Annotated in this window: 52 protein-coding genes (2 of these 52 running past the window's edge); 15 read left to right on the forward strand and 37 right to left on the reverse strand. The window is 60.1% G+C overall.

Annotation, left to right across the window (positions count from 1 at the left end; genetic code table 11):
* Nucleotides 1–1,989: the 5' portion of a penicillin-binding protein 1A gene (locus F6V30_RS00225; protein ID WP_151154539.1), read on the reverse strand. It extends 390 nt beyond the left edge of the window; the window shows 1,989 of its 2,379 coding nt (coding positions 1–1,989); it begins with the start codon at nt 1,987–1,989; its stop codon lies off the left edge, out of view.
* A 336-nt stretch (nt 1,990–2,325) separates the two neighbouring features.
* Here F6V30_RS00225 and F6V30_RS00230 point away from each other — a divergent pair, with 336 nt between their 5' ends.
* From F6V30_RS00230 to F6V30_RS00240, 3 genes are all read left to right on the forward strand, one after another.
* Nucleotides 2,326–3,537 carry a c-type heme family protein gene (locus tag F6V30_RS00230; protein ID WP_151154540.1) on the forward strand — a complete coding sequence of 404 codons (1,212 nt, stop codon included), beginning with the start codon at nt 2,326–2,328 and terminating at the stop codon, nt 3,535–3,537.
* A gap of 76 nt (nt 3,538–3,613) precedes the next feature.
* On the forward strand, nt 3,614–4,027 hold the full coding sequence (locus tag F6V30_RS00235) for an NADH-quinone oxidoreductase subunit A (protein WP_151154541.1): 414 nt from the start codon (nt 3,614–3,616) through the stop codon (nt 4,025–4,027).
* A gap of 270 nt (nt 4,028–4,297) precedes the next feature.
* The gene (locus F6V30_RS00240) at nt 4,298–6,667 is read left to right on the forward strand and encodes an NADH-quinone oxidoreductase subunit B/C/D (protein WP_151156356.1); all 2,370 of its coding nucleotides are present in this window, start codon (nt 4,298–4,300) and stop codon (nt 6,665–6,667) included.
* Here the strand turns inward: F6V30_RS00240 and F6V30_RS00245 are convergent.
* Both F6V30_RS00245 and F6V30_RS00250 read right to left on the reverse strand, forming a co-directional pair.
* Complete coding sequence (locus F6V30_RS00245; protein WP_151154542.1) at nt 6,664–7,794, reverse strand: response regulator; 1,131 nt, start codon at nt 7,792–7,794, stop codon at nt 6,664–6,666. The genes F6V30_RS00240 and F6V30_RS00245 overlap by 4 nt on opposite strands.
* The gene (locus F6V30_RS00250; RefSeq protein WP_151154543.1) at nt 7,784–11,674 is read right to left on the reverse strand and encodes a PAS domain S-box protein; all 3,891 of its coding nucleotides are present in this window, start codon (nt 11,672–11,674) and stop codon (nt 7,784–7,786) included. Before F6V30_RS00250 ends, F6V30_RS00245 begins: the two co-directional genes overlap by 11 nt.
* Before the next feature lie 253 nt (nt 11,675–11,927).
* Between F6V30_RS00250 and murA the strand changes: the two genes are divergently transcribed.
* The 4 genes from murA to F6V30_RS00270 all read left to right on the forward strand — a co-directional run bounded on the left by murA (nt 11,928) and on the right by F6V30_RS00270 (nt 17,557).
* Nucleotides 11,928–13,181 (forward strand): UDP-N-acetylglucosamine 1-carboxyvinyltransferase, encoded by a 1,254-nt coding sequence (murA, locus tag F6V30_RS00255; protein WP_151154544.1) that lies wholly within the window; start codon nt 11,928–11,930, stop codon nt 13,179–13,181.
* 135 nt (nt 13,182–13,316) lie between these two features.
* Nucleotides 13,317–13,964, forward strand: a complete 648-nt coding sequence (gene hisG, locus F6V30_RS00260) for an ATP phosphoribosyltransferase (protein ID WP_151154545.1) — start codon at nt 13,317–13,319, stop codon at nt 13,962–13,964.
* Nucleotides 13,965–14,156: 192 nt separating this feature from the next.
* On the forward strand, nt 14,157–15,446 hold the full coding sequence (gene hisD / locus F6V30_RS00265; protein ID WP_151154546.1) for a histidinol dehydrogenase: 1,290 nt from the start codon (nt 14,157–14,159) through the stop codon (nt 15,444–15,446).
* 482 nt (nt 15,447–15,928) lie between these two features.
* Nucleotides 15,929–17,557: a methyl-accepting chemotaxis protein gene (locus tag F6V30_RS00270; RefSeq protein ID WP_151154547.1), complete on the forward strand. Its 1,629-nt coding sequence runs from the start codon at nt 15,929–15,931 to the stop codon at nt 17,555–17,557.
* A 128-nt stretch (nt 17,558–17,685) separates the two neighbouring features.
* On the opposite strand, the gene F6V30_RS00275 is transcribed toward F6V30_RS00270, so the two are convergent.
* Nucleotides 17,686–18,384, reverse strand: a complete 699-nt coding sequence (locus F6V30_RS00275; RefSeq protein WP_218043294.1) for an LrgB family protein — start codon at nt 18,382–18,384, stop codon at nt 17,686–17,688.
* A gap of 1 nt (nt 18,385) precedes the next feature.
* A complete protein-coding gene (locus F6V30_RS00280; RefSeq protein ID WP_218043295.1) occupies nt 18,386–18,799 on the reverse strand; it encodes a CidA/LrgA family protein in 414 nt (137 codons plus the stop codon).
* Between the two features lie 101 nt (nt 18,800–18,900).
* On the opposite strand from F6V30_RS00280, the gene F6V30_RS00285 reads away from it, so the two are divergent.
* The 3 genes from F6V30_RS00285 (at nt 18,901) to F6V30_RS00295 (ending at nt 21,959) form a co-directional block, all read left to right on the forward strand.
* Nucleotides 18,901–19,800, forward strand: a complete 900-nt coding sequence (locus tag F6V30_RS00285) for a LysR family transcriptional regulator (protein ID WP_151154549.1) — start codon at nt 18,901–18,903, stop codon at nt 19,798–19,800.
* Between the two features lie 579 nt (nt 19,801–20,379).
* Complete coding sequence (locus F6V30_RS00290; protein WP_151154550.1) at nt 20,380–21,144, forward strand: DUF4145 domain-containing protein; 765 nt, start codon at nt 20,380–20,382, stop codon at nt 21,142–21,144.
* Nucleotides 21,145–21,311: 167 nt separating this feature from the next.
* Nucleotides 21,312–21,959, forward strand: coding sequence for a hypothetical protein (locus F6V30_RS00295; protein ID WP_151154551.1), 648 nt, complete (start codon nt 21,312–21,314; stop codon nt 21,957–21,959).
* 169 nt (nt 21,960–22,128) lie between these two features.
* Here F6V30_RS00295 and F6V30_RS00300 read toward each other — a convergent pair whose 3' ends face one another.
* Entirely contained in the window at nt 22,129–23,373 is a 1,245-nt protein-coding gene (locus tag F6V30_RS00300; RefSeq protein ID WP_151154552.1) for an NHL repeat-containing protein, read from the reverse strand.
* A gap of 423 nt (nt 23,374–23,796) precedes the next feature.
* Here F6V30_RS00300 and F6V30_RS00305 point away from each other — a divergent pair, with 423 nt between their 5' ends.
* A complete protein-coding gene (locus F6V30_RS00305; RefSeq protein ID WP_151154553.1) occupies nt 23,797–23,982 on the forward strand; it encodes a hypothetical protein in 186 nt (61 codons plus the stop codon).
* A gap of 121 nt (nt 23,983–24,103) precedes the next feature.
* Here F6V30_RS00305 and F6V30_RS00310 read toward each other — a convergent pair whose 3' ends face one another.
* Both F6V30_RS00310 and F6V30_RS00315 read right to left on the reverse strand, forming a co-directional pair.
* A complete protein-coding gene (locus tag F6V30_RS00310) occupies nt 24,104–24,289 on the reverse strand; it encodes a hypothetical protein (RefSeq protein ID WP_151154554.1) in 186 nt (61 codons plus the stop codon).
* 4 nt (nt 24,290–24,293) lie between these two features.
* On the reverse strand, nt 24,294–24,476 hold the full coding sequence (locus tag F6V30_RS00315; protein WP_151128639.1) for a helix-turn-helix domain-containing protein: 183 nt from the start codon (nt 24,474–24,476) through the stop codon (nt 24,294–24,296).
* Between the two features lie 167 nt (nt 24,477–24,643).
* Here F6V30_RS00315 and F6V30_RS00320 point away from each other — a divergent pair, with 167 nt between their 5' ends.
* From F6V30_RS00320 to hisB, 3 genes are all read left to right on the forward strand, one after another.
* Nucleotides 24,644–24,877, forward strand: a complete 234-nt coding sequence (locus tag F6V30_RS00320; RefSeq protein WP_151154555.1) for a hypothetical protein — start codon at nt 24,644–24,646, stop codon at nt 24,875–24,877.
* Between the two features lie 201 nt (nt 24,878–25,078).
* Nucleotides 25,079–26,131, forward strand: coding sequence for a histidinol-phosphate transaminase (gene hisC / locus F6V30_RS00325; RefSeq protein WP_151154556.1), 1,053 nt, complete (start codon nt 25,079–25,081; stop codon nt 26,129–26,131).
* A 120-nt stretch (nt 26,132–26,251) separates the two neighbouring features.
* Nucleotides 26,252–26,839: an imidazoleglycerol-phosphate dehydratase HisB gene (hisB, locus tag F6V30_RS00330; RefSeq protein WP_151154557.1), complete on the forward strand. Its 588-nt coding sequence runs from the start codon at nt 26,252–26,254 to the stop codon at nt 26,837–26,839.
* Between the two features lie 84 nt (nt 26,840–26,923).
* Here hisB and ybgF read toward each other — a convergent pair whose 3' ends face one another.
* Entirely contained in the window at nt 26,924–27,757 is an 834-nt protein-coding gene (gene ybgF / locus F6V30_RS00335) for a tol-pal system protein YbgF (RefSeq protein WP_151154558.1), read from the reverse strand.
* Between the two features lie 240 nt (nt 27,758–27,997).
* On the opposite strand from ybgF, the gene F6V30_RS00340 reads away from it, so the two are divergent.
* Nucleotides 27,998–30,055 (forward strand): sodium-translocating pyrophosphatase, encoded by a 2,058-nt coding sequence (locus F6V30_RS00340; protein WP_151154559.1) that lies wholly within the window; start codon nt 27,998–28,000, stop codon nt 30,053–30,055.
* An 83-nt stretch (nt 30,056–30,138) separates the two neighbouring features.
* Here F6V30_RS00340 and F6V30_RS00345 read toward each other — a convergent pair whose 3' ends face one another.
* The 28 genes from F6V30_RS00345 to bamA all read right to left on the reverse strand — a co-directional run.
* A complete protein-coding gene (locus F6V30_RS00345) occupies nt 30,139–30,450 on the reverse strand; it encodes a cytochrome C (RefSeq protein WP_151154560.1) in 312 nt (103 codons plus the stop codon).
* Between the two features lie 91 nt (nt 30,451–30,541).
* Nucleotides 30,542–31,039 (reverse strand): ferritin family protein, encoded by a 498-nt coding sequence (locus F6V30_RS00350; RefSeq protein WP_151154561.1) that lies wholly within the window; start codon nt 31,037–31,039, stop codon nt 30,542–30,544.
* Between the two features lie 87 nt (nt 31,040–31,126).
* A complete protein-coding gene (locus F6V30_RS00355; protein ID WP_151154562.1) occupies nt 31,127–31,900 on the reverse strand; it encodes a tRNA threonylcarbamoyladenosine dehydratase in 774 nt (257 codons plus the stop codon).
* Nucleotides 31,894–32,916: a lipopolysaccharide heptosyltransferase I gene (waaC, locus tag F6V30_RS00360; RefSeq protein ID WP_151154563.1), complete on the reverse strand. Its 1,023-nt coding sequence runs from the start codon at nt 32,914–32,916 to the stop codon at nt 31,894–31,896. The genes F6V30_RS00355 and waaC (F6V30_RS00360) overlap by 7 nt, the downstream gene beginning before the upstream one ends.
* Complete coding sequence (locus F6V30_RS00365) at nt 32,913–33,524, reverse strand: DUF4254 domain-containing protein (RefSeq protein WP_151154564.1); 612 nt, start codon at nt 33,522–33,524, stop codon at nt 32,913–32,915. Before F6V30_RS00365 ends, waaC (F6V30_RS00360) begins: the two co-directional genes overlap by 4 nt.
* Nucleotides 33,518–34,588 (reverse strand): lipopolysaccharide heptosyltransferase I, encoded by a 1,071-nt coding sequence (gene waaC, locus F6V30_RS00370; protein WP_151154565.1) that lies wholly within the window; start codon nt 34,586–34,588, stop codon nt 33,518–33,520. The genes F6V30_RS00365 and waaC (F6V30_RS00370) overlap by 7 nt, the downstream gene beginning before the upstream one ends.
* A 139-nt stretch (nt 34,589–34,727) precedes the next feature.
* On the reverse strand, nt 34,728–35,597 hold the full coding sequence (locus F6V30_RS00375; protein ID WP_151154566.1) for a glycosyltransferase family 2 protein: 870 nt from the start codon (nt 35,595–35,597) through the stop codon (nt 34,728–34,730).
* 43 nt (nt 35,598–35,640) lie between these two features.
* Nucleotides 35,641–36,528, reverse strand: a complete 888-nt coding sequence (locus tag F6V30_RS00380) for a glycosyltransferase family 2 protein (RefSeq protein WP_191965533.1) — start codon at nt 36,526–36,528, stop codon at nt 35,641–35,643.
* Nucleotides 36,518–37,657 carry a glycosyltransferase family 9 protein gene (locus F6V30_RS00385; RefSeq protein ID WP_151154568.1) on the reverse strand — a complete coding sequence of 380 codons (1,140 nt, stop codon included), beginning with the start codon at nt 37,655–37,657 and terminating at the stop codon, nt 36,518–36,520. Before F6V30_RS00385 ends, F6V30_RS00380 begins: the two co-directional genes overlap by 11 nt.
* On the reverse strand, nt 37,654–38,715 hold the full coding sequence (locus tag F6V30_RS00390; RefSeq protein WP_191965534.1) for a glycosyltransferase family 4 protein: 1,062 nt from the start codon (nt 38,713–38,715) through the stop codon (nt 37,654–37,656). Before F6V30_RS00390 ends, F6V30_RS00385 begins: the two co-directional genes overlap by 4 nt.
* 38 nt (nt 38,716–38,753) lie before the next feature.
* Nucleotides 38,754–39,545 (reverse strand): glycosyltransferase family 2 protein, encoded by a 792-nt coding sequence (locus F6V30_RS00395; protein ID WP_151154570.1) that lies wholly within the window; start codon nt 39,543–39,545, stop codon nt 38,754–38,756.
* A gap of 73 nt (nt 39,546–39,618) precedes the next feature.
* Nucleotides 39,619–40,596 carry a glycosyltransferase family protein gene (locus F6V30_RS00400; protein ID WP_151154571.1) on the reverse strand — a complete coding sequence of 326 codons (978 nt, stop codon included), beginning with the start codon at nt 40,594–40,596 and terminating at the stop codon, nt 39,619–39,621.
* A 154-nt stretch (nt 40,597–40,750) separates the two neighbouring features.
* Nucleotides 40,751–41,806, reverse strand: coding sequence for a lipopolysaccharide heptosyltransferase II (gene waaF, locus F6V30_RS00405; protein ID WP_246163110.1), 1,056 nt, complete (start codon nt 41,804–41,806; stop codon nt 40,751–40,753).
* Nucleotides 41,803–41,997: a Trm112 family protein gene (locus F6V30_RS00410; RefSeq protein ID WP_151154572.1), complete on the reverse strand. Its 195-nt coding sequence runs from the start codon at nt 41,995–41,997 to the stop codon at nt 41,803–41,805. The genes waaF and F6V30_RS00410 overlap by 4 nt, the downstream gene beginning before the upstream one ends.
* Before the next feature lie 45 nt (nt 41,998–42,042).
* The gene (gene lpxK / locus F6V30_RS00415; RefSeq protein ID WP_151154573.1) at nt 42,043–43,128 is read right to left on the reverse strand and encodes a tetraacyldisaccharide 4'-kinase; all 1,086 of its coding nucleotides are present in this window, start codon (nt 43,126–43,128) and stop codon (nt 42,043–42,045) included.
* A 56-nt stretch (nt 43,129–43,184) separates the two neighbouring features.
* The gene (locus F6V30_RS00420; RefSeq protein ID WP_151154574.1) at nt 43,185–44,381 is read right to left on the reverse strand and encodes an NHL repeat-containing protein; all 1,197 of its coding nucleotides are present in this window, start codon (nt 44,379–44,381) and stop codon (nt 43,185–43,187) included.
* A 660-nt stretch (nt 44,382–45,041) separates the two neighbouring features.
* Nucleotides 45,042–46,331 (reverse strand): 3-deoxy-D-manno-octulosonic acid transferase, encoded by a 1,290-nt coding sequence (locus tag F6V30_RS00425; RefSeq protein WP_151154575.1) that lies wholly within the window; start codon nt 46,329–46,331, stop codon nt 45,042–45,044.
* Between the two features lie 8 nt (nt 46,332–46,339).
* Nucleotides 46,340–47,026 (reverse strand): phosphatase PAP2 family protein, encoded by a 687-nt coding sequence (locus F6V30_RS00430; RefSeq protein ID WP_151154576.1) that lies wholly within the window; start codon nt 47,024–47,026, stop codon nt 46,340–46,342.
* Nucleotides 47,020–47,937: a lysophospholipid acyltransferase family protein gene (locus F6V30_RS00435; protein ID WP_151154577.1), complete on the reverse strand. Its 918-nt coding sequence runs from the start codon at nt 47,935–47,937 to the stop codon at nt 47,020–47,022. Before F6V30_RS00435 ends, F6V30_RS00430 begins: the two co-directional genes overlap by 7 nt.
* Nucleotides 47,934–49,688 carry an ABC transporter ATP-binding protein gene (locus tag F6V30_RS00440; RefSeq protein ID WP_151154578.1) on the reverse strand — a complete coding sequence of 585 codons (1,755 nt, stop codon included), beginning with the start codon at nt 49,686–49,688 and terminating at the stop codon, nt 47,934–47,936. Before F6V30_RS00440 ends, F6V30_RS00435 begins: the two co-directional genes overlap by 4 nt.
* The gene (gene lpxB, locus F6V30_RS00445) at nt 49,685–50,839 is read right to left on the reverse strand and encodes a lipid-A-disaccharide synthase (RefSeq protein ID WP_191965608.1); all 1,155 of its coding nucleotides are present in this window, start codon (nt 50,837–50,839) and stop codon (nt 49,685–49,687) included. The genes F6V30_RS00440 and lpxB overlap by 4 nt, the downstream gene beginning before the upstream one ends.
* Nucleotides 50,840–50,893: 54 nt before the next feature.
* Nucleotides 50,894–51,988 (reverse strand): DegT/DnrJ/EryC1/StrS family aminotransferase, encoded by a 1,095-nt coding sequence (locus F6V30_RS00450; protein WP_151154579.1) that lies wholly within the window; start codon nt 51,986–51,988, stop codon nt 50,894–50,896.
* Complete coding sequence (locus tag F6V30_RS00455) at nt 51,985–52,929, reverse strand: Gfo/Idh/MocA family protein (protein ID WP_151154580.1); 945 nt, start codon at nt 52,927–52,929, stop codon at nt 51,985–51,987. The genes F6V30_RS00450 and F6V30_RS00455 overlap by 4 nt, the downstream gene beginning before the upstream one ends.
* Nucleotides 52,926–53,705 (reverse strand): acyl-ACP--UDP-N-acetylglucosamine O-acyltransferase, encoded by a 780-nt coding sequence (gene lpxA, locus F6V30_RS00460; RefSeq protein WP_151154581.1) that lies wholly within the window; start codon nt 53,703–53,705, stop codon nt 52,926–52,928. The genes F6V30_RS00455 and lpxA overlap by 4 nt, the downstream gene beginning before the upstream one ends.
* 48 nt (nt 53,706–53,753) lie before the next feature.
* Nucleotides 53,754–54,197 (reverse strand): 3-hydroxyacyl-ACP dehydratase FabZ, encoded by a 444-nt coding sequence (gene fabZ / locus F6V30_RS00465; protein WP_149306977.1) that lies wholly within the window; start codon nt 54,195–54,197, stop codon nt 53,754–53,756.
* A 240-nt stretch (nt 54,198–54,437) separates the two neighbouring features.
* Nucleotides 54,438–55,475 (reverse strand): UDP-3-O-(3-hydroxymyristoyl)glucosamine N-acyltransferase, encoded by a 1,038-nt coding sequence (gene lpxD, locus F6V30_RS00470; protein WP_151154582.1) that lies wholly within the window; start codon nt 55,473–55,475, stop codon nt 54,438–54,440.
* Nucleotides 55,476–55,534: 59 nt separating this feature from the next.
* Complete coding sequence (locus F6V30_RS00475) at nt 55,535–56,053, reverse strand: OmpH/Skp family outer membrane protein (RefSeq protein WP_151154583.1); 519 nt, start codon at nt 56,051–56,053, stop codon at nt 55,535–55,537.
* A 33-nt stretch (nt 56,054–56,086) separates the two neighbouring features.
* On the reverse strand, nt 56,087–57,671 hold the 3' portion of the coding sequence (gene bamA / locus F6V30_RS00480; protein WP_151154584.1) for an outer membrane protein assembly factor BamA. 713 nt of this gene lie beyond the right edge of the window; 1,585 of the gene's 2,298 nt are visible here — the last part of the coding sequence; the start codon falls outside the window, past its right edge; it ends in the stop codon at nt 56,087–56,089.

Raw genomic sequence — 57,671 nt, forward strand, 5'->3', positions numbered from 1 at the left:
GATGATGGCGCGGGAACCGGTGCCGCTGGCAACGACGCTCTGCATCAGGTTGGTGATGACATAGGAGGTCTCAGGCGAAACGGCCGGGATCGCTGCCGGTGGCTGATTTTCCTGAAGTACGGTCCCGTCGTTGTCCGTGACCTTGGTGACGAAGTACTGGGGGATCAATTGCCCCTTGTTGGCAAACACCGAGTAGGCTTCGGTCAGCTCGAAGGGGGACACGGACGCGGCCCCCAGGGCCAGGGCCAGGTTGGCCGGGATCGGGGAGGTGAAGCCGAGCTTCTTGGCATAATCGGCCGCATATTGGGCACCAATCTGTTCCATGATCTTGACGCTGACGATGTTGATGGAGTAGGTCAGCGCCTCGCGCATGGTTACCGGCCCACGAAAGGTGTTGTCGTAGTTTTTCGGTTTCCAGGTCCCGCCGGCGCCGTCCGGATATTCCACCTCGGAGTCCTCGATGATGGTGGCCGGGGTCAACCCCTTGTCGAGGGCCGCGGCATAGATGATCGGCTTGAAGGCCGACCCGGCGTTGCGCCTGGCCTGGACGGCCCGGTTGAACTGGCTCTTGCGGAAGTCGTAGCCGCCGACCATGGCCTTGACCGCCCCGGTACGGGGATCGAGGGAAACCAGGGCCGCCTGCACCTCGGGGGTCTGATCGAGGGCGAATTGGGCCCCCTCCTTGTTGACCTCCGGCGAGACGACCGACACCTCGATCACCGAACCGAGGGTCAGGTTCTTGTTCCCCTTCTCCGGCTTGCCGTAGCTGTCGATCATCCCCGTCCTGCCGGCCCAGGCCATATTCTTGCGGGTCAGAACGCCTTTGCGATCCCCGACCCTGACGATGGCCTCACCCTTCCCGGGGACGAATCCCACCACGACCCCCTGATAGCTCTCGCCGGTCTTGAGGGTCGCGGAATCGATACCATCCTCGACCTTGGCACAGAACCCATCCACCTCGGATTCGCCGAGGTATTTGGTCGGCCCCCGGAACCCCTGGCGCTTGTCGACCGCCTTGAGGCCGTTCCTGAGGCTTTCGTAGGCCGCCCGCTGCATGTCGGCGTTCATGGTGGTGTAGATCTTCAGGCCACCCTTGTAGAGCTGATCCTCTCCGTACTTTTCCTCAAGCTGGATGCGCAGATGTTCGAGGAAATAGGCCGACTGCTCGTTGTTGACCTTTTTCATGGAGCGGATCTCGATCGGCGTATTCTTGGCGCGATCGGCCTCGGCGGTCGTGATGTACCCCTCCTTCACCATGCGGTCCAGGACATAGGCCTGCCGCTCACGGGCCTTGTCCAGGTGCTTGATGGGGGAATAGGCGTTGGGCGCCTTGGGAAGCCCGGCCAGCATGGCCATCTCGGCCAGGTTGAGCTGGTCGACGTTTTTGCCGAAATAGGTTTCAGCCGCCACCTGGACGCCGTAGGCACCGCCCCCCAGGTAGATCTGGTTCAGGTACAGGTAGAGGATCTCGTCCTTGGAGAGCTTCTCCTCCATGCGTTTGGCCAGGATGGCCTCTTTGATCTTGCGGGAAAACTTCTTTTCCGGGGTCAGCAGCATGGACTTGGTCACCTGCTGGGTGATGGTCGAGGCCCCCTCCTTCTTGCGCATGGAGAGGAGGTTTTTGAAGGCCGCCCGTACAATCCCCAGGTAATCGATCCCCTTGTGCTGGTAAAAACTGGAGTCCTCGGCCGCCACGAAGGCCTGGATCAGCTTGCGCGGCATCTTTTCCACCGGCACCACGATGCGCCGCTCCAGATAGAATTCCCCCACCAGACTGCCGTCGTCGCTGAAGACCTGGGAGACAATAGGCGGTTTATAGTCCGCCAGGCGGTCCACCCGCGGCAGGCGCGCCATCAGATAAAATACATATCCCGTTGCCCCGAGCAGCCCTACAATGCCCAGCGTAACGGCAAACAGCGCCAGGGCCGGTAAAATTCCCCTGCCCTTGGTGGTGGATGTTGATGTGGATGCGGGTGCCTTCCTGTCCATATACCTACTCCCCGGCTATGCGCCGCCGTGATTCCCGATTCGTTGTGCGTCAGTGGCAAATTCTGATGCAATCTTTTCAAAATAGCCCATATCACCACGAGAATTCAAGCATAATAACGAAACCACATTGCCCTTGCCAAGCATCGAAGAGCAGTTATAATCTGTCTGAATCCGATGATGCCCGCATGGCGGCTCGAATGACGTGCGGGAGTCGATCGCCGCCCACGAAAAACCATCCCGGCTTTGTCGGGAAAACTCCGCCGTCAAGGATTCAGACACCACGCAATCGGCACATGAAGCGTGGGACCACGGGGCAGGCAGGGCCGGGGAACCGCCATGAAAATGTTTTCTGACCGCAGCGTCGACACCAAATTCAACATCATCGCCGCCCTCCTCCTCGCGGCGCTCTTCCTGAGCCTGGCCTACAGCAACTATCGCCGGGAGCAGGCGCTCATCCTCACCACGGCCGTGGACAATGCCCGGTCCATCGCGCACCAGATCATCGAAACCCGGGACTACCTTTCCCAGAGCGTCACCAGCGAACCTGAACACAACTACAACCTCATCCCCCAGGTGGCCGCCACCCAGATCGCCAAACGCCTCACCAACGGGTCGCGCTACTATGTCCGCCAGATCTCGTTGCGCTACCGCAACCCGGCCAACCGCCCCGACAGCTTCGAGACCGCCCAATTGGCGACTTTTCGGGATACACAGGCCCGGGAAGTCTGGCAGGTGGCGGGTGAAAAAGGGAAGAAGGCCCTGCGCTACCTGCTGCCCATGAAGGCCGACCAATCCTGTCTGGCCTGCCACGGCACCTATGACACCGCGCCGCGCTTTGTCCGGGAGCGCTTCCCGCGGGGGCATTATTCCTACGGCTACCGGGTGGGCGAGGTGATCGGCGCGGTTTCGGTGTCGGTGCCCATGGAGGGACTGTACCACGAGGTCGGCACCAACCTGGCCTACGACCTGCTCTACGACGGCGCGGTTCTCCTCGCCTTCGTCCTCATCAGCGGCTGGCTCATCCGCAGGACGATCCTGACACCGGTCAAGAACGTCGCCGAGAGTATTGCCGACGTGGCCCGCACCGGCAACTTCTCCGAGCGGCTCACGGAGCGGGGGAACGACGAGATCGGCGAACTGATCGGATCGTTCAACGAACTGATGGCGGAGCTGGACCGCAAGACCCTGCAGCGGAAAGAATCGGAGGATCGCTACCGCAACTTCATCGAGATCGCCCAGTCCCCCATCGTCACCTTCGTGGGGGACGGCAAGATCGTCATCTCCAATCAGAAGGCGGAGAGGCTCTTCGGCCTGACCAAACAGGAACTGCTCGGCCAGTGCATCTTCGACTTCCTGGAAAACGGAGAGGCGTTACGGGCCGCGGTCGAAGGGTATTTCAGTTCCGGCAGCAGCGACCTGATCGGCACCACGGTGCGGCAAACGGTGCGGGATGTGTGCGGCAACCCCTTCGAGGTGGACATGGTCATCTCCGTCTCCCAGGCAGATCAGAACCCGATCTTCAGCGCCATACTGCGCCCGCTCAAATAGCAGGTTGCGCATCCTGTTCCGGCGACTCACGTTTCACATTTGAAGCGGCACGAATATCTGCTATAGTTTCCCCACTATGATATCCGACCCATTGTATCAACTCGCCCTGTACGCCTTGGTGGCCGTTGCCCTGATCGGCGTTTTGCTGGTGGCCGCCTGGTGGCTCGGAGCAAAGCGCACGACGCCCGCCAAGGAGGCCCCCTACGAATCGGGGGTCCTGCCCACCGGCAGCGCCCGCCTGGCATGGCCGGTGCCTTTCTACCTGGTGGCCATTTTCTTTATCGTGTTCGACGTGGAGGCGGCCTTCATCTTCACCTGGGCCACGGCCTGGGACCTGCTCGGTAGTGCGGGCCTCACCCAGATCACGGTCTTCATCGTCATCTTGGCCGCAGGCCTCCTCTGGCTCTGGCTTAAAGGCGGACTGGACTGGGGACCCTCACGGGAGAGAAACGCAGATTTTTCGCAATCTCTGCGCAAGTCTTCGGAATAGTCAGGCCGTTAAAAAACCCAGGTTGTTCAAAAACAGTCAGATCGTCGCACCCGCTAGACAAGCCCTGCGGAGGCCCTCACCCGGCCTTTGGCCACCCTCTCCCAGAGGGAGAGGGTAACGGTATCCCTTCTCCCTTTGGGAGAAGGATAGGATGAGGGGCGCTACGCCGCACGAAAGGGCCTTCGAGGATGAAGGCCTGATGGCTGTTTTTCAACAACCTCTCAACTTTGCGTTTCAGAGGTACCTGCCTTGTACGATACACCGGACAACATCATCCCAACCCCCGACAACATCATCCTGACGCGCCTCGACGACCTGATCAACTGGGGGCGGGCCAATTCCCTCTGGCCCATGTTCTTCGGTCTCTCCTGCTGCTTTGTGGAGATGATGACCTCCTTCACGTCGCGCCACGACATCTCCCGCTTCGGGGCCGAGGTGCTGCGCGGGACGCCCCGTGAGGCGGACGTGATGGTGATCGCCGGGACGGTCTTCAAGAAAATGGCTCCTTCGATCCTGCACCTCTACGAACAGATGGCCGAACCGCGCTGGGTGATCTCCATGGGAAGCTGCTCCAATTCCGGCGGCATGTACGACGTGTACAGCGTGGTGCAGGGGGTGAACCAGATTCTGCCGGTGGATGTGTACGTGCCCGGCTGTCCACCCCGGCCCGAGGCCTTCCTCCAGGGGCTGATGCTGCTCCAGGAAAAGATCAGAACCGGGGAGCGCCCGGCCCGGGCGGTCCTGCACCTGGCCGGGGGCTGCCAGGGGACCACCGCCCCGGTCCTCAAGGACGGGGAGACCAAATCCCGGGACACCCGCGGACCGGGCATGACGGCTATCCCGATCCGTGGGACCGCCGTGGGGCATCCGGCCATGTTCCAGCCCCGCTCGGACGAACAGTGGCGCCCCCCCGCGCCCCGGCACCCCTACCCGGATTTCGGGCTTCCCCAAGAGATCGGCACGCTGTTCGGCGGCCGGGTCGCCATCGACGGGACCGCCACCGACATGCTCACCCTGCGGGCGCCGGCCGAACTGGTGCCCGACCTGCTGCGCCATCTGAAAGAGCGGCCAGGCCCCGCCTTCAAGCGCCTGGAGGACATCGCCGCCGTGGACGACTCACTCCGGCGGGACCGTTCCCGGTACCGGGACTTCACCCTCAACTACCACCTGCTCTCCTTCGACCAGCCCGGCTACGTGCGCGTCAAATGCGAACTAACGGGAGAATTCCCGGAAACGCCCAGCGTGACCCCGGTCTTCCCGGTTGCCGACTGGTACGAGCGGGAGGTGTTCGACATGTTCGGCATCCGCTTTGGCGGCCACCCCAACCTGCGGCGCATCCTGATGCCCCATGACTGGGAGGGGCACCCCCTGCGCAAGGAGCACCCCTTCCGCGCCACGGAGATGGCACCCTACACCGCGGATGACGCCCGCCGCCACGCGCCGCTGCCCGCCTCGGACTTTTTCGAACGGATCAGCGCGGGGGAGATGGTCCTCAACCTGGGGCCGCAGCATCCCGGCACCCACGGCATCATCCGCTGCATCCTCAAGCTGGACGGGGAGGAGATCCGCGACATCGACTTCGACATCGGCTATCACCACCGGGGGGCCGAGAAGATCGCCGAACGCCAGCACTGGAACCAGTTCATCCCCTACACCGACCGCATCGACTACCTGGCCGGGGTGCAGAACAACCTGGCCTATGTCACGTCGGTCGAACGGCTCTGCGGCATCCAGGTGCCCGAGCGGGCCCAGTATATCCGCGTCATGCTGGCGGAGCTGTTCCGCATCGCCAGCCACCTGGTCTGGCTCGGGACCTTCGCCGCCGACGTGGGGGCCATGACGCCGGTCTTCTATACCTTTACCGACCGGGAGTTGATCTTCGACATCGTGGAGATGATCACCGGGGGGCGCATGCACCCGGCCTGGTTCCGCATCGGCGGCGTGGCCGAGGACCTGCCCGAGGGATGGGAGGCGCCGGTGAAGCGGTTTCTGGCATGGCTGCCGCCCCGACTCAGGGAGTACGAACAACTCGTGGGCGGCAACCCGATCTTCCGGGCGCGGCTCAAGGGGGTCGGCGCCATCTCGGCGGAAGACGCCCGGGAATGGGGACTCTCGGGCCCTAACCTGCGCGCCTGCGGCATGGAATGGGATTTACGGAAGAAGATGCCCTACGGCGGGTACGAGCGGTTCACGTTCGATGCGGCCGTGGCCGAGGGGGGGGACTGCTGGGCGCGCTACCTGGTGCGCATGGAGGAGATCCGCCAGTCATTACGCCTGGTGGAACAGGCCATGGACGGGATGCCCGACGGCCGCTGGATCACGGACGACTACCGCTACGTGCTGCCCCGGAAGCCGGACACCCTGAAGGACATCGAGTCCCTGATCCACCACTTCGTCAACAGCACCCGGGGCATGACGCCGCCCAAGGGAGAAACCTACGCCGCCATCGAGGCCCCGAAAGGGGAGAACGGCTACTTTGCCGTCTCGGACGGCCTGAACATCCCCTACCGGATGCGCATCCGCACCCCCAGCTTCCCGCACATCCAGGCACTACCGGTCATGAGCCGTGGCTGGCTGGTGGCCGACTTCCTGGCAATCCTGGGCTCGGTGGATTTCGTCCTGGCCGATCTCGACCGCTAGATGCCGAGGGGCAGGGGCTGCTGACGCGCAGGCACCCCGCAGGATGGCGGTTCCTGGGATTGGCTGGCATCGAAGATCTCCGCGAACTCATCCTTGATCGCAACGAACGTAGCCAGGACGTGGGGATCGAAGTGCTCCGGCATCGTCCTGCCGTCGCCGTTCAGGATGATGTCGCAGGTCGTCGCATGGTCAAAGGCCCCCTTATAGACCCGCTCGCTCCGCAAGGCGTCATACTGGTCGGCCAGCATGGTGATCCGGCCGGCAATGGGGATGGCTTCCCCCCGCAGGCCGTAGGGATAGCCGCTGCCGTCCCAGCGCTCATGATGGCTGGCCGCGATGGTCGCCCCCATCTGGAGCATGCTGTGGGCCGACCCCTGGAGGATCTTCTCGCCGATGACCGTATGCTGCTTGATGGTCTCGAATTCGGCGGGCGTCAGTGCCCCCGGCTTGAGCAGGATCGAGTCGGGGATGCCGATCTTGCCGACGTCGTGCATGGCGCTGGCAATGTGAATCTGCTCGATGAAGGCGTCCGGCATGCCCAGGGCGGTCGCCAGCTTTTTGGCATACAGGCCGATGCGCAGGATGTGCAGCCCGGTGTCCTCGTCCCGCAATTCGGCCGCCGCGGTGAGCCGCTCGATGATTTCGCGGCTCATCTTCGTCAGCCGCTGCAGGGCCTCGGCCAGTTCCGAGGTCCGCTTCTCCACCGTGATCTCCAGTTCCCGCTTGTAGTTCTTTTCGATCTGGGTCAGATGTTTGTAGTGGACCCCCTTTTCCACCGTATGGATGAGATAGGGGGGGCTGTACGGTTTGATGATGAAGTCGAAGGCCCCTTTCTGGATGGCTTTGACGGCCGTATCCAGGTCCGCGTAGGCGGTCATGAGCACCACCGGCGTCTCCCGGTCCAGGAAGCGGATCTTCTCCAGAAGCTCGATGCCATCCATGTGGGGCATGTTGATATCGGTCAGGACCAGGTCCACCGGCCGGGTCACGAACTGCTTGACCGCTTCGTGGCCATTGGCAAAGGCCTGGACCGTGAAACCGTATTCGTCGAGAAGCGTCGAGACGCTCTCCAGCACGAAGCGGTCATCGTCTACCACAAAGATGTTCCCGGTTGTTTCACTCCCCATGGCCCAGCACCTCGCGAATTTTCATAAGCAACTCCTTGGGCATATATGGTTTGGCGATAAAAGGCAAGCTTTCATCCAGGACCTCCTGCGAACGGACGATCTCCTCCGTGTAACCGCTGGTGAAGAGCACCTTTACCCCCGGATTGCCGGCACGGATGGCCTCGTAAACCTCCCGCCCCTTCATTTCCGGCATGATGACGTCCAGGATGAGCAGGCCGACCTGTTTGCTGTATTCATAGAACCTGTCCAGGGCCTGCCGCCCGTCCTCGGCCTCAATAACCGAATAGCCGAACTCCTCCAGCACCTCCCGGGAAAAACGGCGGGTCGACTCGTTGTCGTCGGCCAGGAGGACCACCTGTTGTCCGGCCGGGGGAGACACCCGGGGCGCTTCCTGTTCATCGTCCCCGGACTCCACGTCCGAACAGGGGAGGTAGATGCGGAAGGACGTCCCCCTTCCCTTCTCGCTGGTGCACACAATGCACCCGTTGTGCTTTTTGACGATGCCGTAGGCGATGGAAAGACCGAGCCCGGTTCCCTTGCCGGTCCCCTTGGTGGTAAAGAACGGCTCGAAGATATGGCTGATCGTCTCCTCGTCCATGCCCTGGCCGGTGTCGGAGACCGTCAGTAGCGCAAAGCGGCCGGGCTGACCGAGCCCGTTCATGGCGGCAAACGAGCTGTCCAGGTCCACCAATGCGCTTCCGATGGCGATCTCGCCCCCGCCCGGCATCGCATCCCGCGCGTTGGCGGCCAGACTCATCAGCACCTGTTCGATCTGGACGCTGTCCACCATGACCGGCAGTTCTTCACCGGCCAGGCGGGTGGTGAGGCGGATGTCCTCGCTGATCAGCCGCTGGAGCAGTTTCTGCACCCGTTCGACGATCTCGTTGAGATTGATGTGGCGGGTGATCGTATGCTGTTTGCGGCTGAAGGCCAGAAGCCCTTTGGTCAGGCTGGAACCGCGCTCGGCAGTGGCCAGGATCTGCTCCACCCCATTACGGAAGGGGCTCTCCTCCGGCAGCTTGATCTGCATGATACTGGCGTAACCGATGACCGCCGTCAGGATATTGTTGAAGTCATGGGCGATGCCGCCGGCCAACTGCCCGATGGCCTCCATCTTCTGGGAGTGGTGCAGCTCGCTCTCCAACCGTTTGCGATCGGTAATATCCTCGTTGATGGCGATAAAGTGGGTGATCAGACCTTTTTCATCCCTGATCGGCGCTATCACGGCCTGCTCCCAGTACAGTTCGCCACTCTTCTTGCGGTTGTGAAACTCCCCGCGCCACTCGCGCCCGCCCAGGATCGTCTCCCAGAGCAGGCGGTATTCCGCCGGGCTGGTGGTGCCGGATTTGAACATGCGGGTGTTCTGGCCGACCGCCTCGACGGAGGAATATCCGGTAACCTCGCTGAAACGGGGGTTGACGTATTCGATGGTGCCACCCGTATCCGTGATGATGATGGAGGCCGGGTTTTGCTCCACGCCGACCGTGAGTTTCCTCAGGCTTGCCTCGGCCTTCTGGCGCTCCGCCAGTTCCCGTTGCACGGCATCGTAAAGTTGGGCGTTGTCCAGGGCCACGGAGGCCAGTTCGGCGAATTGCGTCAGAATAGCCATATGCTCTTCGTCGAACAACCGCCCCTCCTCGAGGAACGCCAAACCGAGCACGCCGACCACCCGGTCGTTCGACTTCAGCGGGACGCCGACCATAGCCCGCAGCACGATGCGGTCGGCGTCGGGAAGCCGGTGCTCCCATTGACTGTAATTGCCGACGTACAACGGTTCCCCCGTTGTCCAGACCCACCCCGCGATCCCGTCATGGGGCCCGATGGAACAGTGCACGAACCCCTCAAAGACCCCGCTTTGGCAGACCATGTCCATTGCCGTCCCCTGCCCGTTCAACAGGTAGACATAGCAATGTTCGGTCCCCACCAGCTTGCCGGCGCGAACGAGAATCGCCTGCAGGAGGCTGGGCACGTCCAGGCGCCTGACCAGCCCCAGGGAGGTCTCGTGGAATGCGGTCAGGTATTCGTTCTGGCGGCGCAAGAGCTCGTCGGCGCGCTTGCGGTCGCTGATATCCCTGGCCACGGCCATGATCGCCTTGTCACCGTCGAAATCGATCAGGCGGGCCTTCACCTCCACCGGCAGGGTGACGCCGTTCTTGCAGCGCTGGCAGGTTTCGAAGGTGATCTGCCCCAACGCCATGACGAGGGCAAACCGCTCGGGGTTGCGCACGGCGTACTCGGGAGTATCCAGATCTCCTGCCTGCATGCCGATGAACTCCTCGCGGCGGAACCCGTAACGGCTGCACGCCTCGCCGTTCACCTCGAAAATCCTGCCGTCCTTGTGGATAATAAAGATTGCGTCGCTGGACTGTTCGAAGAAGAGCCGAAATTTTTCCTCGCTGACGACGGTGGAGCGTTCGGCGCGCTTCAGGAGCGTAATATCGGAGAAGCTGCCGCGCAGGCCGACATAGGCGCCGTTCTGGCCGAAGACCGGCCGGCTGAGATAGTTCGTCCACCGCACCTCGCCGTCTCTGGTGACGATCCGGAACTCCAGGGGCTCGACGGAGTCGGCGGTTGCGCCTCTCCGGTACTGCTCATCCCAATGTTCCCGATCATCCGGGTGGATAATGGAACTCAACAGGCCGGGCGCGGCGTAGAACTCCTCGGGGCTGTACCCGGTGATGTCGCTGCAGCTGGGAGAGACGTAGTGCATGGTCGCGCAATCCGGGGCGACCCAGAAGACCATCTCCGAAGAGAAATCCACCACCGTGCGATACAGCACTTCCCGCTTGGCAAGCTCCTCCTGCTGCTGGTCCACCTCCTTGAGCAGGCGGTTAAAGGCTTGGGCCAGTACAGCCGGTTCATCGCCCCCCGCGGCGGGGAAGAGGCGGTCGTCGCCTGTTTTGGTCGAGAGGGTTTCCACATGCCGGGCGAGGGCCAGCATCGGCGCGGTCAGCCGGGAAAGGACGCGCCGCAGCAGCAGGGCCGCGAGCAGGGCTATCGGGACAACGATCCCCAGGAAAAGGGCATTCGCCTTTTGGATCGGTTCATAGGCCTGGGAGATGGGATAGTTTGCCGCGATAATCCAGTTCTTGCTCTTGAGGTGTTTGAACGACGCCAGCGTGCGGACCCCGCGGGAGGTCATCGTCTCGGCGGTGCCGTCAAAGCCTGCAATGGCGCGGTCCAGCAGCGGGTTGGCACCCGGGGGGGGCGTCCCATTCACACCCGCCTGGGGAGCGGAATGATACAGGGTGACCCGGTCGGTATTGACGACGTACAGGTAGCCGTTCTTGCCGATCCTGACATCGGAGAGCTTGCCCAGGAACGGGGAGCGGGTCAGGTCGATGCTCCCCCCCAACACCGCGATCAGGACGCCCCCCTCGTCAAACAGCGGGGCGGTGAACATCAGGGCCGGATGGTGGTGTTCCTGAGACGATACATAGGGGTCGGAGACAAACGGTTTCCGGGTGCTGAAGGTTTTTGTCAGGTAGTCGCGGTAGGAGAACTCTTTCCCCGAACGTTCCAACCCCCGGGGCAACTCCGCCATCATGCGGCCGTGCCGGTCGAATATGAAGAAGCCGTTATCGAAGGTGGCGAGATGTTCGCCTTCCCCCCTCAGGAATTCCAGCGCTTTTTGGGGGGAGGAGATCGTTCCGGGCGTGGCCATGCGGGCGATGGCCACCAGCGACTCGCTGGTGGAGGCCACCTGCCGGTCAATCTCATCCGCCAGGACCGACACGATCTGGTACTGCTGTTCGGAAACCCCCTCCTTGACGTGCGACTCGAGGATTCTTTGGGAGAGCAAAAGAATTCCAGCCAGCACACAGACGGAGATGATGGGGTACACAAGGCTTACTTTCGTTTTGAGGGAAAGGGTCCGCATCGCAACGTTTCCGGAATCAATGGTGTTTTCGCGCCGAGCGCATCATTACGGGGCATCTGTCCAGGCGCAGGTTCGAAATATAGCATAGTTTATTGAACCGAAACAAAAACAAAAAACCACGCATCTGCCGGAACGTGTCGCCCGACCTCCATGCCGGCCCCATCGCCCGGCTTGAGGCCAACTTTTTCTTGGACAAGGTGTATCCCATCGAGTAATATGGATCGAATAACTATCAATAAAAGGGAGAAAAAGGGTGGACAAGCTTGTCATCAAGGGCGGGAAAAAACTAGCGGGCGAGGTGCGGGTCAGCGGTTCCAAGAACGCCTCCCTGCCGATCTTCGTGGCCACCATCCTGAACTCCGGGATGAACCAGATCAGCAACGTGCCCTTCCTGCGCGACATCAACACCACCATCAAGGTGCTGGAATCCCTGGGCGCCACCATCGAAGGCAACGGCAACATCGTCAGGATCGACTCCGCCGGTATCCGCAACCACGAGGCGACCTACGAACTGGTAAAAACCATGCGCGCCTCGGTGCTGGTTCTGGGGCCGCTCCTGGCCCGCTTCGGCAAGGCCCGGGTCTCCCTGCCCGGCGGCTGCGCCATCGGCGCCCGCCCCATCAACCTGCACCTCAAGGGGCTCCAGGCCCTGGGTGCCGAGATCAACCTGGAACACGGCTATGTGGAGGCCAAAGCCCGCCACCTGAAAGGGGCGCGGGTCAACTTCGACATCTCCACCGTGGGGGGCACCGAGCACCTGCTGATGACCGCGGCCCTGGCCAAGGGGGAGACGGTCCTGGAGAACGCCGCCCGTGAGCCGGAGATCGTCGATCTGGCCCAGATGCTCAACCTCATGGGAGCCAAGATCGAGGGGGCCGGAACCGACACCATCCACATCCAGGGGGTCACCGAACTCTCCCCCGTTTCCTACTCCGTCATGCCGGACCGCATCGAGGCCGGCACCTTCATGATCGCCTCCGCCATCACCGGGGGGGACGTGAAGATCCACGGCATGAAGCTGGAACACCTGGACGCGCTGGTCTTCAAACTCCAGGACGCCGGGGTGGAGATCACGAGCCACGACAACGTGGTGCGGGTCAAGGCGCCCCGAAAGATCCGCAGCATCAACATCAAGACCCGCCCCTACCCCGGCTTTCCCACGGACATGCAGGCCCAATTCATGGCCCTCATGTGCGTGGCCGACGGGGCGAGCGTCATCAGCGAGAACATCTTCGAGAACCGTTTCATGCACGTCTCCGAGCTCCAGCGCTTCGGGGCGGACATCACCATCGAGGGGAACAGCGCCACGGTCAAGGGGGTCAGGAAACTCTCCGGCGCGCCGGTCATGGCCACCGACCTGCGGGCGTCGGCGTCCCTGATCCTGGCCGGCCTGGCCGCGGACAACGTCACCGAGATCTCCCGCATTTATCATCTGGACCGGGGGTATGAGTCCATCGAGAAGAAGCTGGCAGGGCTGGGAGCGGATATCAAAAGGGTACAGGAGTGACGAATGCCGCTTTTCCGCAATCTCTGCGTTGTCGTTCGGAATCTCCTTGTGCGGCGTAGCGCTGCTACGCCTCCGCGGGCTTCCTCCTCCGCCTTGACCTTGCGAAAAATCGACATCCGAAAGGAATAAACTCAGGTGAATGACTGGATTACTATTGCAATACCGAAAGGCCGCATCCTGGAAGAATCGGTGGAGCTGTTCGGCAGGATCGGCATCGACTGCCGGGAACTGCTCTCCGACTCCCGCAAGCTGATCTTCGAGAATACGGAACAGCGCATGCGCTATATGATCGTGCGCGCCACCGACGTCCCCACCTACGTGGAGTACGGCAGCGCCGACCTGGGTATCGTGGGCAAGGACACGCTCATGGAACAGGGCAAGGACCTGTACGAGCCGCTGGACCTGAAGTTCGGCTACTGCCGCATGATGGTGGCCGAGCCGGCCAACCTGGCCCGCACCGACGACCCCTCCGGCTGGTCCCACATCCGCATCGCCACCAAGTACCCCCATGTGGCCGAGACCTATTTCGCCTCCAAGGGGATTCAGGTGGAGATCATCAAACTGTACGGCTCCATCGAGCTGGCCCCGCTGGTGGGGCTGTCCGAGCGGATCGTGGACCTGGTGTCCACCGGCGAGACCCTGCGCCAGAACGGCCTGGTGGAGGTGGAGAGCATCGCCGAGATCACCACCCGGCTGATCGTCAACCGCGCCAGCCTCAAAACCAAGTACGAGCGGATCACCCACATCATACAAGGACTGGAAAAAGAGCTTCAGTCCACATAAGCCTAAAATAAGCATTTGCACCACAAAAACACAAAGAACACTAAGTAAAATCAGTCGGTTGTCTTACCAAAGTCTTGCACCTGATTGGTTCGGTTTTTTATTTTCCATAAGCATCTGAATTTCTTTGTGCCCTTTGTGTCTTTGTGGTTATTAACTACCGCATTCAGGATGAACGCTGTAAAGAGGGACTCCATGCTATTTCTCGATATACGCGACAACGATTTTACTGAGAAGTTCGGCGCCATCCTCGCCCGGGGCGAAGAGACCGGCCGGGAGGTGGAACAGACCGTGCTCGGCATCATCGCCGACGTGCGCAAGCGGGGCGACGCCGCCGTGCTGGAGCTGACCCGGCGCTTCGACCGTCTGGAGGCGGCCTCCGTGGCCGAGCTGGAGGTCACCCCCGCCGAGATCGAGGCGGCCTTCGCCCAGGTTGACGAAGCGGACGCGGCGGCGCTCAAGCTGGCCGTGGAGCGGGTGGCCCGGTTTCACGAAAAACAGAAGCAGCAGACCTGGATCTCCACCGAGGAGCCGGACATCATGCTGGGGCAGAAGGTCACCCCCCTGGCGCGGGTCGGCATCTACGTTCCGGGCGGCAAGGCCAGTTATCCCAGCAGCGTGATCATGAACGCCGTGCCGGCCCGGGTGGCGGGCGTCGGCGAGATCATCATGGTGGCCCCCACGCCGGGGGGGCAGATCAACCCCCACGTGGTGGTGGCAGCCAAACTGGCCGGGGTGGACCGTATCTTCCGCCTGGGCGGGGCCCAGGCGGTGGCGGCCCTGGCCTACGGCACCGAAACCATCCCCAAGGTGGACAAGATCACCGGGCCGGGCAACATCTACGTGGCCACGGCCAAGAAGCTGGTCTTCGGCGCCGTGGGCATCGACATGATCGCCGGGCCGAGCGAGATCCTGGTCATCAGCGACGGCAGCGGCAACCCGGTCCACATCGCGGCGGACCTCCTCTCCCAGGCCGAACACGACGAACTGGCCTCCTCCATCCTCATCACCACCGACCGGGCCTTCGGCGAGCGGGTGGCGGCCGAGGTGGAGCGGCAGCTGGCCCAGCTCTCGCGGGAGGCCATCGCCCGCGCCTCGTGGGACAAGTACGGCGCCGTCATCGTGGCCGCAGACCTGGACGAGGTCATCGCCTTCTCCAACCGTATCGCGCCGGAGCATCTGGAACTGGCCGTAGCCGATCCCTTCGCCATCCTGTCCCGCATCACCAATGCCGGGGCCATCTTCATGGGGCACTGGACCCCCGAGGCGGCGGGCGACTACCTGGCCGGGCCGAACCACACCCTGCCCACCGGCGGCACGGCCCGTTTCTTCTCACCCCTGTCCGTGGACGACTTTGTGAAGAAATCCTCCATCGTCTATTTCTCCGAGGGAGGGCTGAAACGGCTGGGGAGCGACATCATGCGTATCGCCGGGCTGGAAGGGCTGGAGGCCCACGGCAAGTCGGTGGGCAAACGGCTGGCATAGACGAGAGGCGCTATCGAACTCGATACGAGAGGCACCCGGAGACGATCCGGGTGCCTCTTTCATTTGCTGGCGGCGGCTTCGGGGGAGAGCCCTGAAACGGCATTTGCCGCCAGGGTGATATGCCCGTCGGCTGCGCGTTCAGCGAGCAGGGCGGGGTGTTTGGGGTAGCGACCCGCTGCCAAAGAGCGGCTGAGAGGGGCATGATGAAAAACGTCGGGCGCTTGTCACCCATCCCGCTGCCGTATACCTGATCCGCCTAACGCCGGAGTAAGTACGTTAACCGTTCAATAATATTATTTTATTATCGGCACGACCCGCTTATCCGCCATCATGGATGCCAAAAAATACGCTTGACTAATATACGTACGAGTAATAGATTAATTATTTTTAAATAATGCTTGGCATGGCGGCGGAATGGGGCTGTGACGCTGGTTAGCTTTCATTCTTCATCAATAACTGAAAACGAAAGGGTAAAAATTCCAATGAAATCGTGGGCTGATCTGAGGATAGGGACAAAACTGTTAACCGGCTTTATGTTTTTGGCGGTCATCGCCGCTATTGTCAATGGCATAAGCTCGCTCCGCCTGGCGGAAATCAAGAGGATGCAGCAGGAACTGTCCACGCAGGATATTAAGCCGATGAAGGATATTGTGGAGCTTACCGAGGCATTCCAGAAGATGCGGGTGGCTATCCGCGATACCTCCCTGGCGCAGACGCCGGAGGCTTTGGCAAAGGCCGACGCTGCCGGGAAGGAAAGTTTCAAGGCTGCTAACGAAGCATTGACCGCCATTGCCGCCAGTTCCGAGAAGTCCAAAGCCCCGGCGGAAGCAATGAAGGATCTCATTACCAAGGTCGATACCATTTACGGCAAGGTCGGCGCCCTGATGGCTGCGGGCAAGAGCGCCGAGGCCGACGCCCTTCTCAGGGAGCCCAGCTCCGCCCAGATAGTCAAGGACTGCACTGAGCAGCTCAAGACGTTGACCGCCACCAAGATCAGCCATGGCAAGAGGAACACCGAGGCCGCCATAGCCATCACGAATTCATCGCTGATTCTGTCCATCGTCTGCGCGGTGGCCATGCTGCTGATCGCCGTCGTATTCGGTTCTCTGATCACCCGCTCCATAACAGGGCCGGTCCAGGCTCTGGCGAAGCAGGCGGAAAAGATCGCCGCCGGCGACCTGACGGTGAAGATCGAGCACGAGTCCCGGGATGAAATCGGCATATTGGCCGCCTCCTTTGCCAAGATGACCGAGAGTCTGCACGACACCCTCCAGAGGGTCAGCGACACCTCGGCTCAGGTGGCGACCGCGTCGAACCAGCTCCAGTCGGCATCGGAACAGATCGCCACCGGGGCGGAAGAGGTTTCCGGCCAGGCCCAGACCGTGGCGACCGCCAGCGAGGAGTTGTCGGCCACATCCGGCGATATCGCCCAGAACTGCCACGCTGCGGCCCAGGGTGCCGAGCAGGCGACCGGCGCCGCCCAGAGCGGCGCTGCGGTGGTGGCGCAGACGGTCAGCGTCATGACCCGCATCGCCGGGCGGGTCAACTCCACCGCCCAGAGTGTCAGCGGGCTCGGAGCCCGGTCGGATCAGATCGGCGCCATCGTCGGCACCATCGAGGACATCGCCGACCAGACCAACCTGTTGGCCCTGAACGCGGCCATCGAGGCGGCCCGTGCCGGGGAGCAGGGACGCGGTTTTGCCGTCGTCGCCGATGAGGTCAGGGCCCTGGCCGAACGCACCACCAAGGCGACCAAAGAGATCGACGCCATGATCAAGGCGATCCAGACGGAAACCAAAGAGGCGGTTTCAACCATGGAGGAGGGGGTGAGAGAGGTTCAACAGGGGACGGAAGAGGCGTCGAAATCAGGCGAGGCCATTCAGGAAATCCTGGAACAGATCAACGCCGTCACCATGCAGGTAAGCCAGATCGCCACGGCGGCCGAAGAACAGTCGGCGACCACCAGCGAGATCACCAACAATATCCACCAGATCTCCGAAGTGGTCCAGCAGACGGCCCAGAGTTCCCAGGAATCCGCCGATGCGGCCGGGCAACTCGCCAAGCTGTCGGATGATCTCCGTTCCCTGGTCAACCAGTTCAGGTTGGCATAGGCGCAGGGGAAAAACGGCGACCGGGAGTTTCCGGCCGCCTCGGAAAGATACCATCAGAGGCACCCGGAGGCGATCCGGGTGCCTTTTTTGTGTACTCGCGGCAGATGCGCCGCCCTGTCATGGCGCACCTACTTGCCGACCATCCCCAGACAATAGACCAGCACGGGGGTCGCCAGCACGTTGAACAGCCCGACGAGCACCATGACCAGACCGGCGATGGCGCCGACCTCCTGATCTATCTGATGCGCCTTTGCCGTCCCGGCTCCGTGAGCCCCCATCCCCAGGAGGGCGCCTCGCGAAAAGACCGAGCGCAGCGGCAGGCAGTTGATCAGTCCCTCGCCCAGCGCCGCCCCCAACACCCCCGTGAGCACCACGAAAACCGCGGTGAGCCCCGGCGCGCCGCCGATGTCGCCGGAAACGGCCATGGCGAACGGCGTGCTCATGGAGCGGGGCAGCAGGCTCAAGCGCAGACTTTCATTCAGACCGAGCAGGTTGGAGAGTTCCCACGAGGAAACCACCGCCGTTGCGCTCCCCGCCACCACGCCCACCACCAGCAGCACCCAGTGCCGGCAGATCAAAGCGCGCTGTTCATAGATGGGCACGGCAAAGGCGACGGTCGCCGGTCCGAGCAAGGCGACCAGCCAGTGGGTGCCCCGGATATACTGGGCATAGCTGACATGGAACAGAAGCGTCGCCAGGATGAGCAGCACCGGAGTGATGAACAGCGGCGACGACAGCATGCACGACTTGCGCCGGTACAGGGCCTTGCCTAGGGCATACAGCCCAATGGTCAGCACGGACCAGAACGCGGCCTGAAACAATGGCATATTACTTTGCAACATCCACATCCTCTTTTCCCAACCGATAACAGAGGTCGATGGCCCCCGCCGTAACCGTCATGACGGTAAGCGTCCCCAGCACGATCACCGCGAGGATCTTCACCCCCAGCAGCCCGAGAAATTCCGGGTGGTCCAAAACAGCCAATACCGCCGGGACAAAGAACAGCAGCATCTCGGCAAGATACCACTCGGCCCCCCGGCGCACCGTCCGGACCCGGAGCCGTTTGCCGACCAGCAGGGCCAGCATGATCAGCAACCCGACAATCGCGCCGGGAATCGCAATGCCGGTGATGCGTACGATGGCTTCCCCCAGTGCCCAGAACAGCAGGATAAGCAGGGCCTGAAACGGACGGCTCAAACGGAAGCGCCGCAGCCAGAAGCTCATGCGTTGATAGATGGTCATACCCTTTCCTCTCTTCACATTTACTATTTGTATAATATCCCGGCCCATGTTATTCGTAAAACGAATTAAATTCATAAGCCATATTCCAAATAGGACTAACTATGGAAATGAGAACATTGCGGGCCTTTGTCGAGGTGGTGCGTCACGGGGGCTTTTCACGGGCCGCAAAGACGCTGTACGTGACCCAGTCCGCCGTCAGCAAGGCCGTTAAACAGCTGGAGGAGGAGTTGAGCCTCCAACTGGTGGAAAGGATCGGCCAGGGGTGCACGATGACGGCGGCGGGAGAGATGGTCTACCGGCGGGCGCTCACGATCCTGGCCCAGGGGGACGATCTGAAAGCGGAACTGGAGGAGTTGCGGGGACTCAGGGGAGGCACGCTGCGCCTCGGGGTGCCGCTCATCGGCAGCAACACCCTCTTTGCCCACTGGTTCGCCGCCTTTCGCAGCCGCTACCCCGGCGTGGATCTGCGGCTGGTGGAGCACGGCAGCAAGCGTCTGGAAGAGCTGGTGCTGGCGGGGGAACTGGACCTGGCGGCAACACTGCTGCCGGTGGGAGCGGAGTTCGAGTGGCAGGAGGTATGGCGCGAGCCCATCGACGTGCTGTTGGCGGCGGACCACCCCCTGGCGGCAGCGGAGCGGCTCACCTTCGCGGCGCTGGGGGACGAGCCGTTCATCCTCTACGGGCCGGGTTTCGCCCTCAACCCGATGATCTTGGAGGCCTGCCGGGAAGCGGGATTCACGCCCAAGGTCGCGGCAAACTCCAGCCAGATCGACTTCATCATCGAATTGGTGGCCTCGAAGCTCGGCGTCGCCCTGCTGCCGCGCATGATCGCGGAGCAGCGGCACCACCGCTTGACGCGATGCATCCCGGTCGATCAACCGGCGATCTTTTGGCATTTGGCCTTGATCTGGCGGCGCGGGGGCTACCTGTCGCACGCCGCGCAGGCATGGTTGGGGCTGGCGGGTGAACCGGGGATACGGATTACCCCGGAGCGGAGTTAGGCATGATGGGTGTCGGTTGTTGTGGCAACGGGTGAGTGGGAGCTAAGGCCGTATCAAAATGATACAATCAGAGGCATTCGGAGGCGATCCGGGTGCTTTTTTTGTTTGATACCAGGGGGTTTGAGGGATGGGACGGGAGTGGTAATTTTTTTAACACTTTTAGGGTGGTGGCAATATTTTTAACACGTTGATTTTACGATTGATATTTGTGGGTGCGGGGAGTAGAAGGGGGTTGCGGATTTTAGTCGGAGGGTAACGGCGGTGAGCTGTTTTTGAGGGAAGTCTTCCTGGAGCCAACAATTAAGGATGCTGTCCCCCGAACTCAACTTACTCATTTTGTGATGTGGGCAAGACGATATCCTACCCCAGGGTCAGGCTGGGAAGACAATGCGGAAGTTATATTTACCCTTTCAGAGAAACATGAAATTGACGCAAAGGAGCTTTTTAAGCTTGCGGCGCGTTCTAAGCAGGTTATTGAGACTTTATAAAGAGGGGGCGCACGGGATGCGTCTACATATCATAGAAACTGAGTTCAGTAGGTCTGCCCTTCCAACCTTCTGAACAAGTGAGGACGTAACAGTGACAGCTAAGGGTAAAATCAGTGAGAACATGGTTGAAAACAAGACCAAGGGCCGGGAACTTCAGGCCTATTGCCCTGACTGTAGACGCGATAGAGAGCATGTTGTAGTAGTTTCAGTTGACACGTATTTCAGCGAAGACTTCAATGAATACAGTGGTATTTCTGCGGAAGACAACTATCAGGTCATTAAATGTCGGTGTGGGTGTCTTTCGTTCAGGCATCTAAACTGGTTTTCAGAATTTCAGGACCAAGAGGCGTCTGGCTACACCGAAATTCTTTACCCGCCGAGAAAACCTGATTCTCTGCCCGTTAAAAAGTTCCAAAACGTTCCTACCCTTATTTCTAAAATTTATGAAGAGACAATAAAGACTTTCAATGATGGAAGCTATACTCTATGTGCGGCTGGACTACGAGTAATTGTAGAGGGCATTTGTGAGGTCAATGGGGTAAAAGACGGCCCCGTTACCAGACAGCAAAAAGACGGTAGCGACAAAGACTGCCGCTCAAATAGACTCGAAGGTAAAATTTATGGGTTATGCGAAAAGGACATTTTGACGAAAAAGAGTGCCGACATGCTACACGAGCACCGGTTTCTTGGTAACGGCGCAGTCCATGACCTTGCAGAACCGGGGGAGAGGGAATTAAGGATAGCAATTGAATTAATTGAGCATATTCTTGAAGATATTTTCGTAATGCCTCAAAAAGCAGAAACTCTAAAAAAAATACGGTTGCGGGCCAAGATAAAATCTGTCGATCCGGCCTAAGTGTTCACCCGCATATGTAGAAGCCATTAAGGGGATAGACAGCAAATTAGTCGCTGATTGATCAATAAGCAGCCTGCCCCTTATTGGTCCCAATTTAAATAACCTGTAGAATATAGACTTTGCCTTCGCGCCACCGTCAAAACTGCTAGGTAGCCCAAGGACCATTGATGCCACGTAAACATGTAAAATCAAGCACTCAAGCCGCTGTACTTGTTCGGGCTCGCCGGAGATGCTGTATTTGTTTTGGGTTAAATAGAGATACGACTCTCAAGCAGGGACAAATTGCTCACCTTGATCAAAATCCAGCAAATGATGTTGAGGACAATCTCGCGTTTCTTTGCTTCAACCACCACAACCAATACGATAGTACGTATCGACAGAGTAAAAATTTCACAATCGACGAAGTCAAACACTTCAGAGAAGAACTTCATGAGGCAATTCGGAGGGCATTTTCAGTGGTTGTATCTTTCGGTGAAGCGCAAGTAAATCTTTCTGGTGTTTCGGGCCACTACATCCGTGGCGGTGAATACGAAAGCGCTGATCTGACCATTCAACGCCTGGATAATGGGCAGTACCACGTTTCTGGATTGGCGCTTTGGGGGACTACACGTGAATTTGGGCCAAACATCGGTGAACTTGACTTCATCGCGGAATTGAAAGATGACATGATCATTCACACAGAGACCTTTCTTGACCGCACTTACTGTGTCGTTTTGCGTTTTATTGATGACTACCTCACAGTTACAGAACAAAGCTGGGCCGGCATGTTTGGACTGAATGTCAATTTTAGTGGTGAATATAGAAAGGCGACCTAACTAAGAATTCTGAAAATTCCGGGGACAGTATACAAAACTCTGAACAATTATATAAACTGTCCCAGGAATTACCCAAAAAATAGCAGCAGCCATACGGCCACTGCCCCCTCCTGATTATCGTTTCGAATCACTTCCGTAAACGCCCGACATGGCAACAGGCTTCCTGCTTCTAGTGCACGAAGTTCAAGGTATTGCTGCCGTCATCCACAAAGTAGACCCCACCATTCGAGGCAATCGCCAGACCGAAAAGGGTGCCGGCGCCCGGGGGCGAACCGGTGTCATCCAGAAGTTTCGTGGCGATTTGCTCCCCTTTCGGATCGAACACGGTAATAAACCCGTCATTACCGTTGACGGTATAAATATTGCCGAAGGTGTCAACGGCAAGGCCAAGCGGGTCGTTCAGGTTGCCGCCGGATGTAAGGGTGGTGCCGGTTCCGGCCGACGTCGTTCGATCGAGCGCATCCGGAATCACCGCGATCCGATTGTTCAGGCTGTCTGCAACGTACAGCAGACTGTCCGGCTTCGGCTTTTCTCCATTTTGCGCCACTGCCGCATCGCTGTCACGACCACTGCCGCTGACCGGACTGAGGCCGAGACCGGTCGGCCCGATGACAAGCGCAGCGGGATCGGTGCGTTCAGGGAACCCCGTCCCGATCGCGGCGATCGACTTGATGCTGGGCATGCTCCCCTTGGATATCTGGAGATCAATGCGGATTACGGTGCCCTCATTCACGGTTTGCCCGTTGGCCGCCACGGTGCCGTTCAGCACATTGGAGACGAACAGTTTGGCGCCCGAGTTGTCCTCAAATGCGGTCATGTCCCATGGGCCATTGATTGGCGCGCCGGAGAAGGTTTCCACCGCATTCCCCTTGCTGTCGAACACGATCAGGCAACCGGCCTGGGCCGTTGCAGCCGTGCCGTCCGAAGTCGGCAGACTCCCCACGATTACCCACCCGGAACGAAGCACAACGAGGGCGGTTGTCAGTCCGACACCCCCAGGGCATGGGCCGGGCAATTTATTGGCGTCAAGCTGGGCGAACAGGTCGACAGCCCCGCCCGGCGAGACTTCGACGATGGTCGTTCCCGTACCTTGCAGGTTCGCGCTGCTGTTGAAATTGCTCACCAGGATATGGCCTCTTTTCAGATGCCCCACGGTTTGCTCCACGATGGCGACGCCATAGGGGTTGATATCACCGTTTGACGGGACTGTTGAAGCTATCGTTGAAATTGTGGCGTGGGAGAAGAGTCCGGCGCTAGGTGCATTGTTTGAAACGAGGGAAGCTGCTGCGGTGCTTGTGGTCCCCATACTCGGGGAAGATCCGCCGCCACTACCACATGCCGTCAGAATGATCAGCGGGGCAAGCATGACGAGTGACAAGAGGCGAAGTTTGAACGTATATGGTAACGGGTTCATGTTGCACCTCCTTACTTCGCTTTAACATTTTGACACCAGAGTAGATCACTCGTCGCGAATGCCATGGCAGCAACACGACAAAAAAGATTATCTTACTCTTAAAAATACTATGTACCATCCCCGCTATCCAAGTCAAACCAATTAATATACCACTTTCTACCATATAGAGGCCATGTCGGAAGCGGAATTACGTCATTACCTTAAACAGGGTCGCTCCTCATTTTAATAAGGCCGCCCCCTTTTCTGAGCCTTTATCGGCTGATTCAACCTAAATTCCAGCATGTCCACAAAGTTTTCCGATCCAAAGGGCCGCCCAGCTCCTTATTTGCCCAATATTTCCTTACTTCCCGTTTCAATTAATCGGTATAATCGCCCAAATTAGTGAACGCAAACCATCCACACCAGGGAAATGAGGATCGACCGATGAAAACACCTGTCTGGGTAAAAACGGCACTTCTGCTGGCAACGATCTCGATGCTGTCCGGTTGTCTCGGCTGGCCGTATGAAGGCGGCGGTGGCGGACGTGGCAACGGGAGCATCAGCGGCGGCAGGGGCGGCGGCCTGTTCCATGACGAGCATCGCGGCGGCGATGACGGCGGCCGTCGTTGATATGAGAAAAACCATGGGGACCAGGTCGGCACTCGCCAAGCTATCGGCATGTCTTGAAGCGTGTCGGGGCTGGTCCCCGTTTCCCTTGAATCGCGCCAAACCACGCCGCACGGCAGGATAGCTACTTCTTCCAGTAAGCAATGGCAGGCCTGATCGCCAGCAGGGCCGCAAGCACAAGAATCACCCACACATACGGCAAGACCGCCGCATGGAAATACGCCCCCGCCGCAATACCGAACAGGAACGCGCACCATTTCAGCAGCCACACGTCCCACCAGTTCCAGATCTTCGTTATGAGCAGCCGCATGACATCACACCGAGGGCGTCATGTTCAATTCCTGCTCGATGTCATCGCCATTCAGCAGGATCACCTTGCCCTTGCCCCCTTCAGTGCGCAGCACGCCATTTTCGATCCAGTTCTGAAGCTGCTGGTTGGAGACTCCGAACTTGGCTGCCGCTTCGTCGATGGTGTACCAGTTTTTCGTCAATGACATGGCTCGCTCCTTTGACCTGGGATTGCATGAGTCATTATACCATATACCTGACGGATCGGCATTACCCCCCGCATTCGGAGTAGAGGGAATTATTTTACCGTGGGAATTTCCGCGGGTATACTGTTGAGCAGGTACAACCAACAACATCAGGGAGGGGCCGCGAGACCATGAAAGCGGAGATCTATTCCATTACGTACCGGATACCCCTGACGGATGCCCAGCAGGCGCGGCTCGAACGGAAGTGGCCCGACGGCGACCCGTTCATATCCTATGAAAAGATCGCCTCCCTGCTGGAGCCGCTGCCGGTGGAAGACCTGGACTGGTCCAACCACACCGGCCGGTATTTCTACTTTACCGTGCACGGGGACGACCGGGAAGGCACGGTAGCGGAGGTCATCTAACGGCTCGAACGGAAGCTGGGGGACAAGTGACGGCGCGGGTCCCTCCCCCCGCGTGGAGGGTCGGGGAGCGGGAGTGGGGACCGGGCAGGCAGGCTGCCATTTCAGGAACCCGAGCGATCGATGCGGACACAGCGGCGGTCTTCGCCCTCCCTGCGTTTCAGACTTGAACACAACGCCCAAGCGTGATATTTCTCATATATCATGAACCTACTTCGACCCAACATACGCGACATGAAGGGGTATGTCCCCGGCTTCCAGCCGGACGACGTGGCCTCGTGGATCAAGCTAAACACCAACGAAAATCCCTATCCGCCGTCACCCAGAGTCGTGGAGGCCATCTACGAGGAAGTGGGCGTTGACGGCGCCCTGTTGCGCACCTACCCCAGCGCCTCCAGTGCGAAACTGCGCGAGGCGGCCGGCGAACTGTACGGCTTCGATCCCTCCTGGATCATCATGGCCAACGGTTCCGACGAGGTGCTCAACAATCTGATCCGGGCCTGCGCCGGCGAGGGTGAGGAGATCGCCCTCGTCCACCCCTCCTACTCCTACTACGCCACCCTGGCGGAGGTTCAGGGGGCCAGGGTCCGCTGTTTCGGCCTGACGGACGACTTCCGCATCGCCGACTTCCCGGAGCGCTACGAGGGGAAACTGTTCTTCCTCACCTCCCCCAATGCGCCGCTCGGCTTCGCGTTCCCCCAGGAGTACGTCGAGGATCTGGCCCGACGGTGCAGCGGCCTCTTGGTGATCGACGAGGCCTATGCCGACTTTGCCGACGCCAATGTGATGGAACTGGTGAAAAAATACGACAACGTGGTGGTGACCCGCACCTTTTCCAAGAGCTACGCCCTGGCCGGCATGCGCCTCGGCCTGGCCATCGCCCGGCCGGAGATCATCGCCGCCCTGGACAAGATCCGCGACCACTACAACCTGGACCGCCTGGCCCAGGCGGCCTGCGTGGCCGCGTTGCAGGACCAGTCCTATTTCCGCAACAGCTGTACCCGCATCCGCGAGACCCGGGAGTGGTTCACCCAGGAGCTGCTCGCCGTAGGCTATCGGGTGATCCCGTCCCAGACCAATTTCGTCTTCGTCTCTCCGCCCGACCGGAACGGCAAGCGGGTCTACGAGGCCTTGTACGGCCGCAAGATTCTGGTGCGCCTCCTGTCCGACCCGCTCTTGGCCCACGGCCTGCGCATCTCCATCGGAACCCGCGAGGAGATGGAACTGACCCTGGCGGCCTTGAAGGAGATCGGGTAGAGTCCGTTGTTTTTATGTGACTTATAGGTCTTATGGGACTTATATGTCCCATTTATCCCATAAGTCCTATCTCCCCCGCGGGGGAGGGGGATTTTGCAAAAGGCACTACAGGGAGGTCATATGTCACGATGCGCCGCACTAGAACGGATCACCCAGGAAACCAAGATCAAGCTGGCGCTGGATGTGGATGGCAGCGGCCAGGCCACGATCTGCACCTCGGTCCCGTTTTTCGACCACATGCTGAACCTGTTCGCCCGCCACGGCCTCTTCGACCTCAAGATCGAGGCCTGCGGCGATATCGACATCGACTTCCACCATACGGTGGAGGATATCGGCATCGTGCTGGGCGAGGCGTTCAAGCAGGCCTTGGGCGACAAGCAGGGGATCCGGCGCTACGGCCAGGCCACGGTGCCCATGGACGAGACCCTGGCGGCGGTGGCGGTGGACATCTCCGGCCGCCCCTACCTGGTGTACAACGTGCGCCTCCCCAAGGTGAAGATCGGCGAGTTCGACGTGGAGCTGGCCCGTGAGTTCTTCCAGGCCTTTGCCAACCACTGCGGCCTGAACCTGCACATCAACGTGATGTACGGCGACAACGTGCACCACATCCTGGAAGCCTGCTTCAAGGCGATGGCGCGGGCCATGGATACGGCGACCCAGCTCGACCCCCGGGTGCAGGGGGTCATGTCGACCAAAGGGGTTCTATAACACAAGCACCCCACGATCCAATGAAAAAAGGGCGACCCCCACGGGCCGCCCTTTCTGTTGTCATCATCCGCACACCATTTCCGCCTATTTGATCTCCCTCAGCAATTCCTTGGCCTTCTTCGCCTCGTCGCTCTTGGGATACCCCTCCACCAGTTTCTTCAAGACGTACCGGGCGCTCTTGGCGTCCTTGATGGCCTTGAAGGCCATGGCCTGCTTGAGCATGGCAGCCGGGACCTTGTCCTTGGTCGGATACTGTTTGATCACCTCCTGATACGCCAGGATGGCCGGTTCATACCCCTTTTCGCTGTAGAAGGTCTCGCCGATCCAGTACTGGGCATTGGCGGCCAGGTCGTGCTTGGGATACTTGTCCAGGAACTTGGTGAAGACATCCCGTGCGCCGGGCATGTCGCCCGCCTTGAAGAGTTCCAGTCCCTTCGTGTAGACCGATTCGGGGGTGACGACCTCCTCCTTCTTCGGCAGGGAGGCGAGGTCGCCCATCTTCTTGCCCAGTTCGTCGATGGCCGCCTGCAACTTCATGACCCGGTCTTCCAGGGTGAGCATGCGCTTGTCCGCATCCTCACGGTAACGGGTCAGATCGTCCGTCGGCTTCTTGGTGGCGATGGCCAGGTCGTCTGCCTTGCCGTTCAGGGCCTGGATCTCGGTTCTGAGACTGTCCATGGAGGCCTGGATATCGGCGGAGAGTTTGCGCACCGCCGTCACGTCCGATTTGTATTCCTTCTCCACGGAACCGATCCCCTGCTTGGACTCGTCCCTCACCCCCCCCAGGTCCTTTTCCACGGAGAACAGCCTGGTCTTGACGGCATCCACATCGCTGCGGACCACGTCGAGCGAACTTTGGGTTGCGCAACCGGCAAGCCCGGTCATGGCAGCCGCGAGTACGAAATATGCGTATTTCATCAGGGAATACTCCTTTGATGGTCGTTATGGTGTGCCTGCAGTACAGGTCTTTATATATCATGCCGTCCGCGCCATGACAAGTGGGAGGCGGGCCGGGCCGAAAGGGAGGAAACACGCGGCGGGGCGCGGGAAATAACGCTTGACAATCAACCGCTATTCCATTAACAATTTTTCGTTTCTGCAGGTGAAGAAGAATTGCCTGATTATCGGCTATTTATATCAACAGGAGGAATTGAGAGAATGGAACAGTATGCTGTGTACTTCGCCCTGGTCTGCGCCGTAGTGGCCGTCGCCTACGGACTGATTTCGGCACAGTGGATTCTGGGGCTGCCGCAGGGCAACGACCGGATGCGCCAGATCGCTGCCGCGATTCAGGAGGGCGCCGGCGCCTACATGAAACGCCAGTACACGATCATCGCCGTGGTGGGCGTGATCATGTTCGTCGCATTGTTCGCCACCCTGGGCGTCAAGACCGCCATCGGCTTCGCCATCGGCGCGCTCTTCTCCGGCCTTACCGGTTTCATCGGCATGTTCGTATCGGTCCGCGCCAACGTGCGCACCACCGAGGCGGCCAAAAGCGGCATCGTCAAGGCCCTCAACGTGGCCTTCAAGGGCGGCGCCATCACCGGCATGCTGGTGGTCGGCCTCGGCCTTCTGGGCGTGGCCGGCTACTACCTGGCCCTGCAGAAACTGATGCCGGGCGCACCGGTGAAGGAAGTGGTCAGCCAACTGGTCGGCCTCGGCTTCGGCGGTTCCCTGATCTCCATCTTCGCCCGTCTGGGCGGCGGCATCTTCACCAAGGGCGCCGACGTGGGCGCCGACCTTGTGGGCAAGGTCGAGGCCGGCATCCCCGAGGACGACCCCCGCAACCCGGCCGTCATCGCCGACAACGTGGGCGACAACGTGGGCGACTGCGCCGGCATGGCCGCCGACCTGTTCGAAACCTACGCCGTGACCCTGATCGCTGCCATGCTGCTGGGCGCCATCGCCTTCAACAGCAACCAGGGCGCGGTCAGCTACCCGCTGATCCTGGGCGGCATCTCCATCATCGCCTCGGTCATCGGCACCTTCTTCGTCAAGCTGGGCGCCAGCCAGAAGATCATGCCCGCCCTGTACAAGGGGCTGATCGTCTCCGGGGTCCTGGCCTGCATCGCTTTCTACTTCGTTACGGCCCGGATGTTCCCCCAGGGGCTCACCAATGACGCCGGGGCGACCTTCAGCACCATCAACATCTTCATCTCCGCCATCGTCGGCCTCGTCGTGACCGGCGCCATCTTCTGGATCACCGAGTACTATACCTCCACCGAATACGGCCCGGTCCGCCACATCGCCCAGGCCTCCACCACCGGCCACGGCACCAACGTCATCGCCGGCCTCGGCATCTCCATGAAAGCCACTGCCGCTCCGGTGATCGTCATCGCCGCCGGCATCATCGTTTCCTTCCAGTGCGCTGGGGTCTACGGCATCGCCATTGCGGCCGTGTCCATGCTCTCCCTGACCGGCATCGTCGTGGCCATGGACGCTTACGGCCCGATCACCGACAACGCCGGCGGCATCGCCGAGATGGCCGAATTGGACGACTCGGTCCGCGCCGTGACCGACCCCCTGGACGCGGTGGGCAACACCACCAAGGCCGTGACCAAGGGCTACGCCATCGGTTCCGCCGGCCTGGCCGCCGTTATCCTGTTCACCTCCTACGTGGATGAGTTGAAGTTTGCCGGCAAGGCCATCACCTTCGACCTGTCCGACCCCTACATCATCGTCGGCCTCTTCATCGGCGGCATGCTCCCCTACTACTTCGCCGCCCAGTGCATGGAAGCGGTCGGCAAGGCCGGCGGCGCCGTCGTCATCGAGGTTCGCCGCCAGTTCCGGGAGATCAAGGGGATCATGGAAGGCACCGGCAAGCCGGACTACGCCTCCTGCGTCGATATCGTCACCAAGACCGCCCTGAAGGAAATGGTCATCCCCGGCCTGATCCCGATCCTCGCCCCGGTCATCGTCGGCTTCACCCTCGGCCCCAAGGCCCTGGGGGGCGTGATCGTCGGCACCATCGTCACCGGCATCTTCGTGGCCATCTCCATGACCACCGGCGGCGGCGCCTGGGATAACGCCAAGAAATACATCGAGGACGGCCACCACGGCGGCAAGGGGGGCGACGCCCACAAGGCCGCCGTTACCGGCGACACCGTCGGCGACCCCTACAAGGATACCGCCGGCCCGGCCGTCAACCCGATGATCAAGATCATCAACATCGTTTCGCTTTTGATCGTGCCGTTGTTGGCCAAGTTCCTCGGCTAAGCGGGCCGGATTCTTGAGCAGGAAAAATGGAAGCGGCAGGGGAAACGATCCCCTGCCGCTTTTTTCATGCCATGCCAGCCCCCCTACTTCTTCAAGGGGTTCTGTTTCCAGTAGATGCCCAGCACCTCCCGCTCGTTGGCGTTCAGCTTGGCCCCCCGCTTCTCCATCTCCTGCTGGATCGTGGCCATATCCTTCCCTGACGACAGCGCGGCGTCGATCCGTTTGTCGCTGTGGCAGACCGTGCATCTCTTTTCGATGACAGCATGGGCCTTCTTGAAGTCGCCGCCGACCACATTGCCCAGATTTTTCCCTGTCGCGGAGCCGTCCTGGGCGGCCCACAGGGGCGCTGCGGCAACCACCGCAATGATAAGCACAAGCGCCTGGTTGATGTTCATTACCGTTCCTTTCCATGGGGAAGATGAAAGGGCCTGACGCCAGCCACGGCCGTCAGACCCCTGATGTATGGCATGATGAAACGGGTACGCCCTACTCCCTGACGTAGATGTCCTGGTCGCTCTCGTGCACCATGGCCATGATGTGGGCGTACTCGGACTCGATCAGGTCGTAGTGCCCCTGGGTTTCCTTGACCACCCGCTCGAAGACGCTCCTGACCCCGGGGTCCACCACGTCCCTGGCGAACTGGGAATATTGGCCGATGCACTCCTTCTCCTCGGCCAGGGCCAATTCCAGGGCCTTCTGCTCGACCATCTCCTCGTTGATGGCCTTCTCCAGCTTCATGTAGGTGGGGTTCTTCGTATCCACCGGCGAATTGATGTAGCTGGTCAGGTCGCCGAATTCCCCCCCCTTGTAATGGTCGAAGAACGCCTTGAGATGGCCGACCTCCTCGTTGGCCAACAGGTCGAACACCTTCCGGGCCCGCTCGTTCTTAGCCACCGAGGCGGCCCGGCGGTAGAAATCCATGCTATCCTTTTCAGCCTTGATCGCCAGCTTCAAGGCCTCCTGTAGCGAAAACTCTCTCCCCATGGTCCCCTCCTATGGCTAAGTTGTGTATACGAGTATAGCGGGGAAATGACAACGGTCAACCAGAAAAATTCAGGACGCGGGACGGGGTCAATTCCCCTGTTTCAGCAGTTCGTTGACAACCGCTCCGGCCATGGTCAGGCCGAAGATGGAGGGGATGAAGGAGATGCTGCCCAGGATCACGCGGCGGTTCTCGCAGCGGAACATCTGGTCCTCCCGATTAGGGCAGATGCATTCCGTGCCGCAGTGGGCGGCCTGGGGGTTGAGTTCGCGGTGCCCCTCGGTGGAGTAGACGACCTGCACCCCCTCGTGGATGCCGGCCTGGCGGAGTATCTTGCGCATGCTGCGGGCCATGCGGCAGTTGCGGGTGGCGGAGATGTCCGCCACCTGAATCTTGGTGGGGTCGAGCTTGTTGGCCGCCCCCATGCTGGAGATGACCGGAATCCCCTCGGCGCGGCAGATGGTGATCAGGGCGCTCTTGGCGGTGAAATGGTCGATGGCGTCCAGCACGTAGTCCGGGCGGGGCGTCAGCAGTTGCGCGGCGTTCTCCGCGGAGAAGAAGGCCTTGACCGGGACGATCTCCGCCTCCGGGTTGATGTCTTTAAGCCGCCCGGCCATGACCTCGACCTTGGACTGGCCCACCGTGCTGGAGAGGGCATGGATCTGGCGGTTGACGTTGGTCAGGCAGATGTCGTCGAAATCCACCAGGGTGATGGCGCCGACCCCGGCCCGGCCCAGGGCCTCGGCCGCATAACTGCCGACCCCGCCGATGCCGCAGATCATGACCCGCTTCCGGCGCAGGGTATCGAGCCCCTCGTGGCCGATCAGGAGTTCGGTGCGGGAAAATCGGTGGAGCGTCATGATTGCGCCTCCTGTCTGTCGAATCCGTCCAGGAGCTCCCGCGCCTGCCCGACGATGACCTCTTCGGAGATGTCGCAGACCGAGCAGTCGGTGGCGTCATGCTTGCGGAGATTGACCCGGGTGGAGGTCTTGATGACCCTGTTCCGGCCGGTGGGGTAAATGCAGACCGGCGTGGCCCCGAACAGGGTGATGGAGGGGACCCCGCTGGCCCAGGCGATATGGGTCGGCCCCGAATCCCCGCCGATGACGAGATCGCAGCGCCCCACCGTCGCCTTGAGCTGGTTCAGGTTCAAACGGGGTAATACCCGGACCTGGGGCGCACGTTCGGCGATCAGGGATGCGGTCAGGAATTCCTGCTGGTTGCCGTGGCAGATCATGATGTTTCCCGGCAACAGATTCGCGATACGCGCAAACTTTTCAGGCGGATAGTTCTTGTAGCTCGCACTGGTTTCGGGCACGAGCAGGATATTACGCTTGCGCGGAGCGAAATACTCATCCGTGGCCGCGCCGTCGCCCTCCCCCCAGAACAGGTACGGCTTGGGGGGGCACAATTCGTCAGGCCGGAAATCCAGGCCGAGGCTCTGGGCGGCCAGGGTCGTGTAGCGGCACACCGCCGGGAGATCCAGCGGAACCGGGACCGAGCGGTTATAGAACAGGCCGGCCAGCGGCTCTTTGCGCATCTGCCGGGCGAACCCGTACCGGACGCCGCCCAGGGAAGCGGCTATGACGGCGGACTTCAACATGCCGTGCAGGTCGATGACAACATCGAAATCGCCGCATGATGCGAGGCGGCGGTACTCGGCACGCACGGCGGACAAGGACTTCTTCCTCTTCAACTCTTTCAGGTCGACCCGGATGATCTGCTGGATATCGGGGTTATGATCGAGAATATCGGCAAAACGCCTCTCGGCCACCCAGGTAATATGGCACTCCGGCAGGCGGCTGCGCACGACCTGCAACGCCGCCATGGCGAGGATGATATCCCCCAGCGAGGTGAGCCTGACAAAAGCGATCTTCATCGCTGGTTGCGCGCCCGGTACAATTCCGGGTTCAAGGTCGGGTCGTTGTACATCTTGAATTGTTTGTAGAGCTTCATCCGCTTGTGGCCTGCCACATAATCGGCCAGCAACTGTTCAAGGGCGACGTACAGGTCATAGCGCTGGAGTTTCAGCACGGAGAGACGGTGGAGCGAGCGCTGCCGGTGGACGTCGTCGATGTCGCCGCGGCGGCTGTCCTCGTCCATGTGGTAGATCTTGAGCGACATGATGGAGATGCGGTCCACGATGCTGCCGGGGGTCTCGGAATTGATCCGGTCCGCGGCCTGTCCGGGAGCGGCAGCAGTAACCTCCGCCAGGATCGCCTCGTCCAGTTTTTCGATCAGATCGTTTCTCTGCTGGTTGAGCTTGTCGATGGCGCGCTTGACGACGGCAATGGCGCCGTCGTCCACATCGGTGCGGCGCGCCTTGTCTTCCTCGTGCCACAACAGATAGTTGCGGTAGGCCAGCTCCAGGGCGATGGGGCTGATGGGGATACCCAGCGCATCGTAGGTGGCGGGATCGGTGTGCCAATAGCTCAGATAGCGGTCAAAGGCATCTTCGAGCCCGTTCAGGTTCAGCTTGGTCAACATGGTGCATCCTTTCCATTCGGGTACTGTCCGATCAAATCCGTTACCGCGGCGAAGAGGGCATCAACGGTAATGCTGCGGCGGCACTCCCCATCCCGGTCGCAGGAGGTCCGGTAGCAGGCGGCGCACTCCATGGCGGCCTGAACCGTGCGGTGCCGTGCCCCGTGGGGGGCATAGGTGGCCGCGCTGGTCGCCCGGTAAAAGGAGACCGTGGGGGTGCCGACGGCGGCGGCCAGGTATACCGGGCCGGTGTCGCCGCCGATAACCAGGTCCACCCTCCTGAGCACCGGGATGAGTTCCCTGATGCGCAGCCAGGGGAGGAGGTGCACCGCCGGGCCGACTTCACCGGCGATCCGCTCCCCCAGGGCTTTCTCGTCGGGGCTGCCCCAGTTGATCAGGATGGTCGTCCCGGGATACCGGGCCGTGATCCGGCGCGCCAGCTCCGCCCATCCCTCGGGATACCACAACTTGGTGCTCCAGGTGGTGCCGACCTGGAAGAGGATGACCGGCCCGCCCGGCAAGCCCGCCCGGTAGCGTTCCGCGGCAGCCTCGTCCTCGGGTGCGGAGAAGATGGCGCCCGCCGGTTCCATGCCGCGGTAATCCCTGCCGAACAGGGCGCTGACCACTCGCAGGTAGCGGTCGGTAACGTTGCGGTCGCTGTCCCTAAACGGGATGCGGCGGGTGGTGAACAGGCAGTTGGCCTTTTCCTGCGCGACCTCCCTGGTGAAGCCGACCCGTTCGCGGGCGCCGGTGAGCCGGGCGATCAGGCCGCTCTTCAGGTTTCCCTGGATGTCGAAGACCAGATCGTAGCAGCGTTCCCGCAACGCCATGCGCAACGCCTTCAGGTCCTTGCGGGTCTCCGCGGAGAACGGGGCCTTGCGCCACTTCCTCGTCCTGACGACATGGATGTGCGACAGGGCGGGATTGTGCTCCAGCACCGGCAGGAACGGTTCTTCGACCACCCAGTCGATCTCGACCCCGGGAGACGCCCGGCGCAGGTAATCGATAACCGGCAGGGCGTGGATGACGTCGCCCAGGGCGGATGTTTTTATGATCAGAACGCGCATCGGTTATCCCGCCTTATACCCGGCGCCAACCTTCAATGCGCGCTTTCCGTTACGTTGCGACGCCATACCATTCATTTCTGCCGACTCGCCATGATGTGACCAGCGCCGGCGCTCCACGGGATCGGGCAGCAGGTCCACTTTACCTGTGCCGTATGAAAGCAACACACAATTTTCGCAACAACCGCACTCCGCCCGGCGCGTTGATGGTTCTGCCCGCTTCGGCACTCAACCCCTTGATTTCACGATAGGTGGCGCTTGGCGAGGGGTATCTCTCTATGCCTGCCTTTTCGGCGTACGACGCCATCAGGGTTTCGAGGGCAGCCCGGTAAGCCTTCTTTTTGCCTTTCGACCGTTTTTCTTCAAACGTGTTGTTTTTACTGTGCACGCGATAGTTGATACCCAATGCCGGAACATGGGTTTTGTTCTCGCCAAGTATTGAGGTCCCGAAAACAATCACATCATCGGCCCTTACCTTCCAGTTCCTTTCGTCACCGTACGGCAGCAGCTTATGAAAGAGTCCTCCTGAAATGGAGAGACACGATGTGGGGGCCCCGATCCAATAGTTTAAAAAAAGAGTTATGGACGAGGTTGTGCCTATCTCGATGGTTGGTACGTTCTCGATGAGGCTCGAAGCAAGCCTGGTATCATCCGCACCAAATCTTATGCTGTTGCAATAGGTAAAATCCCTGTTGCCTCTCTTCGTACAACGGCACCACAATTCCAGATAATCCTGTGGGTAGATATCGTCGGAATCGAGAAAAAAGACCTGCGCATCGGCCGGAATATGCTGTGCAGCACAATTAAAGGCGGAGAGCTGCCCGCCGTTTTCTTTTTCGATAATTATTACATTCTCTCTTTTGTAGCCGGCAAGCACGTGCCGTGAATTGTCCGTGGAACCGTCATCAACGACAATGATCAGGTCAAAAGGCTTTGACTGCCGGAGGACGGAATCCAGACACTCGCCAAGGTAGTCTCCGTAGTTAAAATTATTGATCAGGCAAATATTCATGCACAAAAACCCTCAGCGTCATCCATCCTTACGCCGTGAGACACTAGTCATCCGGCTGGACAAGCCTGGCGTAGTATTCGTACTTGCGCTGGATCTTGCCGTTTTTTACGAAACGACTCAGTATTCGGTACTTGTAATACTTCATACGAAGCCTGGCCCGGTCGAGGGCGGCCAGCCACGCCGTGTGGGGAGCGCCGTAGCATTTTTCGATATAGATGCGCCGACTCTGCTGAAACAGCTTGCCACCGGCGGCCGAGGTGGACTGCCCCCCCGTATGGACGATCGAAACCTGGGGCAGCACATAGCACGGCACCCCCTGCTCCCAGTACCGGTGCGCAAGCTCCGTGTCCTCGTAATAGAAGAAAAAATCCTCGTCGAACAGGGGGGCGGCGAAACAGGAGCGCCGCACCATGAAAAAAGCGCCCAATACGCCGGGGACCCTGAGGGGAACGCGAGCTTTCGCTACCCGCAACTTCCACAACTTGCTCTTGATCTTGCTGAGCGTCGGTGCATAGAGCAACAGGAGACCGGGGAAACTGAGAAAGCCTTGCATGCGGCCATCGCTTCCCAGGATAACCGGAGAAGCGACACCGGCCTCGGGGCGGCTCTCAAAAAACTCCCACAGAGCAACCAGCGCGTCCCGGTTGAGAATCAAATCGGTATTCATGACGCAGGCATAGCGGCTGGCAACGGCCGCCATCCCCCGGTTCATGCCGCGGCCATAGCCCAGGTTTTCGTTGGCCTGGATATAGACCAGGCCGTCACCCTGCGCCTGTTCGAGCATCTCGCGCGAACCATCGGTGGAAGAGTTGTCAACCACCACCAGGCAATGGCGGAACGGCAGCTCGCACGCCGCAAAGAACCGGATCAATTCCTCGACGAGAGCACGGGTGTTGTAGTTGACCGCTATAAAGGCGATGTCAACGGCCATGATCGGCACCATGCGTCTGTTGTATCTGCGCAGTGGACGGCGACAGCAACCGGGACGCCTCTTGGCAGACCTGGTCCGTCGTTATCGCCATCATGCAGGGATTCTCGACTACTCCGTAACAATCGGGCCTGAGGCAGGTCGGGTGGTCGCAGCCCGCTTGCAGGGTAACGATCCGGCCGCACCGGATCGGGCCGCGATAACCCGGGCGAACGAGCTTTGCCGACGGAGAATCGTTGTTCCAGGGATGCCAACGCCACAGTTCCGTGGGCCCGTAGAGCGCCACCACCGGCACGCCGGTTGATGCGGCAATGTGGGTAATTGCCGTATCGAGGCCGATATAGAGGCGGGCCCCCTGGAGCAGGCAGGCCATCTGGTTGAGGGACAGGCTGCCGGGTATCAATACGGGCTTTACGCTGCACTCTGCGGCGCTGTCCTGAAGCAATTGCGCCTCGGCTTCGTCGGGTGACGACGTCCAGACCGGTTGCAGGTGATGCTCCCGTGCCACATGATTGCTCACCTCGACAAAACGCTTTAGATCCCAATATTTATAGCCCCAGCGGGCAAAGGGATGGATGACGAAATAAGGGGGGGCGGGTTCGCCGCCCAGTGCGGCGGCAACGCGCTCCTCATCGCCCTTATCCCAAAAGAGCCTCACCCTGAGCAACGAGTAGGGTATGCCCAGCGCATCTGCGATCTGGCCGCACAGCCCAACCATGTGCATATCCGCGGCGCCGTCAAGGGGGTGGCTGAATAACCTGGAGCGAAGAAACCGCGAGTAGGGCTTGTCGGTCTGGCAAAAACCCACGCGGTAGCGCCTGCTGGCGACGAGGACCGCCATGGCCCCCCGGTCGCCCGAATTCATCGTTATGGCCAGGTCATACTTTCTGACGAGCCCTGGGAGATAGCTGCTGCCAAGGCCCGAGGCAGCATTTTTCCATTTCTCGGAATAGATGACCCTGCGGATCCGGGGGTCTTTCTCCAGAAATTCGCCCGTGCCGCGGTTGACGAGGACATCGATTGCAACGCCGGGAAAGGCAGCCATCAGGATGTCAACCAACGGCGTGGTGAGGACGACATCACCGATGAGGCGGGTATTGGCTATCAGTATGGTGCCGGGCGTATCTATCACGGTCTTCCTCTCTCCCGGTCGGCGAGGCCCTTGAATAGCTCCAGATACTGTTCGGTCGTGCTTTCGAGGGAATGGGCGGAAACGACATAGTCGTAGGCCCGCTCCGCTGTTTTGCGATATTCTTCCGGGTGCTCCAGAACCTTATCGATGCATTCCGCCATAGCGCCGCTATCCTTTATATTGCACAGGAGCCCTCGCCCGGCAACGATTTCCGCCAACCCCCCGGCGGCTGTTGACACGACCGGCACCTTATAGGCAAAGGCATCGAGCACGCTGCTGCCCAATCCCTCTTCTTCGGAACTCATGCAGAACACGTCCATGAGCAGAAAGACATCCTCAACCTCGGAAACGAATCCCATCAGATGATAGACATCGTTCAACCGGTACTCGTCGATCTTCTGCTGCACCGTGTTTCTGAGAGAACCATCGCCGAAATGCAAAAACACGAAGTCATCCCTCAGCCGGGAGAGTCCCCGTACCGCTTCAATCATGGTAAGAGGATCCTTGTGCTGCTCCAGGGCGGCAAAGGTTGCAACGATCTTTTTCCCCTTGGCGTCCACCTTGGCAACGATCTCCGCAGCCCGTCCGCTATCCAGGGCCCGCGGTACAACGACATCGGAGATAACGGTGATATTCGGTATGCCAAAATTCTCCAGTATGGTTTTTACCCAGTTGGAGATGGCAACAACATGATCGGTGCTGCGATACTTGATCTTCGTGAGTCTGCCCCGCGGCACGAAGTCGACCCGGCGCGTGTACACGATCGGTTTGCCGTGAAACGGTTTTGTCATGGCTGCCAGCGTCTGGGCTTTGGCCGTCTGGGCTTGTATGAGATCATAGGCTGCCGCGTTGGTCGCCAACCACCGAAGGCCGCCCAGGGTTCCGCCGATCTCGTGCACCGTTATCCCCAGCCCACGGGCTTTTTGCGACAGGGGGCACCCCTTTCGGCACAGCAGATCGACCTGAAGGCCTGCCTGTAGAAAGCCCATGATATTATAGAGGGTCTGACGTTCGCCCCCCCTCCAGCTCTTTTCGGTGTTTATGACCAATACGTGCATGCGCCGCCTTTTCATGCCGTGTCGAGTACCACAACAGATCAATCCTCTTCGTTGAGTTCCGACAGCATGATTATCTTGTAGAAAACGCCAATGGCGCCCGAAACGGCCACGAGCAACCCGGTACGGCCGTCAAGAAAGCCGCGCTTCAGGATATAGCTCTTCACAAATGCGGCCACCGTCCGGACGACGGCGCGCAACGCCCCGCCCTTCTTTCCCGCAACCTTCATCTGCCGGGCACCGGCGGTGGAGTAACTGTACATCTTCAGGATAAAATCTTCCGGCCTGTTATACGAAAAATGCTCCATGACACCGGCAAGCTTCTTGACGGCCCCAGTGACTTCGACGGATTCGTGTACCTGCCGGTCATTGAATCTTCCCGCATCCTTCCTGAATACCCGCAGCACTTCATCGGGCCACCAACCGGAGTGACGGACCCACTGTTGTTTATACATATTCTTGCGCCTGAAACTGAACCCCACGTAAGCACCATTGTTGTCGATGGCACCCCGTATCTCCTCCGCCAACTCAGGGGTGATGACCTCATCGGCGTCGATGGACAAGACCCACTCGTGAGTGGCTAACGAGAGGGCATAGTTTTTCTGGGGACCATACCCTGACCAGGGGTGATGAAAAAATCTCACACCCGGATAGGTGGTGCAGATCTCTTCGGTCCTGTCGGTGCTTCCGGAGTCAACGACGATGATCTCCGCAGCCCAGGACACACTCTGTAGGCACGGGGCAATGGTAGTCTCACCATTCAAAACGATGAGGATGACACTGATCTTGCATGGCGCCGTAACGGCGCGGTCAGCCAGACCTTGATGAACCATGAACAGACTCCTTGCCAGACCGGTTGCGCTGCCGCCAATCGTCAGGGGAACACGACGGGAGAACGAAACGATTCTATTTCATAAAGCCGAAGACGCGCTTAAGCCCATGAAAACGTGGCTTTGCCCGGTAGAAACTTTCGCAGAAACGATTGCCGCCGCTGTTTTCAGCCACCATCGCCAGAAAATACGCGGCTCGCTCTTTCGTCGTATGATACTTTACCAGATGCTCATGCCCGGCGGCCGCAATGGTCTCCACCAATGCGGGGTCGGAGAGCAGAAGATCCAGTTTTTCGTCGAATTCGTCAGGGGTCTTGAAAACCATGCAGTTTGTGCCGCTGGTGAAAGGATGCGGTATGGTAATGTCCAACTCCTGCGTGAGCAACAAGGTGCCGGCAGCGGGGATTTCCCAGTAGCGGGCACAATCGTATCCTGCGCCGACCACGTTTACCGCGATCCGGCTGCGGTAGAGGATATCCTGATATTTCGGTGTTTTTATCGGCCACCCCCTGGACTGTGACCGAATGTATGCGCACTCGCCGGTACTTCCGCAGAATATGGCTGCATCGTCTCTATTCAAGAGCCTCTGATAGATGGAATAGCGCATGGTGTTGTTGTTCAGATTGGCGGCAAATGAGGCTTTTATGTCGCGTTGCAGCCTGGGGTGGTCGAAATATCTCTTTTCCGCGGCAAACGGCAACGGATAGACCGGATCGGCATTTTTGTTGTTCCAGCATTTATTCAGCTCTCTTTTGAATACCGCCCTGAACTTCGCATAGGGGTAGACCTTGAATGCCTGGGAATCAGAACCGTCCACGAAGACCTTGTTGGGATTATCCATGTAATCCACCAGTCTGGTCCTTACCCCCTTATTAGAACAAACCACGATCAGATCGGCACGTTCCGCCTCTTTCAGGATCTTTCCGTTCGATGATCGTGCCGCGTAATTACTGCTCTCGGACGCGATGATCTCATGCCCGAGCTCCTGTAGCCCCTCCATCAAGGAGGCTGTCAAATAATCATAATAGGGGGATAGTATGCAAACGATCTTCATGCCAGCACCTTTTGACGGCGGCTTCCCGCAAGTCTCGGAAACCCCTGGTGGTAACCGTATTTATTATGAACAGGCAACAAGACGCCGCAACAAAGCACTTTCCCTCCATAACCAGAGGTAAAACGCCCTTTCCCGGCACTATCTCGTCAGGAGATCATGACTGCGGCGGTTGTTGTGCAACCGCCAGCGCCGCCGCAACCACATCGTCCGCAGTGACCGCCGTCATGCAGCGGTGGTCGGTCGGGCACTCCCGTAACTTGCAGGGGGCGCACGCCACGCCTTTGCGCACAATGGCCGCCTTGACCGTATAGGGCGCGGTGCCGGTATGGTCGGTGGGGCCGAAAATGGCCACCAGGGGCACATCGAAGGCAGCGGCAATATGCATGGGGCCGGAATCGTTGGTGACCATGAAATTGCTGCGTTTGATGAGCGCCATCAGTTCCCGCACCGTGGTCTTGCCGGCCATATTGAGGCAATCGCCGCCCAGGCGCCGCTCGATGTCGGCCGCAATGCCGGCCTCGTCGGGACTGCCGAAGATCACGATCCGCGCCTGCCACTCCGCGGCGAGGCGGCGGGCGACGTCGGCAAACCGGTCCGGGTACCACCGTTTGGCCGAACCATAGGTAGCGCCGGGATTGACGGCGAGCACGCATGTTCCCGCCGGTATGCCCCCCTTGGCCAGCAGGGCCTCGGCAGCGGCGTCTTCCGCCGGTGTGGTGCATAGGCGCGGCAGCACATCCACGCCCGTAATGCCGAAATGGCGCACCAGATTGCGGTAGTACTGGACCTCGTGACGGTGGGGCGGCGTCTCGTCCTGGGAATAACGGCCGGTCAGCAGCAGACTGCGGCCATCGCTGCTCTTTCCCAGCCTGACCGGTATGCCCGCCAGCCAGGGTACCAGGGCGGAATCGAAGGAGTTGGGCAGGATGATCGCCATGTCGAATGACTGTTTTCTCAGTTCGGATGCCAGCCTGAGTCTGCCCCGCAGCCCCTGATGGGCCCCCTTGCGGTCGAAGACCATGACCTTGTCCACCCAGTCGTGGGGCGAAAAGACCTCCGCCACCGGGGGATTCGCCAGCAGGGTGATCTCGGCCTGGGGGTAGTGCTCCCGAATCAAGCCGAGGGCCGGCGTCGTCATAACCGCATCCCCGATCCAGTTGACCGCGCGGATCAGTATCCGGCGAACCTTATGGCGATCCGGGAGCATCATCGATCATCCTTTCCGGTATCCCCAGGCGTTACCGTTTCGGCCTCGTCCGCCAGCAGGACCGGGATACCCTCGCGGATCGGAAACTTCACCCCGCAGGAGCGGCACAGCATGTACCGGCCATCGCCCGACAGCGAGAGTTCCTCCGTGCAGATGGGGCAGGCAAGTATGGATTGCAGATGTTCGGGCAGCATGCGTGTATCCCGTAATATAAACTATTTATTTTGACACAGGAGCGGTTATTTTTGAAGCAAATTGTTCAGGAGACCCGTCAGGATGGTGGGGTCGTCAAGGGCAAACTCAAGCCGGGCGAGCAGGACCTTCCGGGCAAACTCCGGTGCAAGGCGGCGCAATTTTACCCCGTCCTTTTCCGTCGTCACGGCGTACTCGGCGCCGCAGCCCCGAAAGGCATCCCCCAATCCGGCCAGTTGGGCGGGGGTATAGGCGGCGTGGTCGGGAAGCGGGATGGCGTGAACCACATCCAGCCCCAGGGTGCGAAGTTCCTCAAAAAAGGGGTCCGGCTCCCCGATGCCGGCAAAGGCCATGATTTTCTTGCCCCGCAGGGCGTCAAAGGAGACACGGGGCCCACCAGACAGGGGAACGGCCACACCCAAGCGATGGCGGGCCGAACATGCAGGTTTCCCCGCCAGAGGCGCGGGGGAAAAACCCAGGGGGCAACGGGTATGGATAATCAGGTCGGCGCGTTGCACGGCGCTTATCGGCTCCCGCAACAGACCGGCCGGCAGGGTCCAACCGTTGCCGAAGGGGCAGGCGCAATCCACAAGCAGGACGTTCAGGTCGCGCTGGAGACGCAGGTGCTGAAAACCGTCATCCAGCAGAAACACATCGGGGGAGAGCTTTTCCATGGCCAGCATGCCGGCGCTGTACCGATCGGCGCCCATCACCACCATCAGGCCGGGCACCGTGGCGGCCAGCAGGTACGGTTCGTCGCCGCACTGCCCGGCATCCAGACGGATAGTATCCCCATCGGCAACAATGGCCGTCTGCCCCTCCATGGTGCCGCCATAGCCGCGCGACAGGACCACCACCTTCATGCCGCGGGCGAGGAGAAACCGGGCGATGAAAGCCGTGGCAGGTGTTTTGCCGGTGCCCCCCACGGTGATGTTGCCCACCGAGATCACCGGCCGGGGCAGGCATTTTGCCGTCAGGATACGTTTTTGGTACAGGGTGCTGCGGATGGTCTGGATGCAGGCATAGAGCAGGGCAACTGGAGACAGGGCAAGGACCAGCAGGCGTCCGGCAAGCCCCTTTCGTGTTCCCGTGGCGACGCTGCGCCAGTATGTGGAAGAGGAGGTCAAATCCATCCCGATGGACTCCTCCCCGTCGCCGTTTGAGCCGCGGCGGGGAGAAGACGATCCAACTATTTTATCCTTCGTATCGTATAATTCTGGGAATCCGTCACATAGAGGCCGATGCCGTCCGTGGTGATGCCCATGGGGGCACAAAAATACGCACCAAGCGCGGAGACGGTCCCGGTATCAAATCCGAACGTATCCTGGGTGCCGGCTATCCTCGTGACTTCACCAGAGAAGCCGCTTGAGGTGAGAACTATCCTGAATACCACCTGGCCGCGCCCCGGGGCGTTGTAGATATCCCGTCCCCAATCGGTCACATACAGGTAGGTGCCGTCCGTGGTGATGCCGTTCGGCCCGTTGAAGAGCGCACGATCCCCCGACGCGACACTCACGGCGCTGTTCGTGCCGTAAGTGCCGATGGTCCCCGCTATCCGCGTCACCAGGCCGGTGGCGATGGAGACCTTGCGGATGGTGTAGTTGTAGAAGTCCGTCACATACAGGTTGGTCCCGTCCGTGGTGATGCGCAGGGGGGTGTTGAAGCGCGCGGAGGTTCCCTTGCCGTCGGTTGAGTCCGTCGAGCCGGTAGCACCGAGGGAACCGGCCAATGTTGTGACCTGGGGCGTGCCGCCGTCAGGCACCAGGGTGATCTTGCGGACTGTCTGGTTATCCACGACATACAGGTTCGTTCCGTCGGTTGTGATCCCGATGGGAGCGCCGAAACGCGCTGCGCCGATTGTGGTGCTGTTCGTTGTTGTACCGTTTGTTGTCGTGGTCGTTGTGGTATTTCCCGTGCCGTCAATCGCCCCGGAAGTCCCGCTGCTGCCGGCCAAAACCGAGACGGTTCCGGTATAGCGGCCTGAGGAGTCAACGGTAAGTGCGATCTTATCGATCGTGTAATTCGAGGTATCGGTCACATACAGATTTTTCCCGTCACTGGTTATCCCTGCGGGATTGTTGAATACTATGTCAGCAGGTGTGGCGGCCGCGGTCCGCAGCGTCCTGACGCTGGTGGCTGCGCCGCTCGCATCGAGCGTTACGATGTGGATGCGGTTGCTGTAGTTGTCCAACACAAAGAATGTTTTCCCGTCGATGGTGGTGATGCCGATAGGCAGCCCCATATTCACCGGGGGGATTCTTGCGGCGGTATAATCGGAAAATGTGGGCACAGTTTTTACCCTGTCCCCCACGGCGGCAATCCCCACGACCGTAGAGACATTGGAGAAGGTCGCCGGGAGCGTGTTGTTCTGGACCGCTCCTCCCATCAAGCCGTATCTTGCGGCATTGGATGATGTATAGGCACCAAAGGTTGTTTTTGGCGAATCCAGGTACATTCTGCAATTTTGCTTGCTATCGACATCATAGACCAGCCAGTAATCCACCGTCGAATTAGTGGCATCCGTGTGCACTTTTTGGATGGCCGTAATTGTTTTGACGGGTGTGGATGAATCAACATTAAACGTGACCGTGCTGCCTGTCGTAGATAGAGCCCACGTCCCGACCCTTGTGGTAGTATCCGATGGATTGTAGTTCCAATCATACCTCGTGACGCCCGAATAGGTATGGAATGTGGTATATGGTGCACCTTTGGGCGATGTGACGTAGAACGTATTCGGGTAAACATCCTTAGCGGTAAACACATCGGTAGTGCTGGCAATAGTGCTTGCGGACGTGGAGCCGCCGCACCCGGAAATGAACAGTGAGAGCAATAACGCCGCTGTCAGCCACATACTTTTCTGCATAAAATAATACCTCATCCGATCGTTTGTCATTATCGCAAGTTTGTTATTATACGTCATTCAACAACATTATTTAACCAAAAACAGTGTGTATTCATCTCAAAAAACTGTGATCACAATTAAATCATAATTCTGATCGAGTAACGGCACCTGTACCAAGGCTTGCACACATGCAAACCCCGGTTTTCACAGATAGCTGGCAATGACCGCCATGTGCCGCTCGGTGGCCCCGCCGTTCTCCCGCACCATGGCCAGCCCGTTCGCGCTCAATTCCCGGCGCTGGGCAGTATCTTCGAGCAGGCGGCAACAGGCCGGGGCCAGACCGGCGGCGTCTTCGACCCGAACCCCGGCCCGGTATTTCAGGACCAGCGCCATAATCTCACGGAAATTGGTCATGTGGGGGCCGAAGATGAACGGTATCCCCAGGGAGGCCGGTTCCAGCAGGTTGTGACCGCCGGTCGGCACGAGGCTCCCCCCCACAAAGGCCAGGTCCGACAGGGCGTAGATGTCCATCAATTCTCCCACCGTGTCCACCAGCAGCACAGAGCCGTCGGAAAAGAGCGAGGTCGCATCCGCGGCCAGGGCCGTGCGCCGCAGGAACGGCAGCCCGGCCTTTTCCAGAAGCCCGGCGACCTGGACGGCCCGTTCGGGATGGCGCGGCACCAGGACCAGCATGAGCCGGCTGTGGGTCGCCAGGAGTTCCCGAAAGGCGGCCAGGACCGGTTCCTCCTCGCCGGGATGGGTGCTGGCGGCCGCGATGACGATCATCCCTTCGGGAATCGCGTAACGCTTCCGCAGGGCCGCCCGCTCATCGGGGGACACGTGACGGCAGGGGATATCGTACTTCAGGTTGCCCGTCGCCAGCGCCCGCTCCGCCGGGGCACCGATGGCGACGATCCGCTCCCGGTCGGCGGCGGTCTGCATGCAGAGCGCGGAGCAGAACTCCAGGGCGTGGCGGAAGAACCAGGCAAACTTCAGATAGCGGCCGTAGGAGCGGTCCGAGATACGGCCGTTGGCCAGAATCACCGGTATGCCGCGACGGGCCGCCTCCCGGTTGAAGTTGGGCCAGATCTCGGTTTCCATGATGATGACCAGCGTCGGCTTGACGGCGTCCAGGGTGCGGCGCACGGCTGGCAGGAAATCGAAGGGGAAGTAGATGCACAGGTCTTTTTCGGGGAAGCCGGAGGTCACCCCGCGGCCGGTTTCGGTAGTGTTGGACACCACGATGGCATGCCCGGGGTAGCGTTGGCGCAGCGCCTTGAGCAATGGCCGGGCGGCAACGGATTCGCCCACCGACACGGCGTGCAGCCAGATCACCGGGCGGTTGGCGATGGTGGCGAGCCGCGACCGGGGTATGTGTCCGAAACGCTCGCCCAGCGCGGCGGGCCGACTGCGGCTGATGGAGCGATACAGGTGGTAGATGAGTACCGGCACGAGCAGCACAAGGGCGAGTATGTTGTAGACCGCGTAGAACATAGGAGGACTCAAACCCCGCCATCGGGAGCAGGCTCCCGGTCAAGCCCCATCAGGTAGTAGAGCGCCACGGCCGTGAGGTGGACGATGCCCCAGGCCCACAGGACATCGCTGACAAAGTGCCCCCCCTGGCTGATGCGGGCCACCCCCATCACGATGCCGTACAGCATGCCGAGGACGAATACCCGCCGGGCGACCCGCGGAGAGCGGCGGCGCAGGACAAAAAACGGCATGGCCAGATAGAAGGCCGATGCGCCGTGCCCGGAAGGAAACGACTTGCCGTTGCCCGAGGCGCCCCTTTCCCAGGGGTTGTGGAAGGCCCGGTTGCCTCCAAACTGAGTCACCTCCCGGGGCCGGGGACGGCCCCAGCCATCCTTGAATACGGTGTTGACCAACAGGCCGGGGCCCAGCATCAGCAGAATAACCATGAAGGCGGCGCCTTTTCTGAAAGGCGTCAGGGGCGGCTTGATCAGACCTGCCACATAGAGTGCCAATGCGGCCCCGCCCAGAATATAGGCGGGATAATATCCATAGAGGTACAGGAAGTGCCACGGCTGGGCGTCCCCCACGGGCCAGGCGCCGTTGATATAAAAAAACTGCGCCGCCTTGAGATCGACCCCGGTGACGGCGATGAGTGCCGTTGCCGCCACCAGCACCACAAGCGGCACTCCGAAATCAAGAAGCTTGGTGTTCAGCATGACGGCTCCCCGGCCCGTTTCCAGCGGCGATGCACCCAATACCAGTCAGCCGGATGGGCGATGGCGAAGTTTTCCACATAGCGCGACAAGGCCTGGACATCCCGCCGGATGCCCTCGTCCGACGTGTCGCTGCCCAGTTCGTATTCAGGATAGAAGGTGATGACGCTCTTTGCGCCTTCACGATGGATGAAGGCCGGGACCAGCGGTGCCCCGGTTTTCCGGCCGATGATGACCTGTGCCTTGGTGGCCCAGGCTTTTCTGCCGAGGACATCGATCAGCGCCCCGTCTTCGGGAAAGACTGCCTGGTCCCCCAGGATACCAATGATGCCGTCCTTTTTCAGCACGCCGAGCATCTGCCGCAGGCCGCCATCCTTGTAGATGACCTTGTTGTTGTAATGCAGCCGCATGGTTTCCACCATGGCATTGAGGGACGGGTTGTTCTGGCGGCGCGCCACGACCGACATGGAGGTGCCGAACGTGCGGGAGAACGCCAGGGCCAGCAATTCCCAGTTGCCGCAATGGCCGGTGACGAAGATGATCCCTTTGTGGCGCTCCCGGGCCCGCTCGTAGTGCTCGCGCCCCCTGATCTCGACGCCGTCGATGATGGCGTCCCCCTTGCCGTGGTACAGCCGGCAGGTCTCAAGCAGCGAAATTCCCAGATGCCCGAACAATTCGCGGGCAATCTCCTCGGGGGTTTCCAGGGGGCAGGTCCAGTCGGGGTGCTGCTTCATGAAAGGGAGGGCTTGGCGGATATTGTCGACGGCGATGCGCCGTCGCTTGCGCAGCAGCAGGGCCATGAGGCCGCCGACCGCCTTTCCGGCGGGGAAGATGAGGCCCGCGGGGAGAACTGCCCCGACCAGGGTGAGCAGATAGAACAGGGCCGTTTGGGCGGACCAAAGGACGCGTTTCATGACTCGGCGCTGGGGTCGTCACCGGTGGTGCGGTCGCTGAATTGCAGGGCGTGCAGCCGGCTATAGAGACTGCTGTTCTTCAACAGGTCTTCATGGGAGCCGCGTTCCACGATATGTCCCTTTTCCAGGACGATGATGGTATCGGCATGCAGTATGGTGGAGAGGCGGTGGGCAATGACAAAGGTGGTGCGGTTGACCATCAGATTATCCAGAGCCTTTTGCACCATCTGCTCGCTCTCCGTGTCCAGGGCGCTGGTGGCCTCGTCCAGTATCAGGACCGGCGCATTCTTGAGCAGCGCCCGTGCGATGCAGATCCGCTGGCGTTGTCCGCCGGACAGGCGCAGTCCCCGGTCGCCGATGTTGGTGTCGTAGCCATCGGGCAACTGTTCGATGAATTCATGGGCAAAGGCGGCCCTGGCGGCCTCCACCACCTCTTCCAGAGAGGCACCCGGTTTCCCGTAGCGGATATTATCGGCAATACTTTCGTTGAACAGGGTCGTCTCCTGGTCCACCAGGGCGATCTGGGAGACGAGCGATGCAACGGTCACGTCGCGAATATCACGGCCGTCGATGAGGATGGCGCCTTCGCTTACGTCATAGAAGCGGGGGATCAGGGATGCCAGGGTCGACTTCCCGCCGCCCGAGGGGCCCACCAGAGCGATCATCCGGTTGCTTTCGGCGGTGAGGGAAACGTCCTGGAGGATCGGTTCGGCACCGTAACTGAAGGAGACGTTGCGAAACTCCACCCGGCCGGAGGAACGGCCGATATCCGCCGCGCCCGGGCGGTCGACGATGGTCCGGCGCTCGTCCAAGAGATTGAAGACGCGTTCCGCCGCGCCGGCTGAGCGTTGGACCACGTTATAGGACCCCTGGAGCTTTTTGATCGGGGTGAATACCATGACCATGGCGGCAATGAACGAGAAAAATTCCGAAGCGGTCATGTGCCCCGACATGACCTGGCTGCCGCCGAAGTAGATCACGCCGGCCACCCCCAGGGAGATGATGGATTCGGAAACCGGCATGGCCAGGGATTCGTATTTTATGAACCGGCGGATTTGATGAAAATACTCCAGGTTGGTCGCGCGGAAACGGCTGACTATCTGATTTTCCAGACCAAAGGCCTTGATGACCTTGACCCCGGAAAAGGTTTCCTGAAGGGTGGCCGTCAATCCCCCCATGACGTTGAGGCTGCGACTGGAGGCGTTCTTTATTTTTTTGCCGATCAACTGGGCGGGATAGGCCGTGGCCGGGATGACCACGAAGGAGATGATGGCCAATTCCCAGTTGCGGTAAAAGATGACCCCCAGAAGCGACACGGCAGAGATCGTATCGCGGAACAGCCCGCTGACGACCTGGCCGATCCCTTCCTGCATCTGAGAGATATCGTTGGTCATGCGCGACATCAATTCGCCGGTGGCCGTGCGGTTGTAAAAGGCCATATCCTGGCGGATCGTGCTGGCATACAGGGTATTGCGGATATCCTGGATCGCCTTCTGGCCGGCCAGCTTGATGGCAGTATCGTAGGTAAAGCGGGCAACCCCGCGAACCAGGAACAGGGCGATGATCCCGACCGGCACCAGCAGGAAGATGCCGGTGTCCTTGCCGGCGAAGATTTTCTTCAAGACCGGCTCCACCAGGTAGGCGAAGGCGCCGTCCATCCCCCCCACGACTGCCGAGCAGAGCGCCGAGATGAGCAACAGCCCCCAATAGGGCTTGAAAAAACTGAGGGTGCGTAACAGGGTTGGTTTCATTGATCTTCCATTGTTGCCAGTATCAGTCGCGCCACATTTGCGGATGCGCCGCCGCCGCCCAGCCTCTCCCGGATGGCTGCCAGCTTCTCCCTTATTGTCCCGGCATAGCCCGCATCCGTCAGGATCGAGCCGATCTCGTCCGCGATCATGGCCGGGTTGGCCTCGTGCTGAATGAGTTCCCGAACCACGATTTCCCCGGCGACAATGTTGCAGAGGCCGATTTTATCAACCTTCACCAGGCGTTTCGCCAGTTGGTAGGTGAGGGGCGAGAGCTTGTAGATGATCACCATGGGGGTGCCCACCAGGGCTATTTCCAGAGTGACTGTGCCGGAAACGGAGATGACGGCGTCGCAGGCCCGGATCAGGTCATGAATTCGCTCGCGGCTGATGGTGACCTCAAGGCCGGCCGCCGTAAGTTGCGGTACTATGTCAGCATCGCGCAGCGTAGAGGCCAGGGGAAGTACAAACTGAATATCGGGGAAGCGCCTCTTCAGCAAGACGGCAGCTCCGGTGATTACCGGCAGGAGACGTTCGATCTCGTTCCGGCGGCTGCCGGGGAAGAGCCCGACGATCCTGCGCCCGGGGTCGAGCCCGAAACTTGCGGCTGCATCGTCCCGCTCCCCACGGACCTTGACCAGGTCGGTCATGGGATGCCCCACGAAAGAAACCGGGATGCCGGCCCGTTCGTAAAACGGGGCTTCAAAGGGGAGGATCACCGCCATGTGATCCACCAGCCGCGCCATTTTTTTTACCCGTCCCTGGCGCCAGGCCCATATCTGCGGGCTGATGTAGTAGAGTACCTTGACGCCGGCCTTGCGGGCCGCCTTGGCCAGGCGCAGGTTGAATCCGGGGTAATCGATCAGAATCAGCAGGTCGGGCCGGTCGGTGGACAGGGCCTTTTTCAGTTTGAGGAAGGCGCCCGAGATGACGTCGAAATGCTTGAGCACCTCCACCAGCCCCACCACGGCCATATCGGCAGAATCCACCAGGGTCTCGACCCCCGCCTCGCGCATGCGCGCTCCACCGATGCCGAAAAAGTGCAGGGACGGATCCAGCTTGAGCGCTTCCCGGGCCAGGTCGGCACCGTAAATGTCACCGGAGGCCTCGCCCGCCACGATCATGATATTCCGCCGTGCCGTAGCTGGAGTAATGTCGGACATCAGGCGCACATCCCTTCAACAACAGAGGGAACACAGAGACACAAATTATCCAACCAGTACCTCTTTGACGGTTTCCGCTACCAAGCGCACCGATGCGTCGGGTATTTCGGGATACACGGGGAGCGACATGCAGTTGGCGGCGACCTTTTCGGCCACCGGCAGGCTCAGACCTGCGCAGGCCTGGGCAAAGACGTCCTGTTTGTGGAGCGGAATGGGGTAATAGACGGCCGAGGCGATCTGCCGTTCGGAGAGTTTGGCCATGACGGCGTCGCGCCGGTCGGTAAGGATCGTGTATTGGTGATAGACGTGCCGTCCCTTGCCATCCTCGTGGGGAACGGTCGCCACGTCGGCCAGCAAGGAGGAATAAAGCTGCGCAACGCGGCGGCGGCCGGTGTTGAATTCGTCGATCCGCTTGAGCTTCACCCGCAGAATGGCGGCCTGGATGTCGTCGAGGCGGCTGTTGAAACCGATCATGCTGTGGTGGTAGCGGACCCGGCTGCCGTGGTTACGCAGCACCTTGACCTGTTCGGCCAACTCGGCCGTGGCACAGGTGACCATGCCGCCGTCGCCGTAGCATCCCAGATTTTTGCTGGGGAAGAAGCTGAAACAGCCCAAGAGCCCCATGGTACCGGTCATGCGGCCATCGACCGCGGCGCCGAAGGACTGGGCGCAATCTTCGATCAGGAGCAGGTTGTGTTTTTTACAGATGGCCGTAAAGGCAGCCATGTCGGCCGGCTGGCCGAAGAGGTGCACCGGGATGATCGCTTTGGTGCGGGGGGTGATGGCCTTTTCGACCATGGCCGGATCGAGGTTGAAGGTTTGGGGATCGATGTCCGCGAAGACCGGGGTGGCCCCGGCGTAGCAGACGGCCTCGGCCGTGGCGATAAAGGTGAACGGAGAGGTGATGACCTCATCCCCGGGGCCGATGCCGGCCGCCAGGATCGCCAGGTGCAGGGCGTCGGTGCCCGATGCGCAGGTGACGGCATGGGGGGCGCCCAGGTATGCCGCAGCCTCCTGTTCCAGCGCGGTCACGTTGGGGCCCAGAATGAACTGGGTGCTCTCCAAAGCGGCGAGAACCGCCGTATCGATCTCCGCTTTCAGTGTGTGATATTGCGTTTTGAGGTCTACCATCGGTATCATGGGTGTGTCCTTTTCAGGCTAACGTTGATTTTGAGTGCCGTTTCCAGCGCCATTTTCCCTTCCCTGCCGCTCACCTGGGGCTGTTTTCCTTCCCTGATGGCCTCGATGAACGATTCAATCTCGTTTTTGAGCGCATCGGCCTGCCCCAGTTCCCGCTCGACGACCTTAACATTGGGGATGCCAGGAAACAACTCGCCGCTCCCCTTCTGGGCCACCAGCAGCTTGCGGTTCTGAAAGTCCAGGGTGATGTAGGCATCGCGCTGGAATATGCGCATCTTGCGTTCGCTCTTCAGGCTGATACGGCTGGCGGTAACGTTGGCGACGCAGCCGTTTTTGAAAACGATCCGGGCGTTGGCGATGTCCTCCTCGCCGGTAAAGACCGGCGCACCAATGGCATCGATGTGCTCAACCGGGGACCCGACGATGTGCTGGATGATGTCGATGTCGTGGATCATCAGGTCCAGGACCACGTTCACGTCCGTCCCCCGCGGCTTGAAGGGGGCGATGCGCACCGACTCGATGAAGAGCGGTTCATGGAGGATGTCACCCAACGCCACCAGGACCGGGTTGAAACGTTCCAGGTGGCCGACCTGGAAGACCAGTTTGCGCGACTCGGCGAGGGCGATCAACTCGTCGGCCTCGGCCGTGGTGACGGTGATCGGCTTCTCGATCAGCACGTGGACCCCGGCTGCCAGGAAATCACGGGCTACGGTGTGGTGATACTGGGTTGGCACCACCACACTGACCGCATCCACCTTGCCGATCAGGGCATGATGATCGCTGTAGGCGGTCGTCCCCAGCGCCGCTGCAATCTCGGCCGCCCGCTTCGGATCGCTGTCCACCACGCCGACCAGTTCCACATCGGGGATGGCGGCGTACTTCTGGGCATGGAAGTTACCCAGGTAGCCCACGCCTATGACGGCCGTCCTCAAGGCGCTCATCCGCGGCAGATCCCCCGTTCGGAGCGTTCGATGAAGGCCAGCAGGTAGTCAACCTCCGGGCATTCCTTGACCTCGGCCCTGATGCGGCTGATGGCGTCGGGGAGTTTCAGACCGGCCATGAACAGGGTTTTGTAGGCCTTTTTCAGGCTGCCGATCGCCTCGTCCGAGAACCCGCGCCGTTTCAGGCCGATCAGGTTCAGCCCCCGCAGCTTGGCGTCGCGTTTGCCCGAGGTGGCGATCATGTACGGCGGGATGTCCAGGCCGACCAGGGTGCCGCCGCCGATCATGACGTGGGCGCCGACCGTGACGAATTGATGTATCGCCACCAAGCCGCCCAGGATGACGTGGTCCTCCACCGTGACATGCCCGGCCAGGGTTGCCACGTTGGCCATGACCACGTTGTTGCCGATGCGGCAGTCGTGGGCCACATGGGAGTAGGCCATGAAGAGGTTGCCGTTTCCGACCACGGTCTCGCCGTGGCCGGAGACCGTGCCGCGGTGGATCGTGGCGAATTCCCGGATCATGTTGTTGTCGCCGATGCGGGTCCAGGTCTCTTCACCCCGGTATTTCAGGTCCTGCGGGGGGGCGCCGACCGAGGTCTGGTGGAAGATCTGGTTGTTTTCGCCGATCTCCGTCCAGTCGCCGATCACGGCATGGGCGCCGATCTTGGTGCCCTTGCCGATGGTTACCTGTTTGCCGATGATCGCATAGGGGCCTATCTCGACGTCGGACGCCAGCTGTGCGCTCGGTTCGATTATTGCGCTTGAGTGTATCATTGGAACTCTCCCCGGTTTACTATCTAAAAAATTGGCACATACTCGGTGTTACGCCGCTTTGTCGGCAAAGGTCGCCTTGAGGGATGCCTCGGTTACCAGTGTTTCGCCCACGTAGGCCTTGCCGTCGACCCCCCAGATGCCGCGGCGGTTGAAGGTCGTTTCGATCTGGATGCGCAGTTGATCGCCAGGGAATACCGGCTTTCTGAACTTTGCATTGTCGATGGACATGAAGTAGCTGACCTTTTTCTTCGTTTCATCGTCCGATGCCAGGTAGGCCATGATACCGGCGACCTGGGCCATGGCCTCGACGATCAGCACCCCCGGCATAACCGGATGGCCGGGAAAGTGCCCCTGGAAAAAAGGCTCGTTGATGGTGACATTCTTGATTCCGACGCAACGTTTGCCGTGCTCCAGCTCAATGATCCGATCGACCATGAGGAAGGGGTAGCGGTGGGGAAGAATCTTCATGATTTCATTGACGTCCATTAGCATGGGAAACCTCGTTGAAATAAAATAGTCGCCGTAGAAGCGCGGAGTAACAATCAATCTGCCACAGAACCACAAAAAAACGGAGAACTTCAAAACACAACCTGCCACAGAGACACAGAGACACGGAGAACGTCAAAGACAGAGCCTCTTTAATTTACAGCGTTGAACCAAAACTGTTTATCTCACTGCTTCTGCTTTTCCTCTGTGTCTCTGTGGCAGATTTCAGGACTGACTTTATCCTGTTCATTTTTTCAGCTGTTTTTCCAGTTCGGCGATGCGTTTTTCCAGGCTGCTGACCGTTTTCTTCAGGGTCGGCAGGTTGGAGACAACCGCCATGGATTTGAGCCACTCCTTGTGGGGCTGCGCCGGATAGCCGCTGTAGCCGGCATTGGCGGCCAGGGAGTTGGGTACTCCCGACTTGGCCCCCACCATCACGTTGTCACCGATGGTCAGGTGACCGGCAACCCCGACCTGGCCGGCCAGGGTCACGTGGTCGCCGACCTTGGTGCTGCCCGATATCCCCACTTGGGAGACGATCATGCAATCGCGCCCTATCTGGCAGTTGTGGGCGACCTGCACCAGATTGTCGAGCTTGGTCCCCTGTTTTACCAGGGTGACCTCCAGAGCGGCCCGGTCAACGGTCGTATTGGCACCCACCTCCACATCATCTTCCAACACCACGATGCCGATCTGGGGAATCCGGTAATAGCCGCGACCATCCGGGGCATAACCGAACCCATCGCTCCCGATAACCGCGCCGGGCTGGATGATCACCCGGTTTCCGAGACGGCAGCGCTCGCGGATAACGGCGTTGGCATGCACCACGCAGTCATCGCCGATCGCGGCCCCCTCGTAGATGACCGCGCCGCTGTGGATGACGGTCCGAGCGCCGATGGTGACGTTGTTCCCGATGCAGGCGCCGGGATAGATGCTGATCCCCTCCCCCAGCGTCACGCCGGTCCCCACGTTCGCCTCGGGCAGTATTCCCAGCCCGGGGTGGGGGGAGGTGTAGAAGAGTGTCAGTAGCTTGGCAAACCCCAGGTACGGATTGGCCACTTCGACCACATTGCGGCCGTAGCTTTCGTTTCCTGGGGCCATCAGCACCGCTCCGGCCTTGGTCTCCGCGACCTTGGCGGCGTACTTGTGGTTTGCCAGGAATGTGATGGTCTCGGGTCCGGCTGTTTCCAGGGGGGCAAGGCCGCCAACGCGCACCGCACCATCCCCCCGCACCGTACCGCCCAGGTATTCGGCAATTTCTTTCAATGTTTTACTTTGTTGCATGTCACTGCCCCGTAGCGATAGTCAAAATATTCGGACCGCACAATTCGATGCGGCGCCCGCTATTTCTTTTTGGCGGTGTTGAAGCGCTTCAGCACCTCTTCGGTCACATCGGACTTTTCATCGACATACAGCATCATACTGTCGTTTTTGGCAAAGATAAAGGCGTAGCCGTTGGTCCGGCCGTACTCCTTGATAACCTTTTCCATCTCCTCAAGAATCTTGCGGGTAAATTCTTCATCCTTGGCCTGAAGCTCATCCTGGGCATCCTTGGTGAAACGCTGGAACTCTTTCAGCCGCTGCTGATAGTCCTTTTCCTTGGCGGCCCTGGCCGTTTCGGAGAGGAGCATTCCCTGTTTTTCAAGCTCATCCTTCAGCTTCTTGAGCTCTTCCTGCTTGCCGTTGATTTCGTCCTGATATTTCTTGAGCCGTGCCGCCAACTGCTCCTTAGCCTCCTTGCCCGACTCGGAGTTGTTGAGCGCCCGCTGCATATCGACATAGCCGATCTTCACATCGGCAGCAGACGCCGATGCAGCTGCAAAGCCCAAAAACATGACTGCCGCCAGTATAAACCTTCTCATGATTGACGTTCTCCTTTTTCTGTATGATGCAACCTAAAAGAGGCTGCCGATCGAAAACTCGAACCTGCCGCTACGACTGTCCAGCTCGGCGCGCGGGTTGACGGGGATGCCATACTCAAGACGGAGCGGCCCAAGCGGCGAAGCCCATCTGATCCCCCCACCGTAGCTCAGCAGCAACGAACCGAACATCTTGCTGTATGAATCGTTGGTGCTATTGCCATAATCGAAGAACACGACCCCCTTGACCCCCGCCTCAGGCAGGATGGGGAAGGAAAACTCCATGTTGCCGTAGGCCTCCTTGTTGCCCCCGAGGTAGACCACTTCGTCGGATTTAACGCCGTTCTCCGGGCTTGCTGTCCCTAGATGCTTGGTCGGGGAAACCGTGCGGGCCTTGTAACCGCGCAGCGAGTAGATGCCGCCCAGGTAGAACTTCTCGTCGATCGGCACCAGCTTCCCTCCCACCTCCTGGACATACCCCAAAGCCAGCTTGGTGGAGAAGATCAGCTTCTTGTAAATCGGGTGAAACCAGGTGTTCTCCAGGGTATAGCGGGCAAACTTGTTATTTCCCCCCAGACCGGCGAATTCGGCAGTAAGCGAATTGATGAAACCGGTTGTGGGGTCGAGGTGGTAGTCGGTGTTATTGTGGGTGATACTGGCCATGACCGAACTGGTCGTCGTCATTCCCAGCGGATAGGTGTCCGGATCGGAGGAGTGGAGGTCCTGATAGGCCTGCTGGGGGTTGTAGATGTCCTTGATCTCATACTTGTACATGAAGAAGGTGCCGATAAAGTCGTTGATCGGGTACCCTCCTTTGATGTCGCCGCCGGTCAGGCGCCGGGTGTAGTCGCTGTAATCGCGCTGCGTCCGGTAGACGTCGGCCCCCAGCGTCCACTTGGTGTCGAGGAAGTAGGGATCGGTCAGGCCGAGGGAGTAGGTCTGGGACTTGCCGCCGATGGAACCGGAAACGTTCGCCTTGAGCCCCAGGCCGAGGAAATTCGATTGCTGCACGGACCCCTGCCCGATGATGCCGTCCAGGGAACTGTATCCGCCGCCGATGCTGAACGACCCGGTCGGCTTTTCCTTGACGTCCACGTTGACATTGAGTTTGTTGCCGGCGCTCCCCTTGGCCGTCGCAAGGTTGGCTTCCTCGAAAAAGCCCGTGTTCATAAGGTTTTGCTTGCTGCGCTTGATGCCGGTGGCGCTGTAGAGTTCGCCCTCGGTGATGCGCAACTCACGACGGACCACCTTGTCGCGGGTCTTGGGGTTGCCTGCGATATTGATCCGCTCGATGGAAACCAGCTCACCCTTTTCCATATCGAAACTCAAATCTATGGTCTGTTTTGCGCTGTCGGCCTTCGTCAATGGGTTGACGTTGGCAAAGGCATACCCCTTGTCGGCATAGGCATCTGTCAGGGTGGCTATATCGGTGCGCAGGGTGCTCCGACTGAAGATCTGTCCCGGCTCGACCTTGACCTTCTTGCGCAGTTCGCTCACCGGTTCAAGCAGGTCTCCCTTGAAGTCGAGGTCACCGATGCGGAACTGCTGCCCCTCCGTGATGCCGATGAACACCTCCAGCGCGTCCTTGGCATCGGTCAGCTTGACAACCGGCTCACCCACC

The sequence above is a fragment of the Oryzomonas sagensis genome, assembly GCF_008802355.1.
GTDB lineage: Bacteria > Desulfobacterota > Desulfuromonadia > Geobacterales > Pseudopelobacteraceae > Oryzomonas > Oryzomonas sagensis.

Coding starts and splice junctions, on each gene's coding strand:
- F6V30_RS00230 (WP_151154540.1), top strand. CDS start 2,326: ATGAAAATGTTTTCTGACCGCAGCGTCGACACCAAATTCAACATCATC.
- F6V30_RS00235 (WP_151154541.1), top strand. CDS start 3,614: ATGATATCCGACCCATTGTATCAACTCGCCCTGTACGCCTTGGTGGCC.
- F6V30_RS00245 (WP_151154542.1), bottom strand. CDS start 7,794: ATGGGGAGTGAAACAACCGGGAACATCTTTGTGGTAGACGATGACCGC.
- F6V30_RS00250 (WP_151154543.1), bottom strand. CDS start 11,674: ATGCGGACCCTTTCCCTCAAAACGAAAGTAAGCCTTGTGTACCCCATC.
- hisD (WP_151154546.1), top strand. CDS start 14,157: ATGCTATTTCTCGATATACGCGACAACGATTTTACTGAGAAGTTCGGC.
- F6V30_RS00270 (WP_151154547.1), top strand. CDS start 15,929: ATGAAATCGTGGGCTGATCTGAGGATAGGGACAAAACTGTTAACCGGC.
- F6V30_RS00275 (WP_218043294.1), bottom strand. CDS start 18,384: ATGCCATTGTTTCAGGCCGCGTTCTGGTCCGTGCTGACCATTGGGCTG.
- F6V30_RS00280 (WP_218043295.1), bottom strand. CDS start 18,799: ATGACCATCTATCAACGCATGAGCTTCTGGCTGCGGCGCTTCCGTTTG.
- F6V30_RS00285 (WP_151154549.1), top strand. CDS start 18,901: ATGGAAATGAGAACATTGCGGGCCTTTGTCGAGGTGGTGCGTCACGGG.
- F6V30_RS00295 (WP_151154551.1), top strand. CDS start 21,312: ATGCCACGTAAACATGTAAAATCAAGCACTCAAGCCGCTGTACTTGTT.
- F6V30_RS00300 (WP_151154552.1), bottom strand. CDS start 23,373: ATGAACCCGTTACCATATACGTTCAAACTTCGCCTCTTGTCACTCGTC.
- F6V30_RS00305 (WP_151154553.1), top strand. CDS start 23,797: ATGAAAACACCTGTCTGGGTAAAAACGGCACTTCTGCTGGCAACGATC.
- F6V30_RS00310 (WP_151154554.1), bottom strand. CDS start 24,289: ATGCGGCTGCTCATAACGAAGATCTGGAACTGGTGGGACGTGTGGCTG.
- F6V30_RS00315 (WP_151128639.1), bottom strand. CDS start 24,476: ATGTCATTGACGAAAAACTGGTACACCATCGACGAAGCGGCAGCCAAG.
- F6V30_RS00320 (WP_151154555.1), top strand. CDS start 24,644: ATGAAAGCGGAGATCTATTCCATTACGTACCGGATACCCCTGACGGAT.
- hisC (WP_151154556.1), top strand. CDS start 25,079: ATGAACCTACTTCGACCCAACATACGCGACATGAAGGGGTATGTCCCC.
- hisB (WP_151154557.1), top strand. CDS start 26,252: ATGTCACGATGCGCCGCACTAGAACGGATCACCCAGGAAACCAAGATC.
- ybgF (WP_151154558.1), bottom strand. CDS start 27,757: ATGAAATACGCATATTTCGTACTCGCGGCTGCCATGACCGGGCTTGCC.
- F6V30_RS00340 (WP_151154559.1), top strand. CDS start 27,998: ATGGAACAGTATGCTGTGTACTTCGCCCTGGTCTGCGCCGTAGTGGCC.
- F6V30_RS00345 (WP_151154560.1), bottom strand. CDS start 30,450: ATGAACATCAACCAGGCGCTTGTGCTTATCATTGCGGTGGTTGCCGCA.
- F6V30_RS00350 (WP_151154561.1), bottom strand. CDS start 31,039: ATGGGGAGAGAGTTTTCGCTACAGGAGGCCTTGAAGCTGGCGATCAAG.
- waaC (WP_151154563.1), bottom strand. CDS start 32,916: ATGAAGATCGCTTTTGTCAGGCTCACCTCGCTGGGGGATATCATCCTC.
- F6V30_RS00365 (WP_151154564.1), bottom strand. CDS start 33,524: ATGTTGACCAAGCTGAACCTGAACGGGCTCGAAGATGCCTTTGACCGC.
- waaC (WP_151154565.1), bottom strand. CDS start 34,588: ATGCGCGTTCTGATCATAAAAACATCCGCCCTGGGCGACGTCATCCAC.
- F6V30_RS00375 (WP_151154566.1), bottom strand. CDS start 35,597: ATGAATATTTGCCTGATCAATAATTTTAACTACGGAGACTACCTTGGC.
- F6V30_RS00380 (WP_191965533.1), bottom strand. CDS start 36,528: ATGGCCGTTGACATCGCCTTTATAGCGGTCAACTACAACACCCGTGCT.
- F6V30_RS00390 (WP_191965534.1), bottom strand. CDS start 38,715: ATGCACGTATTGGTCATAAACACCGAAAAGAGCTGGAGGGGGGGCGAA.
- F6V30_RS00395 (WP_151154570.1), bottom strand. CDS start 39,545: ATGGTTCATCAAGGTCTGGCTGACCGCGCCGTTACGGCGCCATGCAAG.
- F6V30_RS00400 (WP_151154571.1), bottom strand. CDS start 40,596: ATGAAGATCGTTTGCATACTATCCCCCTATTATGATTATTTGACAGCC.
- waaF (WP_246163110.1), bottom strand. CDS start 41,806: ATGATGCTCCCGGATCGCCATAAGGTTCGCCGGATACTGATCCGCGCG.
- F6V30_RS00410 (WP_151154572.1), bottom strand. CDS start 41,997: ATGCTGCCCGAACATCTGCAATCCATACTTGCCTGCCCCATCTGCACG.
- lpxK (WP_151154573.1), bottom strand. CDS start 43,128: ATGGATTTGACCTCCTCTTCCACATACTGGCGCAGCGTCGCCACGGGA.
- F6V30_RS00420 (WP_151154574.1), bottom strand. CDS start 44,381: ATGGGAGGAGCGGTCCAGAACAACACGCTCCCGGCGACCTTCTCCAAT.
- F6V30_RS00425 (WP_151154575.1), bottom strand. CDS start 46,331: ATGTTCTACGCGGTCTACAACATACTCGCCCTTGTGCTGCTCGTGCCG.
- F6V30_RS00430 (WP_151154576.1), bottom strand. CDS start 47,026: ATGCTGAACACCAAGCTTCTTGATTTCGGAGTGCCGCTTGTGGTGCTG.
- F6V30_RS00435 (WP_151154577.1), bottom strand. CDS start 47,937: ATGAAACGCGTCCTTTGGTCCGCCCAAACGGCCCTGTTCTATCTGCTC.
- F6V30_RS00440 (WP_151154578.1), bottom strand. CDS start 49,688: ATGAAACCAACCCTGTTACGCACCCTCAGTTTTTTCAAGCCCTATTGG.
- F6V30_RS00450 (WP_151154579.1), bottom strand. CDS start 51,988: ATGATACCGATGGTAGACCTCAAAACGCAATATCACACACTGAAAGCG.
- F6V30_RS00455 (WP_151154580.1), bottom strand. CDS start 52,929: ATGAGCGCCTTGAGGACGGCCGTCATAGGCGTGGGCTACCTGGGTAAC.
- lpxA (WP_151154581.1), bottom strand. CDS start 53,705: ATGATACACTCAAGCGCAATAATCGAACCGAGCGCACAGCTGGCGTCC.
- fabZ (WP_149306977.1), bottom strand. CDS start 54,197: ATGCTAATGGACGTCAATGAAATCATGAAGATTCTTCCCCACCGCTAC.
- lpxD (WP_151154582.1), bottom strand. CDS start 55,475: ATGCAACAAAGTAAAACATTGAAAGAAATTGCCGAATACCTGGGCGGT.
- F6V30_RS00475 (WP_151154583.1), bottom strand. CDS start 56,053: ATGAGAAGGTTTATACTGGCGGCAGTCATGTTTTTGGGCTTTGCAGCT.